The organism is Enterococcus sp. AZ020 (genome assembly GCF_050499205.1).
Lineage (GTDB): Bacteria > Bacillota > Bacilli > Lactobacillales > Enterococcaceae > Enterococcus_L > Enterococcus_L dunnyi.
The window spans coordinates 634,387-692,057 of record NZ_JBIPAT010000001.1; the positions used below are offsets into that span (position 1 = coordinate 634,387).

50 protein-coding genes and 1 tRNA gene (2 of these 51 only partly in view) are annotated in these 57,671 nt (G+C 37.0%); 2 read left to right on the top strand and 49 right to left on the bottom strand.

Annotation, left to right across the window (positions count from 1 at the left end; all coding sequences use genetic code 11):
- From IGI58_RS03010 to map, 43 genes are all read right to left on the bottom strand, one after another.
- Nucleotides 1-1,264, bottom strand: the 5' portion of a protein-coding gene (locus IGI58_RS03010; protein WP_429954508.1) for a GspE/PulE family protein. Its footprint begins 482 nt before the window's first position; 1,264 of the gene's 1,746 nt are visible here — the first part of the coding sequence; it begins with the start codon at nt 1,262-1,264; the stop codon falls past the left edge of the window.
- Between the two features lie 28 nt (nt 1,265-1,292).
- Nucleotides 1,293-3,329, bottom strand: a complete 2,037-nt coding sequence (locus IGI58_RS03015) for a hypothetical protein (protein ID WP_429954507.1) — start codon at nt 3,327-3,329, stop codon at nt 1,293-1,295.
- A complete protein-coding gene (locus tag IGI58_RS03020) occupies nt 3,313-4,035 on the bottom strand; it encodes a PilW family protein (protein WP_429954506.1) in 723 nt (240 codons plus the stop codon). The genes IGI58_RS03015 and IGI58_RS03020 overlap by 17 nt, the downstream gene beginning before the upstream one ends.
- Nucleotides 4,036-4,052: 17 nt before the next feature.
- The gene (locus IGI58_RS03025) at nt 4,053-4,724 is read right to left on the bottom strand and encodes a type II secretion system protein (protein ID WP_429954505.1); all 672 of its coding nucleotides are present in this window, start codon (nt 4,722-4,724) and stop codon (nt 4,053-4,055) included.
- Nucleotides 4,725-5,180: 456 nt separating this feature from the next.
- Complete coding sequence (gene glnA, locus IGI58_RS03030; protein WP_087641116.1) at nt 5,181-6,521, bottom strand: type I glutamate--ammonia ligase; 1,341 nt, start codon at nt 6,519-6,521, stop codon at nt 5,181-5,183.
- A gap of 42 nt (nt 6,522-6,563) precedes the next feature.
- Nucleotides 6,564-6,947 (bottom strand): MerR family transcriptional regulator, encoded by a 384-nt coding sequence (locus IGI58_RS03035; RefSeq protein ID WP_087641115.1) that lies wholly within the window; start codon nt 6,945-6,947, stop codon nt 6,564-6,566.
- Between the two features lie 146 nt (nt 6,948-7,093).
- Nucleotides 7,094-8,419: a DUF6056 family protein gene (locus tag IGI58_RS03040; protein ID WP_429954504.1), complete on the bottom strand. Its 1,326-nt coding sequence runs from the start codon at nt 8,417-8,419 to the stop codon at nt 7,094-7,096.
- A 119-nt stretch (nt 8,420-8,538) separates the two neighbouring features.
- Nucleotides 8,539-9,780 carry a GTPase HflX gene (hflX, locus tag IGI58_RS03045; RefSeq protein WP_429954503.1) on the bottom strand — a complete coding sequence of 414 codons (1,242 nt, stop codon included), beginning with the start codon at nt 9,778-9,780 and terminating at the stop codon, nt 8,539-8,541.
- Nucleotides 9,781-9,783: 3 nt separating this feature from the next.
- Complete coding sequence (gene miaA, locus IGI58_RS03050; RefSeq protein ID WP_429954502.1) at nt 9,784-10,704, bottom strand: tRNA (adenosine(37)-N6)-dimethylallyltransferase MiaA; 921 nt, start codon at nt 10,702-10,704, stop codon at nt 9,784-9,786.
- Nucleotides 10,705-10,709: 5 nt separating this feature from the next.
- The gene (locus IGI58_RS03055; protein WP_429956312.1) at nt 10,710-11,474 is read right to left on the bottom strand and encodes a glycerophosphodiester phosphodiesterase; all 765 of its coding nucleotides are present in this window, start codon (nt 11,472-11,474) and stop codon (nt 10,710-10,712) included.
- Between the two features lie 95 nt (nt 11,475-11,569).
- Complete coding sequence (locus tag IGI58_RS03060) at nt 11,570-12,535, bottom strand: NAD-dependent epimerase/dehydratase family protein (protein ID WP_225534186.1); 966 nt, start codon at nt 12,533-12,535, stop codon at nt 11,570-11,572.
- Between the two features lie 178 nt (nt 12,536-12,713).
- The gene (locus IGI58_RS03065; protein WP_429954500.1) at nt 12,714-13,232 is read right to left on the bottom strand and encodes a hypothetical protein; all 519 of its coding nucleotides are present in this window, start codon (nt 13,230-13,232) and stop codon (nt 12,714-12,716) included.
- Between the two features lie 15 nt (nt 13,233-13,247).
- Nucleotides 13,248-15,644 (bottom strand): C39 family peptidase, encoded by a 2,397-nt coding sequence (locus IGI58_RS03070; protein WP_429954499.1) that lies wholly within the window; start codon nt 15,642-15,644, stop codon nt 13,248-13,250.
- Between the two features lie 197 nt (nt 15,645-15,841).
- Nucleotides 15,842-17,266, bottom strand: coding sequence for a lipopolysaccharide biosynthesis protein (locus IGI58_RS03075; protein WP_429954498.1), 1,425 nt, complete (start codon nt 17,264-17,266; stop codon nt 15,842-15,844).
- A gap of 89 nt (nt 17,267-17,355) precedes the next feature.
- On the bottom strand, nt 17,356-18,276 hold the full coding sequence (locus IGI58_RS03080) for a lipopolysaccharide biosynthesis protein (protein WP_429954497.1): 921 nt from the start codon (nt 18,274-18,276) through the stop codon (nt 17,356-17,358).
- Between the two features lie 20 nt (nt 18,277-18,296).
- Nucleotides 18,297-19,121 (bottom strand): LicD family protein, encoded by an 825-nt coding sequence (locus tag IGI58_RS03085; RefSeq protein ID WP_429954496.1) that lies wholly within the window; start codon nt 19,119-19,121, stop codon nt 18,297-18,299.
- Nucleotides 19,122-19,144: 23 nt separating this feature from the next.
- Nucleotides 19,145-20,503: an O-antigen ligase family protein gene (locus IGI58_RS03090; RefSeq protein ID WP_429954495.1), complete on the bottom strand. Its 1,359-nt coding sequence runs from the start codon at nt 20,501-20,503 to the stop codon at nt 19,145-19,147.
- Between the two features lie 15 nt (nt 20,504-20,518).
- Nucleotides 20,519-21,499, bottom strand: a complete 981-nt coding sequence (locus tag IGI58_RS03095) for a glycosyltransferase family 2 protein (RefSeq protein ID WP_429954494.1) — start codon at nt 21,497-21,499, stop codon at nt 20,519-20,521.
- Between the two features lie 7 nt (nt 21,500-21,506).
- A complete protein-coding gene (locus IGI58_RS03100) occupies nt 21,507-22,559 on the bottom strand; it encodes an NAD-dependent epimerase/dehydratase family protein (RefSeq protein WP_429954493.1) in 1,053 nt (350 codons plus the stop codon).
- Between the two features lie 9 nt (nt 22,560-22,568).
- On the bottom strand, nt 22,569-23,273 hold the full coding sequence (locus IGI58_RS03105; protein WP_225534179.1) for an IspD/TarI family cytidylyltransferase: 705 nt from the start codon (nt 23,271-23,273) through the stop codon (nt 22,569-22,571).
- Nucleotides 23,274-23,276: 3 nt separating this feature from the next.
- Complete coding sequence (locus tag IGI58_RS03110) at nt 23,277-24,158, bottom strand: LicD family protein (RefSeq protein WP_429954492.1); 882 nt, start codon at nt 24,156-24,158, stop codon at nt 23,277-23,279.
- Nucleotides 24,159-24,403: 245 nt separating this feature from the next.
- Nucleotides 24,404-25,915 carry a 6-pyruvoyl-tetrahydropterin synthase-related protein gene (locus tag IGI58_RS03115; RefSeq protein ID WP_429954491.1) on the bottom strand — a complete coding sequence of 504 codons (1,512 nt, stop codon included), beginning with the start codon at nt 25,913-25,915 and terminating at the stop codon, nt 24,404-24,406.
- A gap of 169 nt (nt 25,916-26,084) precedes the next feature.
- Nucleotides 26,085-26,909 (bottom strand): glycosyltransferase, encoded by an 825-nt coding sequence (locus IGI58_RS03120; RefSeq protein WP_429954490.1) that lies wholly within the window; start codon nt 26,907-26,909, stop codon nt 26,085-26,087.
- Between the two features lie 14 nt (nt 26,910-26,923).
- Nucleotides 26,924-28,318: a sugar transferase gene (locus IGI58_RS03125; RefSeq protein ID WP_429954489.1), complete on the bottom strand. Its 1,395-nt coding sequence runs from the start codon at nt 28,316-28,318 to the stop codon at nt 26,924-26,926.
- 136 nt (nt 28,319-28,454) lie between these two features.
- Complete coding sequence (locus IGI58_RS03130) at nt 28,455-29,609, bottom strand: EpaQ family protein (RefSeq protein ID WP_429954488.1); 1,155 nt, start codon at nt 29,607-29,609, stop codon at nt 28,455-28,457.
- 29 nt (nt 29,610-29,638) lie between these two features.
- Nucleotides 29,639-31,600 carry a DUF7657 domain-containing protein gene (locus IGI58_RS03135; protein ID WP_429954487.1) on the bottom strand — a complete coding sequence of 654 codons (1,962 nt, stop codon included), beginning with the start codon at nt 31,598-31,600 and terminating at the stop codon, nt 29,639-29,641.
- Between the two features lie 42 nt (nt 31,601-31,642).
- Nucleotides 31,643-33,787, bottom strand: a complete 2,145-nt coding sequence (locus IGI58_RS03140) for a glycosyltransferase family 2 protein (protein WP_429954486.1) — start codon at nt 33,785-33,787, stop codon at nt 31,643-31,645.
- Nucleotides 33,788-33,892: 105 nt separating this feature from the next.
- Nucleotides 33,893-37,036 (bottom strand): glycosyltransferase, encoded by a 3,144-nt coding sequence (locus tag IGI58_RS03145; protein ID WP_429954485.1) that lies wholly within the window; start codon nt 37,034-37,036, stop codon nt 33,893-33,895.
- Nucleotides 37,026-38,243 carry an ABC transporter ATP-binding protein gene (locus tag IGI58_RS03150; protein ID WP_087641095.1) on the bottom strand — a complete coding sequence of 406 codons (1,218 nt, stop codon included), beginning with the start codon at nt 38,241-38,243 and terminating at the stop codon, nt 37,026-37,028. The genes IGI58_RS03145 and IGI58_RS03150 overlap by 11 nt, the downstream gene beginning before the upstream one ends.
- 50 nt (nt 38,244-38,293) lie before the next feature.
- Nucleotides 38,294-39,088 (bottom strand): ABC transporter permease, encoded by a 795-nt coding sequence (locus IGI58_RS03155; RefSeq protein ID WP_087641094.1) that lies wholly within the window; start codon nt 39,086-39,088, stop codon nt 38,294-38,296.
- Between the two features lie 151 nt (nt 39,089-39,239).
- Entirely contained in the window at nt 39,240-39,584 is a 345-nt protein-coding gene (locus IGI58_RS03160; protein WP_087641093.1) for a hypothetical protein, read from the bottom strand.
- A complete protein-coding gene (locus IGI58_RS03165) occupies nt 39,584-39,925 on the bottom strand; it encodes a DUF2304 domain-containing protein (RefSeq protein WP_225534172.1) in 342 nt (113 codons plus the stop codon). Before IGI58_RS03165 ends, IGI58_RS03160 begins: the two co-directional genes overlap by 1 nt.
- Nucleotides 39,925-40,653, bottom strand: a complete 729-nt coding sequence (locus IGI58_RS03170) for a glycosyltransferase family 2 protein (protein ID WP_429954484.1) — start codon at nt 40,651-40,653, stop codon at nt 39,925-39,927. Before IGI58_RS03170 ends, IGI58_RS03165 begins: the two co-directional genes overlap by 1 nt.
- A gap of 128 nt (nt 40,654-40,781) precedes the next feature.
- Entirely contained in the window at nt 40,782-41,624 is an 843-nt protein-coding gene (rfbD, locus tag IGI58_RS03175) for a dTDP-4-dehydrorhamnose reductase (RefSeq protein WP_225534171.1), read from the bottom strand.
- 181 nt (nt 41,625-41,805) lie between these two features.
- Nucleotides 41,806-42,834 (bottom strand): dTDP-glucose 4,6-dehydratase, encoded by a 1,029-nt coding sequence (gene rfbB, locus IGI58_RS03180; protein ID WP_225534170.1) that lies wholly within the window; start codon nt 42,832-42,834, stop codon nt 41,806-41,808.
- Between the two features lie 24 nt (nt 42,835-42,858).
- Nucleotides 42,859-43,431 (bottom strand): dTDP-4-dehydrorhamnose 3,5-epimerase, encoded by a 573-nt coding sequence (gene rfbC, locus IGI58_RS03185; RefSeq protein WP_429954483.1) that lies wholly within the window; start codon nt 43,429-43,431, stop codon nt 42,859-42,861.
- A 13-nt stretch (nt 43,432-43,444) separates the two neighbouring features.
- Nucleotides 43,445-44,314 carry a glucose-1-phosphate thymidylyltransferase RfbA gene (gene rfbA / locus IGI58_RS03190; RefSeq protein WP_087641087.1) on the bottom strand — a complete coding sequence of 290 codons (870 nt, stop codon included), beginning with the start codon at nt 44,312-44,314 and terminating at the stop codon, nt 43,445-43,447.
- Nucleotides 44,315-44,441: 127 nt separating this feature from the next.
- On the bottom strand, nt 44,442-45,155 hold the full coding sequence (locus IGI58_RS03195; RefSeq protein WP_429954482.1) for a glycosyltransferase family 2 protein: 714 nt from the start codon (nt 45,153-45,155) through the stop codon (nt 44,442-44,444).
- Nucleotides 45,156-45,989, bottom strand: a complete 834-nt coding sequence (locus tag IGI58_RS03200) for a glycosyltransferase (RefSeq protein ID WP_429954481.1) — start codon at nt 45,987-45,989, stop codon at nt 45,156-45,158.
- Complete coding sequence (locus IGI58_RS03205) at nt 45,989-46,771, bottom strand: glycosyltransferase family 2 protein (RefSeq protein ID WP_225534166.1); 783 nt, start codon at nt 46,769-46,771, stop codon at nt 45,989-45,991. Before IGI58_RS03205 ends, IGI58_RS03200 begins: the two co-directional genes overlap by 1 nt.
- 225 nt (nt 46,772-46,996) lie before the next feature.
- A complete protein-coding gene (locus IGI58_RS03210) occupies nt 46,997-48,136 on the bottom strand; it encodes a glycosyltransferase family 4 protein (RefSeq protein WP_087641083.1) in 1,140 nt (379 codons plus the stop codon).
- Nucleotides 48,137-48,268: 132 nt separating this feature from the next.
- A complete protein-coding gene (locus tag IGI58_RS03215) occupies nt 48,269-49,183 on the bottom strand; it encodes a YihY/virulence factor BrkB family protein (RefSeq protein WP_087641082.1) in 915 nt (304 codons plus the stop codon).
- 25 nt (nt 49,184-49,208) lie between these two features.
- Nucleotides 49,209-49,973, bottom strand: a complete 765-nt coding sequence (gene map, locus IGI58_RS03220) for a type I methionyl aminopeptidase (protein WP_225534164.1) — start codon at nt 49,971-49,973, stop codon at nt 49,209-49,211.
- Between the two features lie 365 nt (nt 49,974-50,338).
- Between map and IGI58_RS03225 the strand changes: the two genes are divergently transcribed.
- Nucleotides 50,339-50,782 carry a flavodoxin gene (locus IGI58_RS03225; RefSeq protein ID WP_087641080.1) on the top strand — a complete coding sequence of 148 codons (444 nt, stop codon included), beginning with the start codon at nt 50,339-50,341 and terminating at the stop codon, nt 50,780-50,782.
- A 52-nt stretch (nt 50,783-50,834) separates the two neighbouring features.
- Here IGI58_RS03225 and IGI58_RS03230 read toward each other — a convergent pair whose 3' ends face one another.
- Nucleotides 50,835-51,407: a TetR/AcrR family transcriptional regulator gene (locus IGI58_RS03230; protein WP_087641079.1), complete on the bottom strand. Its 573-nt coding sequence runs from the start codon at nt 51,405-51,407 to the stop codon at nt 50,835-50,837.
- Between the two features lie 254 nt (nt 51,408-51,661).
- Between IGI58_RS03230 and IGI58_RS03235 the strand changes: the two genes are divergently transcribed.
- The gene (locus IGI58_RS03235) at nt 51,662-52,900 is read left to right on the top strand and encodes an aminopeptidase (protein ID WP_429954480.1); all 1,239 of its coding nucleotides are present in this window, start codon (nt 51,662-51,664) and stop codon (nt 52,898-52,900) included.
- Nucleotides 52,901-52,997: 97 nt separating this feature from the next.
- Here IGI58_RS03235 and IGI58_RS03240 read toward each other — a convergent pair whose 3' ends face one another.
- The 5 genes from IGI58_RS03240 to IGI58_RS03260 all read right to left on the bottom strand — a co-directional run.
- Nucleotides 52,998-53,852 carry a hypothetical protein gene (locus IGI58_RS03240; protein WP_429954479.1) on the bottom strand — a complete coding sequence of 285 codons (855 nt, stop codon included), beginning with the start codon at nt 53,850-53,852 and terminating at the stop codon, nt 52,998-53,000.
- A 243-nt stretch (nt 53,853-54,095) separates the two neighbouring features.
- Nucleotides 54,096-54,169 (bottom strand) — tRNA-Arg (locus IGI58_RS03245).
- A gap of 105 nt (nt 54,170-54,274) precedes the next feature.
- Entirely contained in the window at nt 54,275-55,462 is a 1,188-nt protein-coding gene (locus IGI58_RS03250) for a GNAT family N-acetyltransferase (RefSeq protein WP_429954478.1), read from the bottom strand.
- 135 nt (nt 55,463-55,597) lie between these two features.
- Nucleotides 55,598-57,001 (bottom strand): PTS sugar transporter subunit IIC, encoded by a 1,404-nt coding sequence (locus tag IGI58_RS03255; RefSeq protein ID WP_429954477.1) that lies wholly within the window; start codon nt 56,999-57,001, stop codon nt 55,598-55,600.
- A gap of 279 nt (nt 57,002-57,280) precedes the next feature.
- On the bottom strand, nt 57,281-57,671 hold the 3' portion of the coding sequence (locus tag IGI58_RS03260) for a DUF3284 domain-containing protein (RefSeq protein ID WP_429954476.1). It continues 23 nt past the right edge of the window; 391 of the gene's 414 nt are visible here — the last part of the coding sequence; its start codon lies beyond the right edge, outside the window; its stop codon occupies nt 57,281-57,283.

Here is a 57,671-nt window from a genome sequence, read left to right on the forward strand (position 1 = left end):
TGGCGATTTCTGCTGTTTCACCATCCCGAATTTCTCCAACCATGACGACATTTGGATCTTGACGTAAAATCGAACGTAAGCCCGCCGCAAAATCTAAGCCGATATCGCTATTGACTAAAACTTGATTCACACCGTCCAGCTGATACTCCACTGGATCTTCCACAGTAATAATATTGACATTCGGCGTATTCAGCTCATTCAATGCTGCGTATAGTGTAGAAGATTTCCCTGATCCAGTTGGACCTGTCACTAAGAAAATCCCGTGAGGCTGTTTCAGTAAATGCTTGATGCCTTTTAAAACGTCTGGATCGAAATTAAACTCATCCAGTCCTCTTAGCCCCGAAGACATATCGATGATCCGAATAACAATTTTTTCACCATAGATCGTTGGTAAAACGGATACCCGCAAATCGACCATCCGTCTGCCATTTGGAATACGTGCTCGGCCATCTTGAGGCAACCTTGTTTCAGTGATATCTAAAGAAGACATGATCTTTATTCTAGAAGTCACTGCTGACTGAACATTCTTCGGTAATTGATTTAGATCCAACAATTCTCCATCTACGCGAATCCGAACATTCAAGCTCTTTTTCTGAGGATCAAAATGGATATCACTGGCCTTTTTATCAACAGCCGTCTGCAGCAAAGAATTGACTAGCTTTATAATGGGGGAGTCATCCTCTAGAACCGAATTTACTTGGGCTACTTCTCCCGGCAAATCATCTGAAGCATCCTGCAGCCACTCTTCTAGCATCATATCTTCTGGATAATGATCGGTGATCATCTGCTCGATATCTGAACTTAAAGAAAAATAAGGTAAAATAGATAAGCCCGTCAGTAAACGCAGCTCATTGATCACGTCATAATCCATTGGATTGACCATGGCCACTACTAAGCGTCCTTTTTTCTTCTTAACTGGAAATAACTGATTTTTTTGAGCAAATTTTTTCGATACTAAATCAAGCACAGCAGAATCTCGTTCCACATTAAACAAGTCCATGATACGAATACCTGTTTGTCGACTTTTCAATGACATCAACTGCTCTTCGCTCAAATAATGTCCCTCGATCAAAAGACGTTCTACTGTCATTTTGGGAGATAGTTGTGCTGAGACTTCATTGGCTTGCTTTTTTGTCAGCATTTTATATTGGACTGCTAGGACTAAAAGCTCAGCTTTATCAAGACCGCTTGCTGATGTAGCAGAATGACGATCAACTTGTTCTGTTGTTCGAACTTTTCTTTTACGTTTTCTTCGTTCTTCCATTTCCCTAGCCTCCTCTTGATCAGTTCATTTATTTTAGTTCACTATAGTCAAAAACACGCTGTGCGACCCAATCTGCATTGGGATTCTTAGGCACAGTTGGTGAAACAATGGTGACTTCTCCATTGACTGCATCTTGTTCATCTGATTTTACGTTCAGTGGAATATCTCCAAGCCCTTCCAACATGTTTTTTAGCTCAACGGTGTCATCCGCTGTGGCTGTTTTTAAAATTAGTTTTCCTTTGATCGTAGGCTTTGTTTTATTAAATCCTTTTTCAATAAAGGTCGGATCAAAAAGGGTTAAATTCGGCAACAGTTCCATAGCCACCACCGTATCTTCCTCCATTTCTAAATTGAACGGTTCTACACCGACTGTTCCAAGATCCAGCTTGCTTTTATCGCTTAAACGAATCGTATTCCACCACTTTTTATCGTTATAATAGGAGCCTTTTTTTTGTCCGTCTGACCTTCGTCTCATCTTAGGTGCATCAATGAAACTCACTCCATTTTCAACCGTTAGCGCTGTTTTGCTTCCAGACAATTCCAATAACGCAGGCTGACGTGGCTTAGATGTGTAATCTCCCTGATCAGCGTAAGCAAAATCAGATTCCCCTCCGTCTTTCATCGCAGCACTGGTCAGCATAAAATGACCATTTTTCACTTGGATTTTTCTTGTATCATTTGATCCGGAGTTTACAGACACACCATCTATTTTTATCGTGTTATCAGTAGGCGTTAAATGTACCTGTGAACCAGCAATCACTAGCCCTCCGTTCATGAATTCTGACCAGTATTTATCTTGTGGATTGTTCTTTTTAGAGTCTCCAGCGTATTCGGTAAAATTACTATTTGTTGTGCTTTTATCTAATAAAATCGTTCCTCTTGCTAAAAAGAATCCATTCGTTTTTTCATTTTTACCTGTATGGTTGATCAAGAGATTAGGTGTTTTGATTTCCTGGAGATCATTGTCTATGTATAGACCTGCATCATTACTTTCCACTGGCATATGAATGTAAATGCCTGTATCAGCGGTAACATTGAGCTCTTTGATCAGATTTTTCCCAGTAGAGGGATCCGTTTCACTTCCTAGATACAGTAAGTTGTTTGTGCTAAGTTGAGCATTCGATTTGCCACGTAAGAGCACTCCTTGATTCAAGAAGAATGAGCCATCGAAAGTAACTTCGTTAGAGATCGGTTTTGCATTTAAAAAATCCAGCAGCTGCTGATCCTTATAATCCACCAGAAAATTGTTTGAACGACCAAAAGTCGAAGCTGTTCTATGATCAAAATCATCATAGGGAAAATCCAACGGTTGTTTTTGGTAACGATAGATCCGATCCATCTTACGAATCCAAGTATCTGCTGAAAGGTATTTATCGCCACTTGTCAACGGAGCTTCATAATAAACATACCGCCATGAGTCCAGTTGCTGTTCTTCATCAATTTGAAGCTTTTTCTCCCACTGAAACTCATAAACATAATCCGCCTTTGCCGCCGTTCGTTTTTCCTGACCATTTTTCCCTGTCTGTTTCACTTTTACCTCTAAAGAAAAAGTAGTTTTAATATTCGTGATTCCCTTTGTATCGCTAGAAGCTTGAGCTTTCAACCAGCCATTTTCACCAGTATCATCATCTGAGATAAATTTATATACTTCATCTGTCGCGGTAACAGTTGGTGTTTTATCTATTAGCACTTCATAAGAAAAATCTTGGTTTTTACCAATGTTTTCTTGTTTTATCTGATTTTCCAATTCATCTGCAACTTCCAGCATCGTTTTTTTTAAATTTGCCGCATCTTCTTGTTTATTCCGACCTTTTCCAAGTTCTGTATTTTCGGAAACTTTGGTTTGGATCAACTGGTTTACTTTAAACGAAGCTTCCTGCAATGCATATTCTTTGATATCCTTCATTTTTGTGATTTGATCGACTGCACTGATTTGCAAAAAGTTATTCCTTGCATGGATGAAAATCCCCATCATCACGAGGCTGACCAAAATGATCGCTCCTAATGTATAAAGCAACGCATATCCTGTTTCATCATGTTTTATCTGTTTACCAGCGTCCTTCACCGGGAATCTCTCCTCTCGCTTTCATCTCATCTCGATAGGTCAACTCTGCTTTTCTTACATATAAAATCTTAGCAGCCTCTTTTTCCTCGATTCCTTGTGCTCCTGAAAGATTGATATCCTCTCCACCCGCTTCAAGATAATCGCTAAAATCGATCTGGTCTTTATAAAAAAGAATCGTCACACTCGTTTGAATCGTAAAGGTATCACGGTAATTTGGTGTTTCAAATTGTGTTTTTAGTGATTCATTCTTATTTTTTTTCTGAAACACTTTGATTTTGTAGTCCTTATTTTTCAATTGATACGTTTTGCCTACACTTTTTTCAGCATCTAAAACATCAGTGATCCCTATTTTGTTTTTCCCAGCATCTATCCAGTCGATCGATTTTAAATCCGCTCGTTCAGGATCGAATACAGTAATGACTTGCTGGTCCAGCCAAGAGCTCTTCCCTGTCGTACCATTTGTAGTGAACTTGCCAAGATAACCAGCTTTTTCGTAAAGACCTTTTTTATTCATGATTCCATTCATTTGTACGATCATATCATTAGCTATTTGTTGGAATTCAACTTGCTGCCCTTGAATCGTAAAGGCTTTGCCAAGACTGTTGATGATCATACCAAAAAAAAGAATCACAATTGAAAAAATCGCTAATGTCGCAATCATTTCTACTAAGCTCAGCCCTTTTTCATCTTTGAGAAGCTTTTTCATGCACGTATCATCTCCCCTCAATAATCGACTACCCAATTAAAAACAGTATCTGTCATAAACGCCCCCGTCTTTCCATCATAAATCTCTAGATTCAGCTCGATCCCATCTTTACGAAGATCCTTTGTTCCCTCCTTGTAATTCACTTTGCAAAGGACAACAAAAAAATGATTTGTCTGATCTCCTATGTACTTACCCAAATAATGTGCTTCTTCTTTGATCGATCCATCAGAATTTTTCCAACGGTCAGGCAGCTCTGCTTCCTTTTCTGAATAGTGATAGTCTACTTTTCTTTCTATATTCTCTTTTCCTGCTTCTACTCTCCCTGTATAATCGATCTTTTCTTCACCATATAAGGGAATCTGCTTGCTACCAGCATCTTTCATTTGAATACCCGAGTTATCAAGAATCAAATATACTCTTCTTGATTTTTGTTGATCCGTCAAATGACGTTCATCTCTTATACTAAAAACATAAGGATTCAAGCCAGCTAGATCCTGCGTTTGACCACGATACCCCATCCATTCTTTTAACTCATCTCGAACATACTGAGCTTCTTTCTTTTTTTCGTTCAATTCTATCAATTGCTGATTTCTGATGAGCATTGATGCCAATAGCATAAAAGTTGTTCCCAAGATGACAACTGAGACCAAAACTTCTGCAAGAGTCAGTCCCTCTTCATTTTCCAGCATCAACAACTCCCCCTTTATTAACGATATCTCGCGAAATTATTTCCATTACATCCAAATTATTAAATGTTCGAAGTTACTATACTACAAAAATAACACCGTTTCAATATAAAATAACGATATATCCGAAATGAAAAAAGGTCCCATATAAATATAAATAACCACAAATGACACAACAGACTTTTTTGAACAAAAAAATACCTTCATTTTAATCAAAATAATAGACTTTTATTCAAACCTTTCATCATAAAAAGCTTTTTATTTTTCTGAAAGAACTAGAAATTTTATATAATTATCAAAAAATAGAATTTTTAAAAAACTTAAAATTAATATTAAATAACAAAGTTACAGAATACTCAGATCAGATTCATTCGAAAATAAACAAAAATAAGGCTGAAATAAAAGCTAATCACTAGCTTTTATTTCAGCCTTTTAACTGTTAAACAGTATCAATAATTTTTAGTACAACTCTAAATATTGTTCTCTTTCCCATTCAGAGACTGTTTGACGAAACGCAGCCCATTCCATTCGCTTAGCTTCAACAAAATTCGCATAAATGTGGTTACCTAAAGCATCGATCATCACTTCATCTTTACGTAATTCTTTGATGGCATTATGCAACGTTGATGGTAGATCATGAATTTGCGCTTCATTACGCTCTTCTTCATTCATCACATAGATGTTACGATCCACCGCATCAGGTGGCGTGATTTCATTTTTGATTCCGTTCAACCCAGCTTGTAAAAGAACTGCCATCGATAAGTAAGGATTTGCAGAAGGGTCAACTGAACGTAATTCTAAACGAGTAGATAAACCGCGCGATTCTGGTACACGGACAAGCGGCGAACGGTTTCGACCACTCCAAGCTACGTACACAGGCGCTTCATAACCAGGCACTAAACGTTTATATGAATTCACAGTCGGATTGCAGACCGCTGTGTACGCACGTGCATGTTTCAGCAGTCCACCAAGAAAGTGATAAGCGGTTTGACTGAGCTGCATTGGTCCATTTTCATCATAAAAGACATTTTCCTCGCCTTTAAACAACGACATATTACAATGCATTCCCGAACCACTGATTCCATAAAGCGGTTTTGGCATAAATGTCGCATGCAGTCCATGCTTACGAGCAATTGTTTTTACAACTAATTTGAATGTTTGGATGTTGTCACACGCTTCGATCACATCTGCATATTTAAAGTCGATTTCATGCTGGCCCGGCGCTACTTCATGATGAGAGGCTTCCACTTCAAAACCTAAGCTTTCAAGCTCAAGCACAATGTCTCTACGGCAATTTTCACCTAAATCGGTGGGAGCAAAATCAAAATAACCTCCGCGGTCATTTAGATCTGTCGTGATCTTTCCATCTTCATCCAATTTAAATAAGAAAAATTCTGGCTCAGGACCTAAATTGAAAGACGTAAATCCAAGCTCTTTCATATCTTCAAGTGCACGTTTTAAGTTTCCACGAGGATCCCCAGCAAAAGGTTCTCCACTCGGATTATAAATATCACAGATCAAACGAGCAACCTTCCCGTGATCGCTCTCCCACGGAAAAATCATCCATGTAGATAAGTCTGGATATAAATACATATCACTTTCTTCGATCCGTACAAAACCTTCAATAGAAGAGCCATCAAACATCATTTTGTTGCTTAACACTTTGTCTAATTGACTCACTGGAACTTCCACATTTTTGATCGTTCCCATAATGTCTGTGAACATTAATCGTAAAAATCGAACATTTTCTTCATCGGCGATACGTTTGATATCTTCTACTGTGTTTTGTTTCTTCGTCATTGTCTTCCTTCACGTCCTTCATTTTTTTGTAGAATACAGCGATTATAACTTTGGTCCTCTGGATTGGAATGGATTTTGTTGAGTAAGTCCCCCTTGAGAAATAAGTTCATCATATAAAATCTTCCGAACATCCTCATCTGTCAACGGTCTGTTCGACTCTTGGGCATGTATTTGTTCTTCCAGCTTCATTTCATAGACACGTTTGATCCCTGCCATATTTAGACCGTCAGACAAGTAATCTTTGATTTCAAGCAAAACATCAATATCATTCAGTGAATACATACGGCGATTTCCTTCGCTTCTTTCCGGATGAATCAAATCTTGCTCTTCATAATAACGGATTTGACGTGCTGATAAATCGGTCAGCTTCATAACTGTACCAATTGGAAAAACCGACATCGATCTTCTCAGTTCCTTCTCTCTCATATCCACCCCCCTCTCTTAGATAGGTATAGAATATCAATACTTTTTTCTCTTGTCAATGATTTATGTAAGGTTTTCTAACATAAAATAAAAAAAGGCTCCTTGAGGATACCTTTCTTGCATCAAAGTAAAATCGATCTTTATTAAAACTATGGTAAAAAAAGAACAAACAGAAGATTGATAGCTGGTAAAAAGCAAGCATAAACCGATATCTTCCATTCAGCTTCTTTACCTTTCATTTTCAAAAGTTGTTGATATAGCAAATATAAATTAATAATCAAGAAAACAGATGCACACATAAAAACTCTAGCCCCTGATGCATACATCGTAGGCGAAAACCACATGATCATTGAGGAAAAGATTGCGGCGCAATAACTTAACCCTAGAAAAATTTTTTGCTCAGATACAGTAATGGAACAGACAATGACCAACAGGAAAAACAATCCCCATAATACAAATGGTGCCACAGCTCCTAGTACACTACCATGAAACAAGTTTCCTTGCTTGATTTCTAAAAGTAAATTGATTTTGGTAATCGCTTGAAAATTCGTAAATCGATCAGGAAATGTATGAACTAACAATAATAAGAACGCTGTATATACTCCTGTAACTTTAATTAACATCTTCTTAGCATCGATGAGCGCAGAAACAATAAACAGAACAATAAATAGCAATAATAACTTCGTTTGCCAGCCCTCAAACAACCATGAGCTCCCTCTGAGAACCTTTGTAAAAATAGACAAATCATGATAATCCGGCATCCACATTTTCACTTCTTGCTGCAAGCGTAAGTCATTTCCAGGGGCAGAAAGCATGAAAATAGCACCGCCAATGAAAAATGAAGTCGGAAGGAAAAGAAGGTAATTCTCTTGTTGTTTCCGTAGAAAAATTGCTACATGATAAATCAAGACAACCCCAATAACACAAGCAATCAATTGTTCATTTGATAAAGAAAACAGAAATGCTGGTAACAAATAAGGCCACACATTCGTTTGTTTTCTTCTAAAAAAGTTATCTGCATAAGGAATCAATGCAAACAAACCTAAAGACAGCGGCCATAGATAATTGGTCGCTCCAGTGATCCAAAATAATGCATCCTTCATCACAAAAACGTTCATAAATCCTAAAGAAAAGAACGCTACTAAAAAGTTCACCCGAGTGACCTTTTCACTGAATAGTCGAACTAATGAATAACTATATAAAAACCAGGCACAAGCACTAATGAAATGATGCACAAACAGAGGGACTAAGAAAATAAAATACAGTGTTGTTTCTGGGAATAATCGTGCCGACCATTCTTCATATCGCCACTGAAGGTAGCTGAACAAATCATATTCTCTAGGAGCCGTCATAAACCACCCATCATCTGTTTTTACATCGATCTTAAAATTTGTGAGGTATAAAAAAACCAAAAGGAACAAGCCGCCATAAAAAAATAAATTCTTTTTATTTTTCTTGATAAAATCAACCAACATACTATACCACCTTAACCCAAACTTTTAATCAGTATATCATTTCACTTCCAAAATAACTATACCAGTTCAAAAAAAATACATACAAAACAGAAATCGTTTTGTATGTAACTTTTTCCTCTTTACTCTTCTTCAGCCCTTAGCCACTTGGAAGCTTTTTTAGCAAAGCCTTTGACATGATAGACATTTTTTTCTTCATCAAAATTCTCTGATAGCAACAATGTATGACGAGTCACTTCACTTAATTGTTGTCCTTGGTCAGAGTGTATATCAAACTCATAGGGAAGCAGTAACTCCATCATTTTTTCTCTGACAACGCGAGTTAAATCTTCTTTGCCGCGTGTACTTTTAGCAGAAATCAGTACGTTAGGAAATAAAGTCGGCGTAAAATCGTTCGGATCGATTTGGTCCCCCTTATTATAAACCGTTAAAACTGGGATCTGCTCTAGATCAAGGTCATTTAACAGCTCAACGACTGTTTGTTCATGCTGTAGACGATCTTCCGCACTCGCGTCAACAACATGCAGCAAGAGATCCATACTACGGCTTTCTTCTAGCGTTGATTGAAACGCTTCGATCAACTGCGTCGGCAAATCTTGAATGAATCCTACCGTATCAGTAATCGTCACGATCATTCCTTGTGGAAGTTGCCATTTTTTAGTTAATGGATCAAGCGTTGCAAACAACTGATCTTCCGAGTAAGTACCAGCTGTCGTTAATAAGTTCAAAATCGTCGACTTGCCGGCATTCGTATAGCCGATCAAACCAATTTGAAACAAATCTGAAGATTGACGCTTTTGTCTACTTCTTTCACGATGAGCGGTCACTTCTTTCAGCTCACGCTTGATTGCTGTTATCTTGTTACGGATATGTCGTCGGTCTGATTCTAGCTTTGTTTCCCCTGGTCCTCTTGTTCCGATTCCTCCGCCTAAACGAGATAACTGTTTTCCTTGCCCGATCAATCTTGGCAGTAAGTAGTTTAGTTGAGCAAGCTCAACCTGCAGCTTTCCTTCTTTTGAACGGGCCCGCATCGCGAAGATATCAAGAATCAGCTGTACACGATCGATCACTTTTACCCCAAGCGCTTCAACGATTAGTTGATTCTGTCTCGGTGTTAATTCATGGTTGAAAATAACCAAATCAGCTTCATAAGCATCAACCAGCTGAAGTAACTCTTCTATTTTTCCCTTTCCAATGACCGTCTTTTGGTCGATTTTGGGACGTTTTTGGATCAAAGAAAAGACAACTTCACCTTCTGCTGTTTTTGTTAAGTTTTTCAATTCTTTCATTGAACCTTCAAAACGAGTATAATTTTCTTCGGTTTCTACACCAACTAATATAACTTTTTCTATGTTTTTTTCCATTTCTTATCCTTCCGAAGAGCCTAGCCAGTCAACTATCGCTTGTTCCAGCTCCAGCTGTGTTTCTGGATGCTGAACTAAATCCCACCAGTTAGCATTCATACGATTTTTAAACCATGTCAACTGCCTTTTCGCATATCTTCTTGAGTTTTGTTTCACTTGGGAAACTGCGTCTTCTAAGTCTTCCTTTCCCTCAAAATAAGGGAAAAATTCTTTGTAACCAATTCCTTGGATCGATTGCTGTGGTTGTTCCTCATAAAGTTGAGCTGCTTCTTTTAAAAGACCAGAATCAAGCATGAGCTCTACTCGCTGATTGATACGCTCGTATAACAATGTACGATCCGTTTCTAAGCCCACTAAAAAATAGTCATATAAAGGTTTAGGTGTTTCTCTTGGTGTCAAGATACTGTATCCTGTTTTATCAAATACTTCGAGTGCTCGAATGATTTTTTTTTGATTATTGTAATGGATGCTCTCAGCTGCTTTAGGGTCTTTTTTCTGAAGCAATGCCCATAATTTTTCGTTTCCATTTTCTTTAGCGAATCGTTCATAGCTTTCTCGAATTTCAGTTGACTCATCTTTAGCACCTAATTCAAAATCATACAGCAACGCTTGGATATACAATCCTGTTCCTCCCACAACGATCGGTAACTTGCCTTTTTTGATGATCTCATCGATCATTCGACGTCCTTCTTTTTGAAAATCAGCAACCGAATATGTTTCTGACCACTCACGGCAATCGATCAAGTAATGAGGTACTCCAGCCCGCTCTTCCTTTGTTGCCTTAGCCGTTCCAATATCCAAGCCTTTATACACTTGCATTGAATCTCCACTGATAATTTCACCATCCAATTGTTTTGCCAATTGAATACTTAGAGCTGTTTTACCAACTGCTGTTGGGCCTGCTATAACTAATACTTTTTTCAATTTCTTCATCCTTTAGCTTGTACTTCTTTACGCACCTGCAGTGCGATTTCTGGAAAATCTGTATGGATTCCTGACAATCGAGACTCGATACATCGCTTCATTTTCTCTTTATCATTCACAGTCCAGGGTCGAATCGCTTTAGGAAAATCGCTCAACTCTTCTATATGCTCAAGTACCCATTCAATATTTGGATGGATCCCCTCGATAAATGATGATTTCACTGCTTGATTTTTTTTACACTCAGAGGCTTTGAATATCAGCGCGATCGATCGGTTCTTTTCAAGCGTCCAAACCTTCTCCAGACTAGGATAATGAAAACTTGAATACATATAATCAAACATCCTCGTTCGGCTTTGCATCAGCTGAACAAGCTGCGATTCGATTCCTTCGTACTGGATTTGATCCGTTTTTATTTCGATATTCAATAAACCGTAAAATTTCTCTTCTTCAAGCAACTGTAAGACTTCTTCTAGCGTTGGAATCTTCTGTTCAACTGGAAACGGCTTAAACCATAGACCAGCATCCAGCTGTTTTAGCTCCGCAAGAGTTAGATCGGCTACGAAACCAGAACCATTCGTTGTACGATCAACCGTTTCATCATGAATCACGACTAGCTGTTTGTCCTTTGATAAATGAACATCGAGCTCTATACCATCTGCTCCCACACGAACCGCTTCTTTGAATGCGATTAATGTATTTTCCGGATGTGTTCCTTTGCTCCCTCGGTGAGCGATTATCTTGGTCACAACGATCCCTCCAGTCGCACTCATTGTATCATTCCTACTAATGAGTATCAAACAATAAAAAAAGACAGACGAGCATTTTTGCCACCTGTCTTCATTCACTTACTATTCTTGATTTCTTCCTATAAATCGCTTTTTTCTTGAGCTAGTTCATAAGAAACATATTTTTCAAGCCCAGCTTTGGTCGTATGCTTCGGCTCATAACCAATCGCTTTTATTTTTGAAATGTCTGCTAAAGAGTACTTTATATCTCCAGAACGTTCCGGTTGATTTTGAACAGGCAACTCGCTAGCTAAAAGCTCATCTAACGTTGCAACTAAATCATTAAGGTTGATTGCTGTCCCTGTACCAACATTATAGACTTCACCTAAAGAAGCATTTGATGTAGCGACTAAATCTAACGCCTGAACAACATCCTCGATAAAAACAAAATCTCTCGATTGTGATCCGTCACCAAACATAGTAAATGATGTCTCTTCTTTATTTAGAAGCTTTTTGTACCGATCCATAATAATCGATATCACTCCAGAATAAGGTGATTCAGGATTCTGTTTTGGGCCATAGACATTAAAGAAACGAACTGCGCTTGTTGGGATTTGATATAAATGATAATAATCTACCACATATTTTTCCGCTGCAAACTTATCGATTGCATAGGGTGTCAATGGACGGATCACTGATTCTTCTGCTTTAGGTAAAGTAGGCTCATCTCCATAAACTGCTGCTGAGGAGGTAAAGACCAAACGCTTCAAATCAACTTGATGGGCTCTGATCAATTCTAATAATTGAAATACACTGTCAAAATTTACCTGATGTGTTTCAACTGGTCGTTCGACAGAATCAGCGACACTAGCAACTGCTGCTAAATGAAAAATGTAATCGAATTGGTTTGTTTTCAACAGCTCCTCCATCAATGAAAAATCTGTAACAGAACCTTCAATAAAACGAATATTATCAGAGTGATCTAAATTATTTTTATTTCCCATCGATAAATCGTCTACAACGATCACCTGATGATTTTTAGAATAAAAATTTGCTAAGGTCGAGCCGATGAATCCAGCACCACCTGTAATCAATATATTGTTCATTTATCCGTAACTCCTAGCTTTTATATAGAATATAATTATTCGATGTTCTTAACGTTCTTAGTTTATCATTCTTTTTGAGTATGGTCTACTTTAATTAAAAAAGACTAGTGGATGATCACTGATCCATCCACTAGTCTTGAAATGCATAGCTACTCTAAGAACTTATTCATTAAAAAGCTTATTGTTTTTCTTTTGCTATCTCTACGACTGATTTCTTTTCTTTTTTCGCTTGTTTGAGCAATTCAACGATCTCATTATTATGCATTTTATCTGGATCGATCCCTGCAGCTCTAAGTGATTCCCGAGCAGCTTCGATCTCATCATCATCAATTGTTTCAATATCTAGTTCTTTTAGATAGTCCTTAAGAGACTGTCCGCTTTTTTTGATTTTCTCTACCATAGTTTGTACTTCCTGATCTGTAAACTGCGTACTGTCAAATCCTGCCTGTTCAATTTCTGAGCGATATTTTTCCAATTCTTCCATGCTCATCGTAATTTGTTCATAGCTATATGAAACATCTGTTTCATCGGAATGATCGATCACGCTTGATTTACTATACACATCAGCTGTTTGAGTTGATTTCGTTGTAGAAGCTTTGGTCTCAGCTTCTTTTTGATTATTCAATTGTATAAAAACAATGACACCTACTAATAGGATGAGCGCAGAAATTAAAAAGAAAGCTTTTCTATTTTTCATAAATGCCCCTCTATTCTATTTATCAATCGCAACAGCCATTTTGTTTGGACTGTATGAAAGAGCTACCGTTCCTTCACTGACCCACATTGTTCCGTAGATCGGATCCGTAACATGGAAACTATTTCCATCAAATCCAGTGATCAACCAAACGTGTAAATTGGCAACTTTTAAAGAACCATAATAGGTTCCATCAATGATCGGTGCTGCTAAATATGGGTAGGTTCCCCAAACAACTAAAGGATTCCCTTTCATCAACTCTTCTTTGAATTGAGCTGTACCAACACCACTGATATCTCTTGAATTTGGTGCATATCTTTTTGCATAAGGTGTAAATGCTCTTGGGTATATCGTATGGAAGCCGTATTTATCTGTTGGATGTCCGTTGAAGCCTTCATGCGGATTGCCCCAAGAAGGAACTTTCGGTACTGCTTCTGTGACCTGATGAATATTTTGGCCACGGGTCGCTCCCAGATAAGCTAATGCCATATAAAGCGAAAATTCTTCACACCCATTTGGATAGCCCATTGCCATTTGATTATAATAAGGAACATCCATAAATGTCTTTTGGTTTTTACTTGTTGCAGCAACAATGTTTTTATGTGCTGTCATATAGCCATAAGGTGTCTCTAAAATCGGGTAACCATTTTTATCAAGCACTCGTTTTTTCACATCGATGACTGTACCAGCAGAAATATCATTTCCTCTATTTAATGAACGGTCTGTATAGTAATGTTTCGTTCTTAACTCGATTCGTTTAGGCGCATCCATGTAATAGTTGCCCATACCGGCTGGCGCCTTCTTGTAGTTGTTTGAAACTGCCGGACCATTCGACATCTTTCTGACTAGAACGATATCAAAAGCTTCCATTCGAAAACGGTAACCAGATGTACCGCTAATTCCTCCATTTTTATTCCAGCCTAACCAGCCAAAATACTCAGCATGTGTCCGATAATACACATCGAAATGTTTTGCTAACTCACCAGTCAAGCGAATATCATAAGCTTCTACTCGTTTAGATTCCCCTGTCGTTCCGCTTAATTGGTTATTCGACATATAATTTTGCCAACCTTTGTCCTGTACATGTGTTCTATATTCAACGCCGCCTGACACAGGGGCATTTTCAATTTTTACTTTGATCGCTTCTACTCGTTTGCTTTGACCCATCGAGCCATTTGTTTGCCCATTTTTGCTTGGTGTTTGCCAGCCTTTGTCTTGCACATGGCTTTGGTAAATAATATTTGGCTGTTTATATTGCACAAAATAGCGTGTCACTGAACCAGGTGCGGCCACTCCTTTTTTCACCAATTGAACTTCAACCGATTCTAACTGATAACTAAATCCCGCTGTACCAGAGTTTTGACCATTACTTGCCCAATCCAGCCAGCCAAAGTTTCTAGCATGTACACGGTAGTAAACATCAAAGTGCTGAGCTAACTCACCAGTCAAACGAATGCTTAATGCTTCCATCCGCTTAGATTGTTTCACAGTTCCAATCACCGCATTGTTCGCAACATAATCCTGCCAGCCAATATCCTGAACATGACTGCGATATTCAATACCACCTGACACAGGAAGATTGTCGACTGTAAGTTTCATTGCTTCCATCCGTTTAGATTGACCTGTAGTTCCACTCAATTGTCCATTAGATTTCACACCTTGCCAACCGATGTCCTGGATATGGCTTTGGTATTTTATATTTGGTTTTTTATACTGAACAAAAGGACGTGTTGTTTTTCCAGGTGCAGCTTGACCCTTCTCTACCAGTTGAATCTGAATGCCTTTGATCTCATAAGAAAAACCAGTCGTTCCAGAATTTTGACCATTCACAGACCAATCCAGCCAACCAAAATTTTGGGCCTGCACTCTGTAATAAACATCATAAGTTTCTTTAAGCATCCCAGTCAGCTGAATTTGAATCGCTTCCATTCTTTTTCCGGAAACACCGCTGATACTATTGGCGTCAGTAAAGTTTTGCCAACCGACCTCTGCTACATGTGCACGATATTGGATGCTGCCTTGTTCCGGCTCTCCTCCAGTAAGTGCTACCTTTAACGCTTCGATTCGACCAGCTGAAAAAATGGCTTGTGTGCCATTTGTTTGTTCTGGCTGCCAGCCTGATTTTTCATTATAGATCGAATAGCTGACTGTAAGAGGAGCCGTGCTTTTTTCTACTTGGCTGCTTCCCTCTACTGAGTCCTGAGTTTCAGTACTTCCATTTTCTTCGACACTACTCATTTGAGTTGTACTTGTATCTGTAGACTCCATAATTCGCTCTGTATCACTAGTTGATACAGCTTGTGATTCTTCCACCGTATTCATTGAACTCGTCTGTTCCTGCGAAAAGACCATAGACGGCATAAAAATAACAGAAGCTATCATACCGACAAATAAATACCCTAGTTTCTTTTTCAACTTTTCCACCCCTCATCTTTCAATAAAATAATTGTAACAAAGTTAACTCTTTTTGTCCATCAAAATAATTGTTACTTTAAGTTATTTTATATAATCTAAAAATCCTGTTTTACACTCTTTATTTGCAATAAAAAAATGGCAGAGAACTGATTTTTTAAATCAGCTCTCTGCCATTTGAAAAAGAATAAATAACGTTTTTACGTCCCCTTCAATAATCCACGGAACTCATTAAAGCTTTGAAGCATCTTTTTATGATTCACTAATAGATAAAGTAAATAACATACTCCATACACAGCTGTACTAATAAAACTACCGCCGAAAAACAGGTTACTTAAGATAAACAAAACAGTCATTGATGTCTCTATAATTAGAGCTTTGATTATGGGAATGTTCATTGATTTGCACAAAAACAACTCTGCAAAGTTACATCTAAAGGCTAAGCTGATCAAGATAAGGCCTACCGCCCAAGTCAGGTTGCCGAAGCCAAAAATAATGATGACCGACAAAATAAGCGATAACGATAATGTCGTTAGGTTAACGAACAAAATCGTCTTTTCTTTTCTCAAAGCTTTTAGGTATGTATTGATCAGTAGAGACATTCGTCCTTCGTAAATAATGATCGGGAACAAGATCCCCATAAACTTCAAACTCTCAGCATATTCAGGCAGCCATGCAGCCAAAATATATTTTGCAGGAACATAGAATAGTAAAATCCCGTACGTAATCGGAACAAATAAATTTCTTAGCGTAACAAAGAGGTTCGGTAATTTTTCTTGGTTCGTTCTTCTGAGCAATGGAAACATAACAACGCCAACTGCATTGACGAAGGTCAAAAACATATTAGAAATACTCAATGTGAAAGACAATTTCCCAAATGTTTCGATCGTCCATTTTTTTTCAACAAAAAAGCGAATCGTTCCGATGATCAACATACTTGCAATACTGCTGATCATCAATTTACTACCAATGTTGATATTATCGATGATTTCAGGTAAGACTTTTCTTAAGCGAATCATTTTCAAGCTGAGCATATCTCTAATACGATACATTCCCCAGATCGTCATGATCAATTTAGACAGAATATCCATCGTAATCAACCAGAAAAAGTTTCGTCCCCCCATAAGCAGGTAAACACCGATGAACATAACATACAAATAACGATCAGTTCTAGATAATTGCGCATATTCTTTGATACGGTTCGTTGATTGAAAAATAAAGAGGATAAATGTTTTCGAGATAGTGATCAAAGAGACGACCGCAGTTAATATCAAAATAAGTGATTTATTGCTTGGTGGTAAAAAGAAAAAGGCCCATACGATCACTAAGGATGAAAGAATGACCTCAAATATAGCTAAATACCAAAATTGAGAGCCTAAATTTCTCTTATCTAGATCTTCGTATTCTTCCCCCCCAATCTTCAAATAAATCCCATCGATCCAGCCTAAATGGAAAAAACCAACATAAGATGAGTAGAAAACATACAGCTGCCAATAGCTATATTCCCTGACACCAAGTAATTTTGGAACAAATAAATTTAGCAGAATTGAGATTCCTAATGTGGCAAAGTTAGCTGCAACTGTATAGTATAAATTTTTTATAACTGATCTAGCCTTTTCATTCATAATATATTCCTCTTATTTCCTTATCTAGTCTAATCGATGACTACAAATAACTATTGTTCCCAGATTTTATTAAACATAAATTTTTTTATCTATTTCTTAAAAAAATTAGCAAACCAACCACTAAATTGATAGTTGTGTATGATAGCTTCAGGAAGTGGCACCATAGGAGTTTGTAAAAATGCTACAAGGTCTTCTTTATTATTGTCAGATAAAATGAACACATTTTCTTGTCGATAAAAGTCATGTTCCTGCACGCTAGTATTATTCGTGATGAGTTTTTTATTCAAGAATAAAGCTTCTAAAGGTCTGAGAGAAATACCTTGCTGCCCAATTTGAACAATATCTAAAATAGCTTTAGTATTTCCTTCGTAATTAATTAATTCACTGTAAGGTAATGCTGGTTTATAGTCATAATCTCGTCGAGAATTTTTAGACGAATCCACAATATAAATCAACGGTTTCAACTGCTTACTGATAAAGTACTGCTCTAAATCTAATAATAAGGGTAGTCGATTCTTATCCACGCCAATAAAACAAATATCAGAACGATACTTAGCCTCTCTTTTTGTGACTTCTAGTCTCGTTCGGTCAATAAATTGATTGTTTTGATGCATTCCATATTTTTCACAATCATTTTTATCGAACGACCACAACTCACAATTCAAGTCTGAATAAAAGGAAAGAGGTGTATCTTTAGATACAGGGTTACTGTACCAAACAACTACACGTATTTTGGGAAAATTCCGATTCAAATACTTAATTAGCGGTCGAGAAAAAAAATGAGAATTTAATAAGATAAAATCAATGTCTGATAGTTTTTTCTTCCAACTACCATAAAAAAAAGTTCCAAACTGTAGATTCAATTTTTTATCAATATAATTACTCAATTTAACCCATAGCGGCCGCTTATCAAAATATTTTTCTACATGAATTCCCAAACTTTGTGCATCTTTCGAAAAAAGAACTGATTTATCATCTAAAGTAATAATCATCATTCGTTCATAATCCATCAATAATTCCTCCATCTCACCTATTTCCAATAGAAGGTATAGGGATGATGCGTTACTCTTTCTTTTTCTGGCGGCATTTCCATGTAATTACCATAACGCAATACTAAAAATTTCTCCCTATCTTTAATTGCTCGAACTGTTTCTCCCTCAAATATAATATCTTCGTAATGTTCAAACCATTCAGTAGGGAAAATGCCCCAATGCTCATCGAAAAACTCGATATATCCACATAGAGATGTCCCTGAAATAGGGTATTTGATTACCTCATTCATAAACAGTTTTTTCCAGTGATCATAGCCACCCTGCTTCACTAGTTTACGATACCTTGGATAAAGTAAAACTCTCTTGCCATATGCTTTCCATTTTGTTCTTGAAATTGCGTAGGAAGCATTTAAGGAAGCCAACATATTATAACGGTATAATTCACACTTATCTCCGAATTCTTTTCTGATTGAATCTTCTACCGGAAATCCATCTATTGGGAATATATCTACAAATACTCCTAACTCAGGGTCTTCACTGTGATAAAATTGTGTTGTTTCAACACACGTTCTTTTATCCACTAATTTCGCATAAGTGTAACGATAATTGTCCCTAGTTTCTAAGCTGAGTAGCAAATAAGTTGATTCTTTCGATAATATCTGAATCAAGCGATCATAATTTGGTCGCGTTAAAACTATATCTAAATCATCATCCCACGGAATATACCCTTGATGTCTTTCGGCGCCAATCAAACTACCATAAAAAACTGAATATTCAATATTATGTTTTCGACAAAGTTGATCGATATAAACTAGAATTTTAGTACTTACTTGTTGTACTTCTTTAATTGTTAATTGTTTCATTTTTTCTCTCCGACTATATAATATTAGTTCTGAATATTTTTCTTTGTCTGACCGTAAATGACACCTAAATATAGCCAAAATAAGAAGGTTCCAATCTTATTAACTAAAATCAATTCCGTTAAGAATAACGCCGATACAAAAATTGTTAAGACAATTAGCGTATCATATAATAAGTAATTATCAGACACCATTTTTTTGTTAGAAAACAAAGCTTTCAAAGTACTAAATACTTGGCTGACTAAAAATGCCATTAGAGGAATTATTCCTGCTAATCCTGTTGTCGCCAATACATAGAAAAAGAAATTGTGTGAGGTTTGTTCTTTAATAGCAATTAACGTATTTGGCAAGATTTCTTGAGCGTAAGAAACTAAGTTTCTAGGAGAGGTTCCAAACCAAATACTTGTTTTAAATATATCAATCGAACTTTGCCATAGACCAAAGCGATTATTAGAAATATCTGATTTATTTTCGACATCAGGACGCTCAAGTGACACATTAGGAACATCCTTTACTCTGATTTCTCTTAGAAACTCTAATATTGAAAGCATTCCTTTTTCAATCAATTTTGTGATGACATAGGCTAAGAGCACACTAACTAGACCTGAAATAAGTGCATAAATAATTTGTATGATAAGCGACTTATGAGCGAATTTCCTATAAGCACTAAAAAAGATACCTACAAAAATCACTACAAGTAATTCAACATAAGCTGTTCTTGAACCTGATAAAACAATATATATCCATTGTAACGCGATATTTATACTGACAAGAATAATCCATTTTTTGGCAAGTTTTTGCACCAATAATTTTACAGACAAAATCATCGAGACAACAGAAATAGTTGCTGCAAAATTAGGATCTGCGAATAATCCATAGAGTCTATTTTCATAGAAACCAACACGTAAACCGTTATATATTTTATCTAATGGTTCCGTATGTGAATATTGAGTAAAGAACATTCCCAAAGCTATCACAACTAATACTGCCCAAAAGACTAATAGAATTCTTTCTAATAGACGTAATGTTTTGCGATCATATTCTTTTCCAATTTGATAAATCACCAAAAGATATATTGCCTGCCAAAATATAAGTTTCATATTAGCTACTAGGTAAACTTGATAATGAACAAGAGTAGATAACAGAATCATGGCCAAAAAAATCAGTAAAAATGGATTGAATTGATCAAACTTTTTATTCTTTATACTAGTATACAACTGATTTAATATATAAATCAAACCCCAAAGAGACAACAAACTGAAAACCAAACTATCAAATTTACTTGGAATTAAACTATATATCCCTATTGTCCTTATGAGCAACATCACCTCAAAAGATACTAAAAAAGGTAGCTTTGTTTTATTTAAAAAATTATTTAACCCCATATTTACTGCTCCTACTTATTCATTTTTTGTTTTCCGATATTTTTCTTCAAGCACTGCGAGCTTACTATATAATGAAACATTTATTCTAAGTAAAATAGCTGCAAGTCTTCTTTGACTAGTAAAATAATGATTTCTAAGCACAAACATCGTGTTTTTCCGAAGAAATCGTACTATTTCTTTTTGCTTTATTTTATTCTCAGCATCTAAATGACTATTCATCATTTTGTCCAATACTGTAAAATATGCCCAGCAAACACGAGTGTGAGCAACATATTCTAAATCCGGATAATTTTTCAATATACGTTTTTCATTATTTTCCCAAGCTTCTATTGTATCGAAATCTTTTTTAGAAAAACTATCACTAGTAATACTATTTTCTCGATGAAAGTAGTAATATTTCTGCTGAGTATCAATCACTACTTTTGTTGTGCATTCAAGTACATCTAAAATCACTGCAGCATCTTCAGTTATTCTTCCTATTGGATAGCGGACTTCTGTAAATATTTCTTTTTTATATAGTTTATTATAAGCATTTACAGATACTAACTTGCCTTCAAAAATTATTTTAGTTGCATCAAATCTATCTGTAACGATATATTTTGCTTCCTTTTTTACTGGAGTCTTTCCAGCATACAAATCAAAAATACCACAGATTGATAAATCAGCATCTTCTCTTTTTAAATTAGTGTACAGCAACTCATACATATCTTCAGCAATATAGTCATCGCTATCAACAAATCCAATATAACGACCTTTAGCTACTTCGATCCCAGTATTTCTTGCTGCGCTTAAGCCGCCATTTTCTTGATGGATAACAGTGATCCGTTGATCGGCTTTCGCATATTCATCACACATCTCACCGCTTCTGTCCGGCGAACCGTCATCGACCAAAATCAGTTCAAAATCTTGGAATGTTTGAGCTAAAATGGATTTTACACACTTATCTAGATATTGCTCTACTTTATATACCGGAACAATAATACTTATCTCAGGCACTACTTTTTCACTCCTCGGTTTTCATAATTCTTATGACTTGCTCTAAGCCTTCTTCTAAGGAATAAATTGGCTGCCACCCCAATCGTTCTATCTTATCAGTAGCTAGAATCGCCTGCGTTGCTTTAGAATAACCCGCAGCTTCTGTTTGATCTGGAATTTCAAAGATCACTTTTCTACCAACGATCGCAGCCAGCTTTTCTGCCAACTCTTTTAGTGTTAAGTCAAATTGGCTATTGGCAATATTGTACGCTTCGCCAGATTTACCTTCTAGAAGTAAATACAATAATGCGTATGCTGCATCAGCAACATAACAATAAGAATAATACTGTGTTCCTGCACTCTTTAAAACGATATCTTCGTCGTTCACAGCGTTTCGAATAAACTGAGAAGAAGCTTTGGAATCTTCTTTCAGCATCGTTGGACCAAAAATACGGCATAATCTAGGAATCACTACATCGACATCATACTGCTGAATATACGCTTGGCACAGTGCTTCACTTGCTCGTTTCCCTTCCGGATAACCAGCCCTTAACGTATTACTGTCTATATAGCCACAATATTGCTCATCAAATTTCTCTACGTCGCCCCTATTTTCTCCGTATATTTCAACAGTGGAAAGAAACAATACCCGTTCAACAGAATGCTTCGCTGCATAGTTCAGCACCTGTTCTGTTCCTTTGATATTCGTCATGATCGTATTGATCGGATCTTCTACGTAGGCTTTTGGATGTGTATTACTTGCACCATGAATAATGAAATCATACGTAATATCAGAGACTAACGGTTCTAAAACATCTCCTGCCACTAGATGAAAGTGGCGATCACCCAGATATTTGACAAACCTCGACTCCAGCTTTCCTAAATTTCTTCCCATCGCATAAACTGAGATGTTGAGAGCTTGTTTCTTATTCAAGGCCATTAAGCAGTCGATCAAAAACGTTCCGATCATACCTGAAGCCCCGATAATCAAGATCGATTTATTTTTTAATTTGTTCCATGCCAATTGTTCCTGAACAACTTTTTCGATATCTTTTTGATAATCAAGATTATTTGAAAACATAGTGTTCTCCTATTCTTCTTTCATTCGAAGATAGCCTTTGAATAATTGCAGGTCATCTTGTGTCGTTAGTTTGATATTCTTATCAGAACCCACAGCAAAATAAAGAGTTTCTCCTAAATCGACCATCATTGTATTAGCATATGATGATTCTGAGATACCAATGCCTTCTTTGAAGGCTTTTTCATAAGCCCAAGCAAGCTTATCGAATTGGTATGCTTGAGGTGTAGACACTCTTCTCAATGTTTCTCTATTAATATATTGTTTCGTTGTTTCTTCTGTCTCTTTCACAAAAATTTGTTCGTTATAAGGCAGTGAAGTCACTGCATTACCGAATTCTTTACATTTTACGATAACATCAGATAATACGATCTCATCGACTAATGGACGAATCCCGTCGTGGATCACAATCGTATCCTCTTTTTCAGAGTGTGCTTTTAAGAAATCTACACCATTTCTAATGGATTCCTGACCGCTGTTGCCGCCTTCAATGATCCACTCCAGTTTATCGATATGATACTCTTTTGCATATGCTGATAGGGTATCCTCCCAGCCTTTCTTACAAACGACCAAGATTCGGTCGATCATCGGATGCTTTTGGAAAGATTCCAAAGTATAAATAATAATCGGTTTATCCTCAACCATAATGAATTGTTTTGGAATATCCTGCCCCATTCTTTTACCGACACCACCGGCAATAATCAAAGCTGTAATCATCAATTATTCCTCCTTCGAGTGATCCACACAATAGTAGATTCCTTTATATTTTTTATAAGTGTTCTCTGTATCAATATACACTGCATCATGATGAGAAATACGATCTTTTTCATCCGGCAACTCCATATAATTACCGAATACTTGAGTCAAATAATGATCATACCCGATTGGTACCGGCATCGTTGTATCTTCAAAAGGCAAGTACACTGCCTTTTCAAAGTCTGTTCTCTTATACAAATTCCCCATATAACGCGGACCTACACAAAGCTCAGTCACATATTCAGACGTAGAAAAATCATATTTTGACATCTGTTTGCTGGCAAATGACCAGATTCTATAGCGACCTTTTTTAGTAGGAACTAGTTTTAGGAGGACTTTACTGCCAAACGCCATGACTCCACCATGTTTTTCCGGAACCACTTGTGAACAAAACAACGCATAGATCAATGCCCATAGCTTTTGAATCTTTCTCTTGACCGCTCCTTCTGGTGCGCCGTCTAGTGGAAAAATATCGATCGGCAAACCGTGAGGCATATCTAAATTCTGCTGATAAGGTTTGATAAAGGTTGTTTCCGCTGCTCGGATCGTTGTAAAGGAATTATGGTCAATAAAGGTTTTAGATGGTTTCATCAATGGATATTTTTCTACATCCGCATGTACTTGCCATAAGTCAGATAATTTCTCATAATCCTTACGCGGCATAAAAAAATCCAAATCGTCATCCCATGGTATAAAGCCTTGATTTCTGACTGTTCCGATACAGCCGCCACCACAAAAATAACACAACAAATCGTGTTCATTGCAGAAGTTGACAAAGTAGTTTGCCATTTCTAAATTGACCCTTTGGATTCTTTTGATTTGCTCTGTGTCTTCTATCTTATTCATCGTTCAATACTAAACTCCTCAAAGTACCTGTTTTCAGAATACATCTGGTCTATTTTCTCACATCTGATAAAAACTTTCAACAACTTACCAGTGTTCTTAATACAACTGTAAATTATGATCTCAGTTCTCATTAGAAAGAACCATCTTTTGTACAATTATTTGGGATAAACTTTATACCTTAAAAAAACAAAAAAGCACACTCTGAGGAATATGCTTTTTTGCTAAACAATATACAGTATGTTACCTCATCGAAGTGTTCTCTGTTTTTTTCTGTAAAGATATAGTCCAAAAAATAGCATGATCAGCAGGCTAAAAATTTGGGAGGCTCTTGCTAGAAAAGTGTATTTATAAGTGATTTTTACATCTACCTTTCCAGCAGGTAACGATAGCAGTGTACCACCATTAGTTGCTTCTTTTACGGGCACAATTTTATCATTCATTGTAACAATTTGCCCTTTATATCGATAAATTGGTACTATTGCTTCCACTCCTTCTCTCACCTGATTGTTAAATGTAATTTGGTAAGAGCTGCTTGTACGTTTTTGTTCTATATCATTATATATTTTTCCATCAATAGAAACTTGAGAATATTGAAAAAAGTCATTGTGATCTAAAGCAACTTTTGGAGCATAATCCCAATGCCTATAAACACGAGCTACATCCTCAGTTTCTGCTTGAGTGTACTTCAAGTTATTTTTATATTGTGCTGTTGTACTAACAGCTGAAACATGGCTAACAGTTATAAACAACAAGAATACAGCTAAAAACAAACTCTTCGTATATCTGTTTTTATATATTTGATTCAATAAAACAGCACCAGAGAAAGCAATAAAAATAGTTGCCCCTGTTAAAAAGCGCCATGGAAACTGAATCACAGCAAGTACAGTTGATTGAAGTAAAAACCATGGAAATAGTTTTGTTGCTACTATTATACTAAATACACCCAAACCCACTATTACTTTTTCAAAGTTGTTCAACAAGTCTATTTTGATGAATGTCAAAATCAGTAAAAGAAGGATGATAATTCCTAAATTATAACTTTGGATATCGTTATTCAAAGAGCTTATGAAGAGTTCTCCTGGAGCTACTGCTTTCTCAAATAATAGCTGTGGCTGAGGAATCCTTACATTCACAAAAAGTTTTTGCTCTACAAACGGAATAAAATAGGCCAATGACAGTAAAATAGTCATTACTGTAGCCATAAAAAGAACAACTAACCTTTGCATAGTCTTATCAATAAATGGCAAAGCAATCATAATTACGATCGCAATATATCCAACAGCTAAAGCAACAGACAACGCATGAGTATATACAGTCAATGTCATACCAATAGTAAGCCAATACCACTTTTTGTAATTGCCAAGCAAGATATAGTACATACCTAAAAAAATTAACGGATAAAAAGCGAGTGCAACTGTTTCTCCTAATGCCCCTCTAAAAAAGACATCCATCGTTCTGTAACCAGAAAAAGTATAAATAATTGAAAATATAACAGCTGTAAATTGATTTTTTTTGATACAAATCATCATATAATAGCTACTTAAGAAAGTTAAAAATGTTAAAAATACACAGTATACGTAGTAACCAATCAATAAACTATTACACATTTTACTTAATAAGTATGCGGGATATATGGTTAACCAAGGGTAAAAATTATTCATCATTGTTCCGTTTTTACCAAAATTAGTAAAATTTACAGGACTACTCAAGACATTTTCCAATCCCACAATTCTTGACAAATGAAATCGAAAATCCATATAGGTCCTCGTATACAATGTGTTGTTTTTCATGATATACATATAAATTATACTGAAAAAGAGGAACATAAAAATCAACAATAGGTTAAACAGATGTTTGTTTCTAATTTTTTTATCAATTTCTATCAAACTAATTCCTCCTTAAACAGATCATTTCTATTAATTCTAGCTAACTACGTAATGCTTTTGAATAGATTTTACCTCTCAAACTAACAGGCATTAAACAAATAACGACATGGATAGCTGATACTGAAACGAAATCAGTAAAGCTGCCTAGTCCTTCTTGGTAGATCCTCTTTCTTGCTTTTAGACCAGGCATCAAGTATTTTAGGCCGCCACGACGATTATACATATCATTTCCTGTACGTGCGTAAACTAAAAACTCTGGTAAATTCTGACCTTCATAACCAGCTTTTAATAATCTGACCCACAAGTAATAATCTTCAAATCCTTGTAAAGGAAGATAATTCCCGACAGCGATGACCGCTTCTTTTTTATACATAACAGTCATATGATTAAAGGGATTTCTTTTTTTGGAAAACTGGCGAATCTCTTCGTTCGTTAGAGGCATGTTCTTTCTTGCCAGCTCATTTTCGATCGTATCTTCAAATTCAATGATATTTGAACCTATGATAGCTAATTCGCTGTTTTTCAAAAAAGTATTATATTGTATTTCTAATCGAGTATTGGCCATGATATCATCCGTATCCATTCGAGCAATCAAGTCATTGCGGCAGTTCTTCACACCAATCGCTAATGCTGTGCCCAAACCTTGATTTTTCTCTAGCGAAATGACAGTCAATTGACCAGCTAAGCGATCACGGTAATGCTGGATCTGCTCATATAATTCATCTGTCAAAGGTCCATCTTCGACCAAAAGAATCTCATCCGGCTGAATGGATTGAGCAAGCGTACTTTCCATCGTTTGGGTAAAATATTCCGGTTTTTCTTTCTTGTAGACAGACATCAACACGCTAACAGGTATAGTTTGCATTTTATTCACTCACTTTATTTAAATAGCTCAATTTTATTTTCACTTAAGAATGACAGATCTTTTGTACTGCGTTCAACCTCTTCTACACCTTGAGAAGAAACTTTATCAAATAGAATCTTGATCGTTTGCAACAAGATTTTCAGATCCAGCAGTAATGAATAGTTTTTGATATACAATAGATCAAAATTTAATTTACTATTATAATCTGATGCATATTTTCCATACACCTGTGCATATCCAGTGATTCCGGCTCTGACATTGTGTCTTAAGTAATACTGAGGATTCTCACTATTGAATTGATCCACAAAAAAGGGTCTTTCTGGTCTTGGGCCGACAATCGCCATATCTCCTCTGATCACATTGATCAATTGAGGCAGCTCGTCGATCCTTAACGCTCGTAAGTATTTACCAACAGCTGTTACACGAGCATCATTACTGGTTGATAAAACTGGACCAGATTTAGCTTCTGCTGTTGCAGACATTGTTCTAAATTTTAAAATCGGAAATTCTTTTTGATCCAATGTGATTCTTGTTTGCTTGTAGATCACAGGACCAGGAGATGTTGCTTTCACTAAGATCGCTGCAATCAGCATCAAAGGAGAAGCAATAACTAACAACACAAATGAAAGAATGATATCAAATAGACGCTTCATGAAGTTGTCTTCTCCTTTGATTCTAAAATCAGACACCTCAATGATACTTTCATCTTCAAAATTCATCATGTTCGGTTTTAACATAATTAGATTTTCAAAGCTGGTATTTAAAAATAGCTTCTTTTCCGCTTTTGTTACGAGTTTATAGATTTTAAATTTTTCGTTCTCATCGATATGGCTAGAAATATAAACGATATCGATTTCATCAAGCTGTTTGACCAAATTTTCATAATAATGATCAACGATCACTTTGGTCACCTGATGCTTTTTATTTTTATGACTGATAAAGTTCTGTGCTGCAGAAACAACACTTTCCTCGGTTCCTATAATCACGACTTTTTTGATCGAGCTGACTTTTAAATATAAGAAATAAACTAGAATCCGCCACAGGCTCAACAATATAATACCGACGATAAAAGTATACACAAGGACCGATCTTGGAAATGTGAACCAACGACCTGCAAATGTGATCGTCATGATAAACAAAATCGTCAAGAACTGACCGATCACGGTGACAAAAACAATATCATTGATCGTTCGATTATAGAACACATACGCACCTAATAGCATATTTAAAAAGATAAAAAACAGCGAAATATAGATAGCAGATTTCTCATAGGATACAAAATTATATGAAGGAATGTTAGATCCAAATTTAATCCAAAATCCAACCAATACCGAAAAATTAAAGACAAGCACGTCAATAATAATAATCGCAATTCGCTTTGCATTATTCCATTCACTTTTAGTTGTCATTTTTACCTTCCTTCCTGAATAAACATTTAACCTATTTTTTACTGATAAAAACTTTCCGTTTCATGTTACCACAATGGGGCTAAAAAAAACAATAACCTCTCCCACGTTCTAGGGAGGATTTATCGAATCGATTCCGTTACTTTACTGTTTTTTCTTCACTTTTCTGCAGTGCAAGCCCAACAAAGGAGTACACGATCGGCAACCAGTAGTTTGCAAGCAAGGTATCTTCCATCGTTGCTTGGATACAAATCGCTAAAAAGGCTAAAAACAAACTCACTTGAAGTGCAGAAAGTTTTGTTTTAGCGAATACATTAGTCGCTAATAAGTAAAGCAGCACGCTAAAAATCAATGCATAGCCGATAATGCCATAATTGCTTAAGGTATAGATAAAGCTATTATGAGTTCCCAGCGATTTCCATGAAGCCGTAAAAGGTTCCATCCCTATGAGCATATTTTGAGTGTTGGAAAACCATTTTTCAAAAAATTCAGCCCAAATATTTTCTCTACCAGTGAATAAATTCATCGCATCCGACTCAGCAAACTGATAAAAAATGAATGGACCTGCTACAAAAAATAGTGCAAAACCAGCAAGCAGCAGATAGTTATTTTTTAATAGTTTCTTAGGAACGATATTGTCGACTAAAATAAAGAAAATCAACGCACCTAGAGAAGCTTTCGACTGACATACCCAAACACCTAAAAGTCCGGCAGCGTATACTGGAATGACCAATAATTTAAAATAGCCGATGTTAAATGACTTGATAATGACCGTCAACATCATCACTGACAAGAAAATCGTCATACCGATCGTATTTGTATTGATCCAAATCGCTTCTAGCTTATTGTCATTTTTCCAAATCAATGCAGGATCGATCAATTTAGGCAGCTCGACATACATTCTATAAATCGTCACAAACAGCGCCGTCCCGGAAATACCAGCCAACAGACCTAAATCGATCTTAGTGAACTTCGTTTTTTTAAAGCAAAGTAGTAGTAAAATAATCAAAGGGATCGATGCATTGATAAACCGATTACTATGCCTCATAGAAGACGTCAATGTATAAAATACAAAAATCACTACAGCTAATATTATCAATATCCAATCTGCTTTCGTTAGTGATTTTATTCTCAGTAAAAGAACCAATGCAATGGCTGCTGATAATAGATAGACACTATTAGTATAAATCCAGCCAGTTGTAGGTGTGCTGATCCCAACGACCCACATTAAGTAAGAACCAGCAATCGTAACCAATAGAATTAGGTTACTTATTCTATTTAAGATTTTATCCATCTTGACATCCTTTCAATAAGCGTATGTGGTCAATAACTCACTTTATAAATATACGCATTATTTGTATCTGGTCCGTATAATTGTTTCACTTGGATTTTTTCTGTAGCTAATTCATCGATCGTTTCGTAGGTGACTAGATAACGAATGTTGTATTTCATCAAATCTTCCAAGCTCAATCGTACTTTGAATGCATCTGCATGAAGTAATTCAAATTGAGGTTTTTCTGTGCTGATTTCAACGTAAATGTGAGAGTAACGATTATAAACCTTTTCATATTTTCCATTAGGATCAAGTGGTTTCCATGAATCCAAATTGGGGGTAAAAGCTGTTCCATTAAAATTATGAACTCCTAGCATAGGTAAGAAAGCATGCATCATCCGCTCTCCAGCCCACAATTGCCCTGGATCTTCTTTTTCGATCGCCATCACTTTCTGAGCAATTTGTTTATCGTAAACAGGACTAACCCCTTTGCTGACTGGATTGACTGTCGTCCCTCCAACTAATACTGCAGCAAGCAATACTAAAGAAAAAAGGTATTTTCGCTGATTCAATAATAAAACGATCAATAGACCTGCAACTAGAAGCGTCCAAATAATATCCATCCGGCTTAAATACAATCCTAGATTTCCCTTGTAGAGTGAAAAGAAATACAAACCTAGATTAATTACAATGATCGGTACTTGCCATTTAAATGCTAGTTTTTTCTGTTCCCATACGTATTGAATAAACCAAATACTCAATAAAATCGCTGCAAAGCCAAACGCTAGATTTGCTCTTTCTTCTGGAACATAAGAATACATCGTGATTTTAGCAAGAATTGTTGGAAAACGTAGGCTCATCCAAACTATATTGAATAAACAGAAAACAAATAGCAAAAAGCCGTATAAGTTTTCTTTGATTTTTTTGTAAAATACCCAAGGTGAGACGAATAAAATAACGAAGAAGAAGTGATAAAAACTACTTAATTCAGAGTTGTTTTCATAAACGACATCTTTAAATGACATTTTCCAATTGACTAGAAAGTTAAATAGATCCTTTTTAGCAAAGTCACCACCAAGACTCACTCGGTTCCCCGGATAGATCGTATGCATCACCCGCATCAACGAATCCCATGATGTAACAAGTGAGACACCAACGATAATTCCTGTCATCACTACAGCTAAACTAATAAACAGACCGTCAAATTTATCTAATTTTACTTTCTTACGAAATTCGAAGAAAAAGCCAAGTAAAAATAATAAGATCAAATAACCGAAAGGCACTTGAAGAGCCGGATACAAGACTAAAATAAATCCGGAGGCACATAATGCAGCTAGTATAGCACACAATAAACGCGCCCATTTTTTTTCATGCGCATAGAAATAATTATACATACCTACTAAAAATCCAAAAGTAAAGAAAACCAAATCTCCGACTGGGGAAACAAACCACCATTGAATTGCTGCTGAAAATGGAAGCCAGACACTGGTCAATAAAGCCAGATACTTATTACGCTTAGTCAAAATCAAGCCCATTTCAAAAGACAGCAGCATCAATCCGATCAGTTTTAATCCCCAATACCAAGACAATCCCCGCTCTTTCCCTAAAAGAACATAGCCCCAAGTAAACGGTTTTGCCAATGTAGCTAAATTCAATGCAGGTGAATTATAACCGATGACCATATCTTGCCCATCTACTGTGATCACTTCATTGTGATTTTTTAATCCTGTTTGTGTTTGTGATAAGCTGTAAGGGGTTTGCACCATCCATTCATCTGATCGAATGGGCCTTGGTTCTCCTAATATCACACTTTCACTGTTGCCATCTTTAGCGTAATCTGAAACATATTGGTCCCACATCGCCAACGAACTGCCATGGATTTTGAAAACCAGCATCAAAATGAATACGAGCAATGCAATGATGAATCGTGCTCTGATGATTTGATCAAGTGCAGTTTGGACCCCTTGTTTGATCGTACTATTTTGCTTATGTTTTGCTTGATGTATCTCCATTTTCTAACTCCATTTCCTAGTCATAACTCACTTTTTATTGCACTAATTTCGATAAGAAAAATTTGGGATCTCTCTAGTCAAGTTTGGATTATAAAACGGATCATTGTCGATCAACCCCGCCCATTTTTGCTCCATCATTGCTTTTTCCTGTTCAAATCGTTTTTTCTTTTTCCCTTTATCGTCATAGCCTCTAGTTTGAGATTCAAAATGATAGAGTTCCGCTTCATGAAGCCAAACATTATCACGGCCAAGCTCTTTGACTTTTAAACATAAGTCTACATCGTTGAATGCAACAGTAAAATCTTCGTCAAAACCTGAAACAGCATCAAAATCGCTTTTTTTCATTAATAAGCAAGCTGCCGTCACTGCTAAATAGTCAACATTCAACGCTAATTTTCCAAAGTAACCTAAATCTCCGTGAGGATATCCATAATGTCCATGCCCTGCGATTCCGCCAAGTCCTAAAATAACTCCAGCATGCTGGATCGTATTGTTTGGATATAGCAGTTTTGCACCAACACAGCCGACACGTTCCAACTGTCCAAATGAAACCATCAAAGTCAGCCAGTCTGCATTGATCACTTCTGTATCGTTATTTAGGAATAATAGATATTTCCCTTTAGCATCTTTAGCAGCAATATTGTTGATCTTAGAGAAATTGAACGGAATGTCGATTGTCGTCACTCGAAAACGTTCTTGAAGCGTTTCTTCAAATGACGCGTAAAGTTCCTTCATCTTCTCATCTGTGCTGCCATTATCTGCAATAATGATCTCATAATTTTTATAGGTCGTTTTTTCGATGATCGAAGTGACACAACGTTTGACGTCATTATACCCATTTTTAGTAGGAATAATGATCGAAACTAGCTCTTGAGTTTCAATGTCATAATAAACATCATACAAGCCATTGGCACGACCATGCTTTGCATGTCCCTTGATACCGCGACGCGTCAAGGCATCCAGGACGGCTTTCAAGCCAGCTTCAAAAGCATACCCTTTTGTGGACTGATCGACCGCAGTTGATGTCGGCAGCATCCGCCAATGGTAAAGAACCTTTGGAATATGTTTGATTCGGTCAGCTGATGTTTTTTCGGTAAAACGAAGGACTAAATCATAATCCTGAGATCCTTCATAGCCTTTTCTGAAGCCGCCAATTTCTTCGAGTATCGTTCTGCGGTATACACCTAAATGAGAAATATAATTTGTTCCTAACAGTAGATCCGGTGACCAGTCCGGTTTAAATGACGGATCTGAGCGATTGCCTTCCATATCGATCTTGTCTTCATCACTATAGAGCAAATCAAGCTCCGGATTTTCGTTCAGTGCTTTGACCACTTCATAAAAAGCAATTCTAGGTAACTCATCATCATTATCTAAAAGAGCGACAAACTCACCTGTTGCAAGCTCAAGTGCAGAATTCGTTGCTTCTGAAATATGTCCATTTTTTTGTCTAAAAAAGACTTTGATCCGTTCATCTGATTCCTGATATTCTGTCAAAAGCTCTTTGACTTTAGGTTCAGTAGAAGCGTCATCTGCCATACACAATTCCCAATTCGTATAATCTTGAATCAAAATCGAATCAATACAACGACGCAGCCACTTTTCCTCAACATTGTAAACGGGCATCGCAATCGAAATTTTCGGCTGATAATCAAAAGCTGCGATTTCCTCCTTGATTTGATCAAAATCAAACTGCTCGTTTCGCTCCAACCAGCTAGGATATGAGGACTGTCTGCGGATTTTTTCGATCTTCACACGCTGGATCGTGCCTTTTAGACCATTTCTTTTTAGATAACTGATTCCTTTATGTACATTGATCATCAATCGAGCCATCTTGTCTTCTGTTCCAGGAATCAATGGATGTTTCTTTCCTAAATCGATCCATTGAGAATACTTTGTTTTATCTTCATTTGATGTAAAACAAATTTCCAGCTTATCTTTCTTTAATAAGCCTTCTAGTTTGATCTCAAATCCAGCTAAAACAGACGGATCCGTTTCATAAATCTGGTTTACATCTTCTCTCAGTACGCGCTTGATATCGTAAGAAGTGACCTGCTCTTGATTGATAACCGAAATTTCCGGACTGGTATTTGTTTTCGTATCCAAAGCCCAACCGGTGATCGTTAAATTATTGGTTTGTTTCTCTCGATAGATACTATCAATAATGACTTTGATCTCATCGCTCATGATTTGTTCTCCTTATAATTTAAAGGTTTGACAGCTATTATCTTTTGGGCTGCTGCCCTTAAAATAAATAATAGCTGTCGTTATCTTTATACTTGAAATACGATTCTATAATCGCTTAGGATTTCTATATTTGTCCATCATTTCTGCTTCAGACCATTTGCTTGCTAACTCTTTGAAGTTGCCTTTTTTATCAAGACTCTTGATTTTTTCATCTGCCTTAAAAATAGCATATGAACAGTAAATGATCGTTTTATCTAGTTTATTGGCAAATTGCAAGGATAAGTCTGTTCCCATCAGATCTTTACCTAATCCTTCATCGATTCCTGAAACAGCAAGGTAATCTGACTTTCTAAACACCATACATCTTTCTGATGCTGCCTGGATATTTCTAGGTAATGCGATTCGGTAGTAATAACCTAAGCTCTTACCTGGCGTTCCTTCTTCTGGATACTGTAGACGTTTTTTCTCTAAATCGATCGACATCCCTACATTTTCGATTCGATAGCGATAATCGACGATTCGACCCATGACGATACCTGAAGACGGTTGCTGTGCCATATTCATCATTTCAAGCAGCCAGTTACTTTTAGTTGGGACAAGACCTGCATCTAAAAGAACAATGTATTCACCTGAGCTTGCTTTGATCAAAGCATCTCTTGTTTGCCCTTCATGATAAACAAGTTTATTGCTTGTTGACTGAACGCTTGACTTTAAGGCTTCCGGTAAGATGATTTCGTAATTCTCGTAAATTGTTTTTTCAAGAATTTTTTTCAGATAATCATTGATATCTGCTGTGTCATTTGTAATGATCACTGAAACTTTTGGTACAGTTTCATACGTATAATTGACCTTATATGAGCCATAAAACTCGGCGATCTCAACGTTGGCTTTGATCCCACGGCGGTCCATCGCCGCTTGCAGAGCTTTTTGACCAGCAACATAGGCATACCCTTTACTTTCAGGATTCAAGGCCGTTGACGATTCGATCGCACGCCAATGGTACATCATCCCTGGAATATGTGCGATATTCTCTGCATTTTCTGTTGCACGTAACACGAAATCATAATCTTGTGCACCATTAAATTCTGTATTTAGTCCGCCAGTTTTTTCTAAAACTGAACGTTTGACTACCACAAAATGAGTAATGTAATTATGATTCAAAATCAATTCAGGGTTCCATTTAGATTTGTAAAAAGCATTGAAACGTTTGCCGCTTTCAGTAACTTTGTCTTCATCAGTATAAATGAAATCGATCGTTTGATCTTCATTCAGCGCTTTGACTACTTCATATAATGCTTGCGGCGCAAGTTCATCATCATTATCCATAAAGCCGATATATTCACCCGTTGCGATCGTCAATGCTGAATTGGTTGCTTCAGAGATATGGCCATTTTCTTCACGGTAGATCACTTTGATTCGATCATCTGCATCCGCATATTTTTTTAGTAATGGTTTGATATAAGCACTTGGGGACGCATCATCAGCTAAACAAAGTTCCCAATTCTCATAATATTGGTTTTGAAGAGAAGAAACACAGGCATCCAACCATTTTTCTTCTACATTATAAACTGGCACAGCTACTGAGATTTTTGGCTGATAAGTAAATGTTTTGATTTCTTCTAAAATAGCCGTTGCATCGACAGGTGTTTCTAATTGTTCTTGACGTTTGAAGTACCATTTCATTGATCCAACTAATCCTCTTGTTTGGATCGAACGTAATGCACGTTGAACTTTTCCGCCCGGTTGTACCATGTTCGGTTTTTCTAAACGATACTGTAATTTTCGGCCATTATTGGCAGCAACATTTAAAATATATGTTGGCTGATCTTCCGGATCTTTGACCTCGATCTCAAAACCGTAATCCTGATCTCCTTTTAATTCAAACATATCGATCACATCACGACGATATTCTGTCGTCACAGCATATTCAATCGCTGATTCAGCCGTCACTTCAAAAGTAACAGGCAGTTTATCTTCTCTAGAATAAGCCCAGCCACGAATGACCGTCTTTTTTTCTTCAACGTGCCGAACGATATCATCGATGTTCAATGAAACGAACGAATCAAATTTGCTGATCGACACTTTTTTATATTTACTCATTTGTTTTCCACGCACCATCGACTTCTTATTTTTTAATTCATTTTGTTCATCTCTTTTTTCAATTGCGTAATCGATCAGCTCATGAACGATCTCAGAAAATTCACCTTCATATCGGTAATCAAAACTAAGCATCATTGGCTTACCTGAGATTGTTTTATCGTCGATCTCCATTACTGGTACTTGATCATCTGAAAAGAAGTAGCGATTTTCTTTCACATAAACGGCATTCGTTGCACTTGGTTTGATTTCCACATCAGACGAAGTCATTGAAATATCGACAACAGCTCCTGTCATGCTTGGAAAAATTTTCAACAGTTTAATATTTTTAGGAATATCGATCGTGAATGTTTTATTTTCACCTGTGACATTGTTTATTTGAATGTCAAACTCTGTTTGTTCTTCTTCACCACAATCATATAAAAAATGGATATTTTTACTATAGCTTGAGTTTTCCGGAATGATTCGAATGGGATTATCTACCGCTTTTGCACTAAGTGCATAGAAATACTGATATACTTCGCCGAATGGACGAGCTTTAAAAGCCGCTCGTGCCTCCACCGGTAAGTCTTCATAGGTCGAATCAAGTTCATTATAACCGACTTGATTGATCGTAAAGTCTTCTTTAACGATAAATAAGCCTACCTCTTCAAAGACTTTTTCAAAGCCGCTTTGAACAAAGAAAGACTTGTGGGTGGCGTCCAATAGACCTGTTTCACGCCAATCTAATTTATTATTGAATAGGTCGATCAGGACAGAATTATGCGCCAAGTTAGGGAAGGTAATCAGAATTTGACCTTCCTCGCTCAAGAAAGGTTTCACTTTCTTCAACGCACTTTTTGGGTCCATCAAATGTTCAAGAACGTCCGCAAAGATAATATAATCAAAGGTTTGTCCTTCAAAATAGTTTATCCAAGCCTCTTCGTCGATGTTGCCGTAAAATCCGTCAGTCGCAAATTCACTTACATGGTCGAAAAGCTCTTTGTCCAGCTCAACGATCGAAACTGAACAATGCTTTTCTTCCATTAAATATTTCGTCATTCGGCCATTTCCTGGTCCAAACTCTAAAACATTACTATTTTCTTTTATTTGGGCGACGATTTTACCAACACTGGTACTCTCATCCACTTCCATCTCAAAATCATACTTCATCTTTAATAGTATCCTTCCATTCATGATCTAAAATGACAATGCCTTCGCCTGCATAGCGACCGCTAATAAACATGTTCAGGTATTTCGTTTTATAAACCAAAGGTACTGTAGCGTGTTCTTCAAAGAAAGCAATATCAAAATAATATTCTCCCGTTAAAAGTGACATTTTGCCATATTCTAAATAAAAAACATTTTTACCTTTCTTCCAAGGGATCTTGATTTCATCCAGTAAGGTATTTAGTCCGCAAACATAGTTGTTATCTACAGTTCGAATCGCAACACCGCAGACAGGTGACTTGATCGTATCGTTTTTGACGGTATATTCGATCTTCAATATCACTTTTTCATCTTGAGTAACGATATCTAAAGGCTCTAACGCGCTATTCAATAAAGTTGCTTTCTCGATCTCGATGATATCTGGAACCGTTTCTTCATTTTGGATCGTTTTTTCCCGATCGACCGTTTTGATCGATTTTTTCTTTAAGAAGTTTTCGTAATTCGTCGTGACATCCATCGTATCACCAGACTCAACTATCTCACCATTCTTCAGCCAAAAAGTCCGGTCACAAAAACGGCGGATCGAATTGACATCATGAGACACGAATAAAATCGTTTTACCAGAATTTTTGATTTCAGTGAACTTCTCCATACATTTCAGCTGAAACTCCAAGTCACCAACAGCAAGCGCCTCATCTACGATCAAAATATCTGGATCGACATTGATCGCTACCGCGAACGCTAAACGGACAAACATCCCGCTTGAGTATGTTTTGACTGGCTGATACAGATGATCACCGATATCTGCGAATTGGATCACATCATCTACTCGTTCTTCCATTTCTTCTCGCGAGAATCCAAGGACCATCCCGTTTAAAAAGATATTTTCATATCCGGAATATTCAGGATTAAAGCCTGAACCTAATTCTAGCAATGCTGAAATTTTTCCATCGATTTTCATTGTTCCAGAAGTCGGTGTCAACACGCCTGTGATAATTTTCAGAATCGTTGATTTACCTGAACCATTTTCACCAACAAATCCGATCATTTCTCCTTTTTCGATTTGCATCGTTACATCTTTCAATGCATAAAAAAGGTCGTGATAGCTCTTTTTAAGCGGATTAAGTGCTTCTTTAAACCGATCTGACGGCTTTTTGTACATATTATATGTTTTTGTAATATTTTGTATATCGATTGCATACTCTGCCATGATTTACTCTCCTTGTACTTACCTGTCCGAATCTTCCGTCTCAGTAATGATTATAATACGTCTGAAAAATGCGGTTTTAGGCGTCTAAATACAACTGAACCTGCTAATAAAAGAATGATCGTAAAGCCCCAGAAATACAAGCCGTATTGCCAATGTTCCCAGAACCAGGGACCGTTTGTAAAGGAATCTCGATAGCCCTGAACGACATAGTACAGAGGATTGATTTTTAAAAGCTTTTCAATCCAACCGCTTGGTGACCAAAGAATCGGCAAGGTCCACATGATCGTTTGCATCGCCACATTGATAAACTGCATGATATCTGGTAAAAAAGGCTGTGTTGAAGCCGTTAACCACGTCACGCCTGTTAAAAAAATGATCAGACAGAACAAATAATAGATTAACTGCAAAGCTTTCAATGTTGGGAAAATACCACTCAATGAAGTGATCCCGAAACCGATCAAGATAAAAAATAGATGGGTATACAAACTAGATAGAATTTTTGATGTTGGTAGAATTTGTACATTAAAAACGACTTTTTTTACCAAATAGCTATACTCTCTAAACACATTGGTCGCCGACAATAATGAATCAGAGAAAAAGAACCACGGGATCAGTCCCGTTACTAAGTAAACGATAAACGGATACGATTCGTCCGCTCCCCGCGCACGAATTTGTGAAAATACAAACCAGTATGTCAACACGGTCACAAGAGGTGTAATGAACGCCCACACAATCCCCAGTGCAGAACCTGCATATTTTGATTTAAAATCGTTAAATGAAAACTGAACCAGCAGTTTTCTATTCTCAAAGATATTTTTAAAAATCGATAGTGTCGCTCGTATCATTGACTCTTTTCCTTTCTTATTTCCGTTGCTTGATATTCTTCGTTAAAAATAAGCTGCATAACATTACTAGTTTAAAGAATATGTACTCTTTTTTCAAGTTATGTAAGTATTTTCTTAAGATTTAAGCAGCCTGTACTTTTTTTGAGCACAGCTATTTCGCTAATTGAATGATGACGATCCCCACAATGATCACCGCTGTCCCGATTACGGTGCCCAAGGTCACTTGCTCATGTAAAATTAGCTTTGAACCTAATAAAACAGCAATATTCGTACATGCAACACCTAATGGGACGATGTAAGAAACTTCCGATTTACTCACAATGACCATCCAAAGCACAAAGCTGAACATGTAACATAAAAAGCCAATGATCGTTGTCAACGACATTGAGAAGGAAAAAACAGCATTCGTAAAGTGGATCGCTGTTGCTTGCGATCCTAATTTCACCAAAATCAGACCTGAAGTGGATAAAACAACATATAATAAAAATAGTAGCATTATTTTTTCTCCTTTTTATCCTTTAAAATCGATAGTTCCTGAGTCAATAATTTAATTTGGTTTTGCTGCTTGGACAACAATGCAGAGTTCTTGATTTCAATAAAAAGCAACACGAAGATCGCCATGATCAACAAAAAATTCGATGTCGTTTCAAATCCCAGCTTCTTGCTGAACCACTCTGGTAATTCAGGAAATATCGCAACTACGACCAAACCAACAGAAATGATCAGCCAGCGGATCGCATTTTTTAATAAAAAAACATTTTTATTGATGGAACGAATAATATAAATAAAGAAAATCAATGAGAACAAAACCATCTCAACACGTAAAATGCCACTCATTAATCTCCCTCCCTCATAAAGCTTGATACAAGAATCGCCAAACTAACTTCAAACATGTAACGGACTGATGTAAAAGCACGAATCGAAGATTGTCCGCCGGAACGTTCTCTCATATCCGCCGCAACTTCTTTGATCGTAAATTTCTTTTTCAACAAATGAACCGTCGATTCCGGTTCAGGATAGCTCGTAGGATATTTCTTCGAAAAATAAGCAATGATTTCTTGATTACCAGCTCGATACCCTGATGTGACATCGTAGATTTTTTTTCCTGAAGAAAGATAAATCAAAAATGAAAGGATCCTGATTCCTACACGACGCATAAAGGTCGTTTGAAAAGCCGTTTTTTCATTTGGCAAAAACCGAGAACCAATCACAAAGTCTGCTTGCTTTTTAATGATCGGCTGTACTACTGCATCTAAACTGCGAATGTCGTGCTGTCCATCTCCGTCAAATTGAACAGCAATGTCATACTTATTCTCCTCAGCATAACGGTAACCGGTTTGCACTGCACCGCCGATTCCAAGATTCATGACTAAATGAACGGAATTGATCTGATGTTCATTTAAGATCATTTGCGTATTGTCCGCCGATCCATCATTGATCACAACGTAATCGATCGTATAAGAATAATTATCTTTGTGGTCTTCTTTGAATCGTTCGACCGAGTAGATCGTATTCAAAATCGTTTCTTCTTCATTATACGCAGGAATAATCAAAAGAATCCGCAAGATAAACCCTCCATCCAGTAATATACACTTTCTTTTTACACCTTTATTGAATACACTATATTTTACAACAAGAGAAGAAGTAATAGAAACAGATACTCACTTCTATTACTTGATCGCCTGTGTGCAGTCTATTTTTTTACTTGTTCTAACATTGACGCTAAGGCTTCTTGCCAAGTCGGAATAGTAAAACCTAGATTTTTTGTTTTACTTAGATCCATCACAGAATATTTAGGACGAATCGCTTTTTGTGGAAACTTGCTTGAATCTACAGGTAAAACGTCAACATCTTTGTCTTTTAAAATTTCCTTAGCAAATTCATACCAGCTGCAGCTGTTGTCATTTGATAAATGATACACACCATACGGCACTTTTTCTTTAATAACAAATGTCATAAATTCTGCTAATGTTCTTGTCCACGTAGGGCGGCCAAATTGATCATCCACTACAGTCAATTGTTTGTTCGTTTCGGCTAAACGCTGCATGGTAAAAACAAAGTTATGTCCATACTGTCCAAAAACCCAAGAGGTCCGGATAATATAGTAGCTTTCCAAAATTTCTTGAACGATTTGTTCTCCTAATAGTTTTGTACGTCCATACTCGTTTTGAGGATTAGTTGGATCGTCAGTCTTATAGGTATCTTCTTTTTTAGTACCATCAAAGACATAATCTGTACTTACATATACCAAGGTTGCACCGACTTTTTTTGCAGCAAGCGCTACATTGCGAGTCCCATCGACATTGATCTTTTCATCCAGTTCCTTGCCTTCATCTTCTGCTTTGTCTACTGCTGTATAAGCAGCACAATGATAGATCACTTCAGGTTTTAGATCAGTAATGAACGTCATCGTTTGTTCTGCATCCGTGATATCCATTTCTTTAGAATCTGTAGATACATATTCTAGTCCCTGTTCATCTAATAGATGGCGTAATTCTGTTCCCAATTGGCCATTTCCACCAGTTAAAAGTATCATTCGTAATTTCCTCCTTCAAAAACGATCTGCTTAAAAGTACTCTCTTTTACAGCCTTTGTCATTTCGTATTTAGAGCGTGGAGCAAAACCAATGCTTAGTTTTGTCCCACGCTCAATAAGTCACTATTTTAATCTTACTTGGTTAAAATCAGGTGCATGACATCTATAAAATTGATATCGATTTATTGACCGCTTTTCGCATAGTTGGCTTCTACAGCATCTTTATCTGCTTTCCACCAGTCTTCATTCTCTGTATACCACTTAATCGTGTCTGCTAAACCGTCACGGAAATTCGTAAATTCTGGTGACCAGCCTAATTCTTCACGTAGTTTTGTTGAATCGATCGCGTAGCGTAAGTCGTGTCCAGCACGATCATTCACATGCTCATAAGCATCTTTAGGCTGTCCCATCAATTCTAAGATCATTTCGATCACTGTTTTATTGTCCTCTTCACCATCAGCACCGATCAAATAAGTTTCTCCGATACGGCCTTTAGTCAAGATAGCCCAGACAGCAGACGAGTGATCATTCGTATGAATCCAATCTCGAACATTTTTTCCTGCCCCGTATAATTTCGGTGTGATCCCGCTTAGAATATTTGTGATCTGACGCGGAATGAATTTTTCGATGTGTTGATACGGCCCATAATTATTTGAACAGTTCGAAATCGTTGCTTTTAAGCCAAACGAACGACCCCAAGCCTTCACTAACAGATCAGATCCAGCTTTTGTTGATGAATATGGGCTTGATGGATTATAAGGTGTTTCTGCAGTAAATTTCTCTCCCGCTCCTTCTCCATGTCCCGGTAAATCTTCACGTAACGGCAGATCACCATAGACTTCATCAGTTGAAACATGATGATAACGAACATCATGTTTACGACACGCTTCAATCAATGTGTACGTTCCAATGATATTCGTTTGGACGAACGGAAATGGATCGTTCAATGAATTATCATTATGCGATTCTGCTGCATAGTGAACGACTGCATCTGTTTCTTTGACTAATCGATCGACTAATTCAGCATCAGCGATATCGCCTACAACTAGTTCAACACGATCCTTTGGTAAACCTTCTAAGTTCTTTTCGTTTCCTGCATAAGTTAATTTATCTAAGACAGTGACATGCACTTCCGGATGATTGTTCACTACATAATGAACAAAGTTTGATCCGATAAAGCCTGCTCCACCAGTAACAATGATCTTTTTCATTTTTAAGATCTCTCCTAAACTTTTTTAGATTTCACCATAGACAAATGGATTTTCAGCTTCAAATTCTTTTAATGTCGGGTGATTTTTATCCTTTTCAGACGTAATCGCTTTTTGAATATCGATCGGCCAATCGATCGCCAAATCAGGATCATCGAAAGCGATCCCGCCGTCTGCTGCTGCATTATAGTAATTATCGCATTTGTATAGGAAATTGACATTCGGCGTCAACGTTACAAAACCATGGGCATAGCCCTTTGGTACTAACAACTGACGATGGTTATGCTCGGATAAAATATAGCCTTCCCATTGACCGTATGTCGGGCTTTCTTTACGAATATCTACAATAACGTCCAATACTGCACCTGTTACCACACGGATCAATTTCGTTTGAGCAGCGTCTCCTTTTTGGAAATGAAGTCCACGCAATACGCCTGCTTCAGTTGAAAGAGAATGATTGTCCTGAACGAAATCAAAGTCTAACCCCTGCGCTAAAAATTTTTCCTTTGAGTAGCTCTCAGTAAAAAATCCACGATGATCACCAAAAACATCCATTTCAATGATCTTTACGTCTTGTAATTTAGTATCAATAACTTTCATTTATCTTTCGCCCCTACTCTGCTTCTGCTAAACGTAATAAGTATTGTCCGTAACCATTTTTCTTCAACGGCTGTGCCAATTCGATCAGTTCTTCTTTTGAAATGTAGCCCATTCTATAAGCAATTTCTTCTAAACAAGCAACTTTCAAGTTTTGACGTTTTTCGATCGTTTCGATGAATGTGGATGCTTCTAACAGTGACTCATGAGTACCGGTATCTAGCCAAGCATAACCTCTCCCCATAACCTCAACTGATAATTTATTCTTTTCTAAATACACCTTATTCACATCTGTGATTTCTAATTCACCACGATCAGAAGGCTTGATATTTTTAGCGATTTCGATCACATCGTTATCATAGAAATACAGCCCAGTAACAGCATAACTTGATTTAGGTTTTTCTGGTTTTTCTTCAATTGAAAGAGCCTGCATATCCCCATCAAATTCCACAACACCAAATCGTTCCGGATCATTTACATGGTAACCAAAGACAGTCGCACCACTCTCTTTTGAGGCTGCACGCTGAAGCATATTGGATAATCCTCCACCATAATAAATATTATCTCCTAATACCAAGCAGACACTATCATCACCAATAAATTCTTCTCCGATGATAAAGGCTTGAGCTAGTCCATCCGGGCTTTCTTGTACAGCATACTCGATATGGATCCCTAGATCTTTTCCATCTCCAAAAAGACTCTCAAATCTCGGTGTATCATCCGGTGTTGAAATAATCAAAATTTCTTTGATCCCTGCCAGCATCAGTGTTGACATTGGATAATAGATCATTGGTTTGTCATAGATAGGCATTAGTTGTTTTGATGTGGCTTTCGTTAATGGATATAGTCTGGTTCCACTTCCTCCAGCTAAGATGATCCCTTTCATGAAAAAACTCCTTACTACTATTTTATTTTATTTCTTTTTCATTCGCATCACTAGTTATTATTGCATTATTACCTTTAATTGTCATTCATTTTAACGATATTTTACAAAACTGTAAAATAGTGACTTATTAGATATTGAACAGAAGGCGTTTCAATAAGGCATAACTGATAGCTGATCGCCATTTCAGCTGTTGATAAAAGCTCGCTTTCGTATTGATCTCACTAGCATTCGTATCATGTCTTCTATATAAAGTCAGCGGCTGCGTGATCAAAGCACTTTTTTTCTTATATGCCGCAATCAAACCGATCCACATGTCATGCATCGGAACTTCTGCCGGGATCGGTAATACCTTCGCTTTCAATCTGCTTCTAAAAGCCATGCCGGCACCAATATATTTGTTTTTCACTATATTATGAAAAAAGCCCAGTCTGACCTTGCGGTACGTAAAATAAGAGGGCTCGATCGTATGCAATCGCTCATCAACAATGACCAAATCACTAATGACCAAATCGATTTTGGGCTGGTTCTCGAAAAATGCCAACGTTGTTTGAACTTTTTCCGGAAGCCAAACATCATCCTGATCTGCTAAAAAAATGTACTCTCCACAGCTTTGCTCAATAGCAAATTCAAAATTAGCGATCACACCTTTTCCAGGGCCTTTGAACAATTTGATCCGCGAATCGCTTGCTGCATATTCTTTTAGTATAGTGCACGTTTCATCTTTCGATCCATCATCAGAAATGACCACTTCGTCTTCCTCTGACAGCTGGACCAAAATACTATTTAATTGTTCCTGCAAATATTTTTCGCCATTATACGTAGCAATACAAACTGAGATCATTTATTTTCCTTTCGACAATTTACGATATTCTGAAAATGTACGGCGCCAAATCGCTCGATTTTTTACCCGTAGAAACTGTTTGATGGATCTAAGCAATAAATGCTTTTTATGTTTAGTAAATTTATCATGATCGTATTTTTGGTAAAAGAGTGATTCCGCCTGAATGATCGATTCATAGCGTTTAAGACTTACAGCTGAATAATCTAATACAGACAACTCGTGGTCTACATGTTCATCTAGCACACAAATCTTTTTCTGCAATCGATGCAGCTGCCAAAATAACCAATGATCTAAAAAATCCAGCGGAAATTCTAGGTTGAATGTATTTAAAAGCTGCAATGTTTCCATAGGAAGAGCCGTACCGGAATTGATACTCATGATTTTCTCTGTATACATTCCTGCCTCAGGAAAAGTAGAGGCTCGACCGATATATCGTTCTGACAACACAGGTGAGATTTGTCTGCCATGTGATTGAACGATTGGGACGTATGCACCGATATCAGTGGCAATATTTAGCCCAAGAAGTGTTTCGATATAAGAAGCCTTGATCGTTGTGTCTTGATCCAATAATAATAACAAGTCTCCTTGAATTTCTGTACAATAATCTTTCGCAGCATTGTAAGCAACAGCTAATCCTGGATTGGTTTCATCATGGAAGTAATGGACGTTCTGTTCATGAAACAACACATCTTCTTGTGCTTTAGCACTATTATCATAAACAAATAAATGGATTGATTTTTTTGTCAGCAGGGCATCTTTTAACAAGACATAACTTGGGGTCTGTGCAAATTCAGTTTGGTATAAAACGATCGCAATGACCAGACTATTTGACATCAGAAAAACCTCCAACCCCATTTATTGAAAAATTTAACCATCGATTGTAAAAAGATTTTAAAGAGCTTTTTGTTTTTATGTGCCCCTTTTTCATATAAATGAACCACCGTTTCAAAAGGGGTATATAAAATTTTATAGCCCGCTTTACCAAAGCTCATACACAAATCATTGTCTTCAAAATACATGAAGAATCGTTCATCAAAGCCGCCTATTTCTTTAAACTTATCTACATCGACTAGCATCAGACAGCCTGAACCCATCTTGATATAGGTCGTTTTATCTTCAGGCAAATCACGGCATTCATAATAACTCAAACGTTTATCAAACATTTTTTTGACAAATTGAAATGGAACAAAACGAAGCATATAATCAAAAACGTCTAACTTTTGGCGAACCAAATATTGTGTTGTCCCATCTGTATTCAATACTTTGGGACAAACGGCTGCAAGCTCTTCTTCCGTTTCCAGTCGCTGAACCAGCTTATCCAAAACAGCTTTTGTAATCAAAACATCCGGATTAAAAATCACGCCAAACTTAGTGTCGACCTGCTTCAATACCTGATTATGCCCATGACCAAATCCACTATTTTCCTCCGATAAATGAAGTGAAATAAACGAACCGTAGCTTTTTAAACGTTCTATGTAGTTTTGCTCTGATGCATTATCGAATATATGTATATCGTATTTCGACTCTATTCCTAGCTCATTCTTTAAATTATCAAGCACGTCAAAAATATGACGGCTGTTGTGAGTAACAATGGAGATCGTTATTCTATCATTCATATTTTTGCCCCTCGTTAAAAGTAAACGTCTAGTGGATCTTCACGTTTTGTTTGATAGTATCAATGAATCGATGATTCTTTCATTGATACTCATTTTCTTGATACATTAGTTGAATTTTATGAGAGCGGAGCAAAACTTGATTTGTTTTGTCCCGCTCTCTTACTTTACTTAATGACTAAATTATAACATAGCCCAAAATGCCAGCAAAGATTCTTCTAAACACTTTTACTTTTTTTTAGAATGTTTGCCTAGCCGCTTTTCAAGTTGTTGATGGCGAAATTCTCGATTTCCAAACATACGTAAAATAAACATCAATGGTTGATGATTCTCACCGACCAATCCAATCATCTCAATAAACAGCTCTAACCCGATCGCACTGAACACGATCAACAAAATCGAAGCTAAATTACTAGCATAACTAAACAACAGCGCCACAAAAGAAAAGACCAACGCTAAACCGTAAATAGTCATAACTGCCCCTTTATGTGTAAATCCTAAAGAAAGTAAGCGATGATGCAAGTGCATTTTATCTGCAGATGAAATCGGCCGCTTGTTCATCAAACGTCGAATAATTGCATAAACCGTGTCTGTGATTGGTACACCTAAAATGATCATTGGCGTAATCACTGTAATAAATGTCGCATTTTTCAATCCCTGCAAAGACATGACGGCAATCATAAATCCTAAAAACAGCGCACCTGTATCTCCTAAAAAGATCTTTGCTGGATAAAAATTATATGGGAAAAACCCTGCAATACTTGCAACTAAAACAAAGATCACAATTGGAATATACACTGTTTTCGCATGAAGGAAAAAATAGCCAATAACCCCAATCGTTGTCAAGCTTATGATCGAAACACCTGAAGCTAGACCATCTAATCCATCGATCAAGTTGATAGCATTCGTAATTGCCAAGATCCAAAATAAAGTCAATGGTAAACTCAGCCAGCGTAAATCAATTTGTCCTAAAAAAGGTAAGGTAACCATCTCAATACGAATATCTTTAACAAAGAAATAAACCACCAAAGCACCTAAAAGAACACCCACTGTTTTTTTCTTTGGTGATAATTCATAAATATCGTCGATCAGCCCTGTAGCTACAACAATTCCTGCGCCTAATATGATGGGCCAAATATAATTTGTTGGAATGATCGATTGAAACAAGACTAGACAAGAAAACGAAAAAACAAAATAAATGCCCAACCCACCTGCTGTTGGCATATTTTTCGTATTTACTCTTCTTTCCCCTGGTGCATCATATGCCCCTATTCTAAAAGCCAATAACTTAACGATCGGCGTAACAATCAAGGATAAAATAAACGTCAAAAAAAGACGGATAAAAATTTCGTAAATAAACATTGACATGAAGGAACCTACTTTCTTAATGTACATCGTATATTATACCGAATCATTTCACATTTACAAGTTGGAACAAGTGTTTCGGTCAAGGCAGAGAAGACTCTCTGGTTAAAGGTCACTCACCCAAATGCATTTAAACTATTTCTTGATTTTTTCTTTTATTTTATCCATTAATCGATTGATCACACCATAACGATGCTCGATCTGCTCGTTAGATGTATATTCTTTGACCACAGCATTGATGATTCCACCCAAAATAATGATCGTCGCAGCAAAATTCAGCCACAGCATCAAAATAATAAAGCTTCCGATGATCTGATAACTGGCAATTTTTGAACTAAAATATTTAATATACAATCCAAATACCTGCGATAAAAGCATCCAGCCAATCGTTGAAAAGACTGCACCAGGGATGATCGACCGAAAATTCAAGCGGGCATTTGGCACTACGCGATAAATCAAACACATGATGACCATCAAAACAAGTGTTGTTATCGGCCATTTCAACGTCTGGAACGTATCAATAAAGTCTGTTGAAAAATGAAAGATCGGCTGTAAAAAATCTAAAATCGTTTTTCCAAGACCTAATACACCGACCACTCCGACTACCGCTGTCAACAATAAAACGATCACAAATAGGGACATCAAACGGACAATAATGAAGTTTTTCCGTTGCTCCACACCAAAAGCCTTATTCATCGCGATTTGTAGTGCATTGATACTTTGACTCGCACTCCATAAAGCAGTTAACGCTGAGATAGATAATAAACTACCCGATCTTTGAGTCAAAAGAGATTTGATCGCAGATTGCAGATCATTGAAAATCGTTTCTGGTATAGCTTCTGCAATGTAAGGAAGCACATCGTTTGGATCAATATGTAAATACGGCAGAATATTTCCTACCGCTATCAATAGAGGAAAGAGAGACAAAAGTAAATAATAAGCCACTACTACCGAAGTATTCCCAATCTCAGAATCAACCATACGGCGTTGGGTCGTTTCAATGAAACGCATTAAGTTTTCATTGTTTTTTACTTTGTCCACTAATTTCATGCGTACTCTCCTCTACTCTTTTTCATTAATATGTTAATTCTTCACCTTGAGAAGTCAAAATTTTAGGACCTTCCTTGGTAATTGCTAATGTATGTTCAAATTGACAGCTAAGACCGCCATCCAGCGTATAAGCTGTCCAGCCGTTTGGATCCATTTTCATGCGCCAAGTTCCAGTATTGACCATTGGCTCGATCGTAATGACCATACCTTCTTTCAAACGTAAGCCTTTACCAGCTTCTCCATAATGAGGGATCACAGGACTTTCATGAATCGTTGGTCCAACACCGTGACCTACAAAATCTCTAACAACGGATAAGTTTTCACTTTCAACATATGTTTGGATCGCATGACCGATATCACCAATGCGGTTCCCTACTTTTGCCTGCTCGATTCCCAAATACAATGCTTTTCTTGTCACTTCCATTAAATGATCTAGCTCCGGCGTCGAATTACCTACGACATACGCCCAGCAAGAATCAGAAACAGCCCCTTTAAGGTCGATACACATATCCACTTTGATCAAATCTCCATCTTTCAGTGGCTTTTTCCGAGGAAAGCCATGGCAGATTTCATCATTGATACTACAGCAGGTAGCATATTTATAATCTTCAAAGCCGATTTGGGCAGCAACCCCGCCGTGACTTTCAATAAAGTCACGAACAAAAACTTCGATATCCCAGCTTGTGATCCCTGGTTTGATAAATGTGCGTAGATGACGATGGACATCTGCCAATAGTTCTCCAGATTCATCCATCATTTCAATTTCTCTTGGTGATTTTAGTGTAATCATTCAATCTCTTCCTCCTAAAATTTAAAAGCGTATCAGGCTTACTCAATTCTGATAAAAAAATAGCCAGGTAACGCTTTTGTTCAGCGATATATTTTAGTCTCTTCCTATTTCTGGAGACCGGCTAGCCAAGCTAGATAATCTTTATACTAAGAGTATTTTATCATAATTTGTGAAAATTTCACTGAAAAGTCGTTTTGAAATCCTGCACAAACGATATTTATACTAAACAAACATAAACAATCACTTGATATCAAAGGTTTATTCATTCAATGAGCTACTTCTTAGAAATGCCTCATTTTGTAATTTACACGACCTTCCTTCTTCTGCTATAATCATGATTGTATTACTTGAAGGAGGAAATTCTAATGACCTTAGCTAAAATTGTTTATGCAAGTATGACTGGAAATACAGAAGAGATCGCTGATATCGTCGCAGAAGCTTTCGAAAACTTAGATATTGAAGTTGAAATCAACGAATGTACTCAGGTAGACCCTGAAGATTTTGAAGATGCAGATATTTGTGTTGTTGCTACATACACTTATGGAGACGGCGAGTTGCCTGACGAGATCGTTGACTTCTATGAAGAGCTTCAAGAAATCGATCTTTCTGGAAAAACATACGGTGTTTGTGGTTCTGGAGATACTTTCTATGATGATTTTTGTAAATCTGTAGATGATTTTGACGCAGTATTCACAAAAATCGGTGCAACTAAAGGCGCAGATAACGTAAAAGTTGATTTAGCTGCAGAAGAAGAAGACATCCAAAACTTAGAAGCCTTTGCTAAAAAATTAGCAGAAGCCGTTAAATAATCAAGAAAATAGACTGGGAAAAGCATTGTATATGCTTTTTCCAGTCTATTTTTTAATTATCAATATCGATCGGTGTATCTCGTTCAAGAATCTGCTCAATAGCTTCTAGCATCAAGCGTTCGATTTGTTCGTCACTTGGGTGGATAATACCGGATGTCATCAAAGCAGCGATCCCTGTTGCAACGATCCATGTGCCCATATGCAAAGAATTGATTTCAGTATCATTCAGTTTTTCGTAATCTGGATCTTGTTTGACTGCCGTTGAAAAGTAATTATAAGAAAACTCCTGCATTCTCTTCCCGCCGCCATATTCTTCCAAATATAACGCGCGATACAATTTACTTTCATTTTTAGCAAAGTGGATATAATTCAACGCTAGATCGACAATCGTATTTCCTGTGTGAGCGACAGGGAATACTTCGTTTGCTAAATATTGATGGATTTTTTCGAAGAGTTCTTCTTTTAAATCATCCATATTTTTAAATTCTAAATAAATAGGTTGTGTTGAGCATTTCATTTGGGTTGCAATGTTACGTGCGGTGAATTTTGAAAAGCCTTCGTTGGCCACTACTTCGTATGCAGCATTTAAAATCTGATCTTTAGTAATTGTTTTTTTTCTTGCCATAATCCTTCAATCCCCTCTACCTATCCTTTACAACGCTTCCATATAAATACTATAGTTATTGTAACACGATTTAAGTTTTCTGCAAAATACTAGTCCTTTATTTTATATTATTTTATTTATTCGATTGTACCTACCTTTATAGCCCTTTTTTATATAATTAAATAAACAAAAATCAATGCTCGATCGTTTGAGTTCGCACGTTCTCCATGTTATGATATTCACAGTCAAATGAATGAAAATTAGGAGGTTACACTATGACATTACCGAATTTTGAGGAAACGTTAAAAAAATATGCTCGTTTAATTGTTGAAACAGGTGTAAACGTTCAAAAAGGACAAAGCATTGTTCTACAAATCAGTGTGGATCAAGCACCCTTAGCTAGACTGATCATTGAAGAAGCATACAAATTAGGTGCAGGAGAAGTGATCGTTCAATGGACGGACGATCAGGTTCAACGTCAATTTTTACTGCATGCTGATGAAAAATATTTAGAAAATATCCCACAATATAAAATCGACCAAACCGATGACTGGGTCAACAAAGGCGCTAGCAGAATCAGTGTTGTTTCCGCTGATCCTGATGCTTTATCCGGTGTGGATACTGATCGTGTCGCTTCTTTCCAAGCAGCCTCAGGTAAAGCTTTGATGAATTTAAGAAAAGCAACACAAGCAAATAAAGTCAGTTGGAGTGTTGTCGCAGCTGCTGGTAAAGAATGGGCAGCGAAGGTTTTCCCGGATTTAACAGATAGTGAACAACAAGTCGATGCTCTTTGGAATGAAATATTCAAAACAACTCGCGTATATGAAGAAGATCCAGTAGCAGCTTGGCACGCACATGACGTGAAGTTAGCAACAAAAGCGGCCGAATTGAATGAAGAACAATTTGATGCACTGCATTATACAGCCCCTGGCACAGATTTAGTGATTGGACTTCCTAAAAACCATTTATGGGAAGGCGCAGGCAGTGACAATATCCGTGGAGAAAAATTCATGGCAAATATGCCGACAGAAGAAGTCTTTACTGCTCCTGATTGTCGCCGTGTGGATGGCGTTGTTTCTAGTACCAAACCATTAAGTTATGCCGGAACGACTATTTCTGGAATGACATTTACGTTCAAAGCTGGTAAGGTCACTGATTTTTCTGCTGAACAAGGCCAAGAGGTTTTAGAAACATTGCTCGACACAGATGAAGGTGCTCGTCAGTTAGGCGAAGTCGCTTTAGTTCCTGATCCGTCTCCTATTTCTCAATCTGGTATTACTTTTTATAATACTTTGTTTGACGAAAATGCTTCAAACCATTTAGCTTTTGGTTCTGCCTATGCTTTTAGCGTTAAAGGGGGTACTGAAATGACTGAAGAAGAATTAGAAAAGGTAGGACTAAATCGCAGTCAAACGCACGTTGATTTTATGATCGGTTCGGATCAAATGAACATTGATGGTATTCGCACAGATGGTACAAGAGTTCCTATTTTCCGTAATGGAGATTGGGCATAAGAATTCATTTAACTCTTAATAAAGAAATGATTTCTACGAACAAATAGATACTAAAAAACCTGTGAAGCGAATGTACGCTTTACAGGTTTTCTTTATATTAATACGGGAAGTAAAAGTCTACTGTGTAACCAATTGTTTTCAGGCCTTGTCTAATTTGATAAATATCACAAGAAACAGCTTTACGATTTTTATCATTCAATACTGATAATGCAAATGCTTCAACTGATTTAGTATCTTTAAATAGTTTCAATCCATTTTTCAAATATGAATTTGGTACACCTAATTTTTTAGGATCCAACTCACCAGCATATTTTTTATTTTCTCTATAAGACGTTTTCGCTGATGTATTGATCGTTACATAATTTTTCTTAGGTACTAGTTTGACTTCGATCGCTTCTAGGCGATAAGAATATCTTGATGTTCCAGCAGGAAGTCCACCTTTTTCCCAGCCCATCCAGCCAAATTCTTGTGCATGCACACGGTAAAATACATCATATACTTGTGCTAATTGACCTGTCAATTTGATTTGAATCGCTTCTAAACGTTTCTTTTGACCAGATGTCCCTGATGTTTGACCATTCTTTTTCCAAGCTTGCCAGCCAATATCTTGTACATGAGTACGGTATTGAATATCACCTGTATAACCAGAATTGACTTTCAATTGAATGGCTTCTAAACGTTTTTTCTGTCCTGACGTTCCAGAAACCTGTGCATTCTTCTTCCAACCTTGCCAGCCAATATCTTGTACATGAGTGCGATAAGTAACTTCCGGCGCTGCAGCAGCACGTGAAATAGCTGGTGCCGCATCAGGTGCTACAGAGTCCTCTAAAACGCTCTCACTTTCAAAATTACCATAGGGTGTAATAGTGACTTCTTCTTCGGCATGAGCAGCAGTTGTACCAAAAATAGCAGCTCCAACTAAACCTAACAACAATAAACGAACCTTTTTCATTTTCTCACATTCCTTTCTTTGTAACATCATAATTATATAATAGTTACTCATTAGATTACAATAGTCATTCGAAAGAAATACATCAATTTTCTGCATTATTTTTATGCATAATGATAACTAACCTGAAAAAAATAAGCATGTAAACAATATGCAAATCCATCTTTTACACACTTATTTCTTCATCTGTCATACTAGCAGCCTTCGCCAAGCTATTGATTTTAACCATTATCCATGATCATTGAACGTCCCCGACACGATTTGAACGTGCGACCTATTGCTTAGGAGGCAATTGCTCTATCCAACTGAGCTACGGGAACTCAGGAGATGTTTTCATCTTTCAATGAAAACATCTGTTTTTATTTTAAAAGTCTTTTCAATTGATGTCAACAGGAATAATGCTCTATCTTTTTGAGTATGTTTTTTTAAAAATACTCTTCTAAAACAGGTTTTCCTTTTACCAGTCGGTCGCCCAATTCCTCTAGCAGCTTGCTTTCTCCATGTATTCTTTCATAAAAGAGCAATTCACTACTTGTGCAATACCCCATAAACAATTGCGTCCACGCTTGGATCGTTCCATTGATCACCTTTGAAGAGTCTATTCTTTCAGAGCATTTCTCTACTGTTCCCTGTCCAGCTTCATTGATGCTCAGCCTCCACGTTCCTTCATTCCAAGGAGCGTAAAAATCCACTACTTCAAAATAATACGTCTCTTTTTTTCCAGGTGCAAAAGGATATCGATGCAAGAAAGCTTCGATCGAGACGATTCTCCCCATCATAAAAGCTGTCAGCTTCATATCAACGAGAGGAGCCGGCATCAAATGACTTAAATCATGACCCGTATGTCCTGTTTCAAAATAGAATTCTTGTGAAGAGCCATTGTGCGAACCGATAAAGCCCACAAGCGCCTGAAATGCTTGGTTAGACAAATAGCCCCATTCCTTGATAGTGAAACGCGCTGCACTGGATCGATAAATTAAATAGCCCGTTACATTCCCCTCTTCGTCTTCGTAAATGGCAAATGAATTCTTTTCATCGGAACCCAAGCTATAATCCAGCCACCAATTTTCCCGAATCATTCCACCCCGCTGATTTTTCTCTAAACCAGCATAAATCGTTTGACAAATCGGCTTGATTTCTTCAAAATTTACACGCTTCATCTTTCCTAAACCGACTTTTACATGCGGCCAATCTGCCGCCTTGAAAGTATAGCTAATTTGCTCAAATAGCTGTTCAAAACCATATTTACGATAAAAAGGATAAGAAAATGGTGCTAGGTAAGCCAAAGAAACCTCCTGCTCTGCCAAATCCTCCAATAGTTTTGACATGATCGCTGAAATACTGCCCTGGCCACGATATTCAGGATAAGACGAAACACAGCCGATACCAGCCATTTTATGAACTGTTCCATGAAAATCCACAGTGAATGGTGTCGAAATCACCTGACTCATCAATTTTTCTTCTGAAAAACAACCATAATTTTGTGAATGTGCAACGATTTGTTTAAAATGTTCTTTCCGTTTTTCTGTTGTCTCTGCATTGAATGCATAAGCTGCTAAGTCAAACATTTCATTTAATTCTTTTATACCGATTTGACGAATTTCTTTTTCCACATCATTTCACCCCAATTAAAGTAAACTTCATTTTCATTGTACTCCAAGTTAAAACTAGGCACCAGAAAAAAAGAAAATAGATGTGAAACAACACGGATCATCCGTTTTGCCTCACATCCACTAGTTTAATTCTTGTTATTCCTCTGGTTCGCCTAAACTTGGGTCCATTTTATTTGCTGCAATAACAAACGGCGCCCAAATGACAAATGCCACAGCTAAATTGACCACTGTTAGAACAATTGCGCGCCAGTCTCCTGCAGTTGCCAAGAAACCGCTGATGATCGTTGGCATCACCCAGATCACATTCACAACAACAGGATTGACCAAGCCGGCCATCGTAGCAAAGTAAGCGATCGTAGCCGTTGCCAATGGAGCTAAGATAAATGGAATCAGCATGATCGGATTCAACACGACCGGCATCCCAAACATCACCGGCTCATTGATGTTGAACAAGCCTGGACCCACACCAAGTTTTCCGACCGTTTTGTAGTCTGCACGTTTAGATAGAAGTAAAATCGAAATAATCAAGACCAGCGTAACGCCAGCTCCACCCGGCCAAACAAACGCTTCAAATGAACCAGCAACCCATTTATAAGGAATTTCTTGTCCTTGCTGATACGCATTAGTATTGTCAACCATCGCTACCCCATAAATCGATTGTAAAACAGGAGACATGATATTTGTTCCATGTAAACCAAAGAACCATAGCACATGGACAAGCAATACGATCAAGAAAACTGCTCCATAGCCTTGAGAAAGTCCGATCAATGGCGTCTGAATCGATTCAGAGATCCAGTCGATCAACAATTTTCCAGTGATTTTCTCAAAGATATGATAGATCATCGCTGATACATACAAAGCAACGACTCCTGGAATGATTGCTGCAAATGCTTTTGATACTGCCGGCGGCACTGAATCAGGCATTTTGATAATAATATTTTTCTTCATTAACTTCGCAAAAATAATAACTGAAATGAACCCAAAAATCATTGCTGTAAATAAGCCTGTTCCACCCATATATTTACCAAAAGGGAAATAACCCCAAGCACCAGCTTCAATAGCTGATACACCGTCAACCGTATTGACTGTCGCGCCAGCATCCGTAAAAAGCTGAGTGATATTTTTTGGTAATTTCTCAGCTAAAGTAACGGTCGTTGTCGCACTTTGCGGTAACCCGATGAAAAATGCTGCTAGCGAAACTAACATTCCTGATAACACATCGACATCGTATGCTCTTGCAACATTACATCCCAATGAAGCCGCAAAAACAACTGCCATAATCGCTAACGTGCCTGTCCAAACTAATCCGTTGACTGCAATCACCGGCGTAAAGAATGTTGTAATTCCATTTCCTTCGCCCAAATACGTATTAGGAAAATCCCGCATAAACGCATTTAGCAACACTGCAATTGCCCCTGCCATCGTTACAGGCATCATCCCAATAAAGGCATCTCTTAGCGCAACTAAATGCTTCTGCGAACCAATCTTCGCAGCTACCGGCAAGATGTACCTTTCCATCCAAGCTGTTAATCCATTCATTCTTTTCTTCCTCCTAAACATTATTTATTTAAAAAGTTTACACTTTTTAAAGCAACTCCCCAAACAGTGACACATACAGCTAAAAAAAGATTGCATCATTATAACTTTACATTCTTATAACAAGCAAGTAGTATGCCAAAGTGATCTAGACCAAAAAGTCGTTGTTGCCGCGGTTTATAATAAAGCGCTTTCTTTACACACTGTGTAAATATAAACGCACAGTGTATTTTGTGTGTAAAAAATGAGCAAAAAAAAAGAGCGTCTCTATGACACTCTTACTCAATATGATTGTTCCATCATTTTTAACATTTTATTAAACTGACGCTTTTTAAAGAACATCATGATCGTTCCAACTGCTACATCATTGATTTTTTGTAAAAACCCGTAGGATTCCATTTTCTCAACATAATGAATCTCACAAGATTTGTCATCCAGCGGCTTGATATCATATTGAACTAAAAAGTCATTTTTGGTTGTAGACGTTCTAAAATGGTAAGCTGTATTTTCAACTACTTTTTCGACTTTGATACGTGCCCGGCTATTCTTTGAGAATTGTTTGACATATTCAAAATTGTTTAGTTGTTTTCTTGTTAGGCTTTTACCAGTATGTTTGCGTACGTCAAACAAAACAGAATCCATGACTTGGCCATAAAAAACAGATGCTGGAATA

Excerpts from the sequence above, each read along its gene's own strand:
- IGI58_RS03020 (WP_429954506.1), bottom strand. The coding sequence starts at position 4,035 with ATGAAAAAGCTTCTCAAAGATGAAAAAGGGCTGAGCTTAGTAGAAATG.
- IGI58_RS03025 (WP_429954505.1), bottom strand. The coding sequence starts at position 4,724 with ATGCTGGAAAATGAAGAGGGACTGACTCTTGCAGAAGTTTTGGTCTCA.
- glnA (WP_087641116.1), bottom strand. The coding sequence starts at position 6,521 with ATGACGAAGAAACAAAACACAGTAGAAGATATCAAACGTATCGCCGAT.
- IGI58_RS03035 (WP_087641115.1), bottom strand. The coding sequence starts at position 6,947 with ATGAGAGAGAAGGAACTGAGAAGATCGATGTCGGTTTTTCCAATTGGT.
- IGI58_RS03040 (WP_429954504.1), bottom strand. The coding sequence starts at position 8,419 with ATGTTGGTTGATTTTATCAAGAAAAATAAAAAGAATTTATTTTTTTAT.
- hflX (WP_429954503.1), bottom strand. The coding sequence starts at position 9,780 with ATGGAAAAAAACATAGAAAAAGTTATATTAGTTGGTGTAGAAACCGAA.
- IGI58_RS03055 (WP_429956312.1), bottom strand. The coding sequence starts at position 11,474 with ATGAGTGCGACTGGAGGGATCGTTGTGACCAAGATAATCGCTCACCGA.
- IGI58_RS03060 (WP_225534186.1), bottom strand. The coding sequence starts at position 12,535 with ATGAACAATATATTGATTACAGGTGGTGCTGGATTCATCGGCTCGACC.
- IGI58_RS03065 (WP_429954500.1), bottom strand. The coding sequence starts at position 13,232 with ATGAAAAATAGAAAAGCTTTCTTTTTAATTTCTGCGCTCATCCTATTA.
- IGI58_RS03075 (WP_429954498.1), bottom strand. The coding sequence starts at position 17,266 with ATGAATGAAAAGGCTAGATCAGTTATAAAAAATTTATACTATACAGTT.
- IGI58_RS03080 (WP_429954497.1), bottom strand. The coding sequence starts at position 18,276 with ATGGATTATGAACGAATGATGATTATTACTTTAGATGATAAATCAGTT.
- IGI58_RS03085 (WP_429954496.1), bottom strand. The coding sequence starts at position 19,121 with ATGAAACAATTAACAATTAAAGAAGTACAACAAGTAAGTACTAAAATT.
- IGI58_RS03090 (WP_429954495.1), bottom strand. The coding sequence starts at position 20,503 with ATGGGGTTAAATAATTTTTTAAATAAAACAAAGCTACCTTTTTTAGTA.
- IGI58_RS03100 (WP_429954493.1), bottom strand. The coding sequence starts at position 22,559 with ATGTTTTCAAATAATCTTGATTATCAAAAAGATATCGAAAAAGTTGTT.
- IGI58_RS03105 (WP_225534179.1), bottom strand. The coding sequence starts at position 23,273 with ATGATTACAGCTTTGATTATTGCCGGTGGTGTCGGTAAAAGAATGGGG.
- IGI58_RS03110 (WP_429954492.1), bottom strand. The coding sequence starts at position 24,158 with ATGAATAAGATAGAAGACACAGAGCAAATCAAAAGAATCCAAAGGGTC.
- IGI58_RS03115 (WP_429954491.1), bottom strand. The coding sequence starts at position 25,915 with ATGGATTTTCGATTTCATTTGTCAAGAATTGTGGGATTGGAAAATGTC.
- IGI58_RS03120 (WP_429954490.1), bottom strand. The coding sequence starts at position 26,909 with ATGCAAACTATACCTGTTAGCGTGTTGATGTCTGTCTACAAGAAAGAA.
- IGI58_RS03125 (WP_429954489.1), bottom strand. The coding sequence starts at position 28,318 with ATGACAACTAAAAGTGAATGGAATAATGCAAAGCGAATTGCGATTATT.
- IGI58_RS03130 (WP_429954488.1), bottom strand. The coding sequence starts at position 29,609 with ATGGATAAAATCTTAAATAGAATAAGTAACCTAATTCTATTGGTTACG.
- IGI58_RS03135 (WP_429954487.1), bottom strand. The coding sequence starts at position 31,600 with ATGGAGATACATCAAGCAAAACATAAGCAAAATAGTACGATCAAACAA.
- IGI58_RS03140 (WP_429954486.1), bottom strand. The coding sequence starts at position 33,787 with ATGAGCGATGAGATCAAAGTCATTATTGATAGTATCTATCGAGAGAAA.
- IGI58_RS03145 (WP_429954485.1), bottom strand. The coding sequence starts at position 37,036 with ATGAAGTATGATTTTGAGATGGAAGTGGATGAGAGTACCAGTGTTGGT.
- IGI58_RS03150 (WP_087641095.1), bottom strand. The coding sequence starts at position 38,243 with ATGGCAGAGTATGCAATCGATATACAAAATATTACAAAAACATATAAT.
- IGI58_RS03155 (WP_087641094.1), bottom strand. The coding sequence starts at position 39,088 with ATGATACGAGCGACACTATCGATTTTTAAAAATATCTTTGAGAATAGA.
- IGI58_RS03160 (WP_087641093.1), bottom strand. The coding sequence starts at position 39,584 with ATGCTACTATTTTTATTATATGTTGTTTTATCCACTTCAGGTCTGATT.
- IGI58_RS03165 (WP_225534172.1), bottom strand. The coding sequence starts at position 39,925 with ATGAGTGGCATTTTACGTGTTGAGATGGTTTTGTTCTCATTGATTTTC.
- rfbD (WP_225534171.1), bottom strand. The coding sequence starts at position 41,624 with ATGATACTTTTAACTGGTGGAAATGGCCAATTGGGAACAGAATTACGC.
- rfbB (WP_225534170.1), bottom strand. The coding sequence starts at position 42,834 with ATGAAAAAGATCATTGTTACTGGTGGAGCAGGCTTTATCGGATCAAAC.
- rfbC (WP_429954483.1), bottom strand. The coding sequence starts at position 43,431 with ATGAAAGTTATTGATACTAAATTACAAGACGTAAAGATCATTGAAATG.
- rfbA (WP_087641087.1), bottom strand. The coding sequence starts at position 44,314 with ATGAAAGGGATCATCTTAGCTGGAGGAAGTGGAACCAGACTATATCCA.
- IGI58_RS03195 (WP_429954482.1), bottom strand. The coding sequence starts at position 45,155 with ATGATCTCAGTTTGTATTGCTACGTATAATGGCGAAAAATATTTGCAG.
- IGI58_RS03200 (WP_429954481.1), bottom strand. The coding sequence starts at position 45,989 with ATGTCAAATAGTCTGGTCATTGCGATCGTTTTATACCAAACTGAATTT.
- IGI58_RS03205 (WP_225534166.1), bottom strand. The coding sequence starts at position 46,771 with ATGAATGATAGAATAACGATCTCCATTGTTACTCACAACAGCCGTCAT.
- IGI58_RS03210 (WP_087641083.1), bottom strand. The coding sequence starts at position 48,136 with ATGTCAATGTTTATTTACGAAATTTTTATCCGTCTTTTTTTGACGTTT.
- IGI58_RS03215 (WP_087641082.1), bottom strand. The coding sequence starts at position 49,183 with ATGAAATTAGTGGACAAAGTAAAAAACAATGAAAACTTAATGCGTTTC.
- map (WP_225534164.1), bottom strand. The coding sequence starts at position 49,973 with ATGATTACACTAAAATCACCAAGAGAAATTGAAATGATGGATGAATCT.
- IGI58_RS03225 (WP_087641080.1), top strand. The coding sequence starts at position 50,339 with ATGACCTTAGCTAAAATTGTTTATGCAAGTATGACTGGAAATACAGAA.
- IGI58_RS03230 (WP_087641079.1), bottom strand. The coding sequence starts at position 51,407 with ATGGCAAGAAAAAAAACAATTACTAAAGATCAGATTTTAAATGCTGCA.
- IGI58_RS03235 (WP_429954480.1), top strand. The coding sequence starts at position 51,662 with ATGACATTACCGAATTTTGAGGAAACGTTAAAAAAATATGCTCGTTTA.
- IGI58_RS03240 (WP_429954479.1), bottom strand. The coding sequence starts at position 53,852 with ATGAAAAAGGTTCGTTTATTGTTGTTAGGTTTAGTTGGAGCTGCTATT.
- IGI58_RS03255 (WP_429954477.1), bottom strand. The coding sequence starts at position 57,001 with ATGAATGGATTAACAGCTTGGATGGAAAGGTACATCTTGCCGGTAGCT.